The sequence below is a fragment of the Rhodanobacter sp. FW106-PBR-R2A-1-15 genome (assembly GCF_058789735.1).
In genome coordinates this window covers 1-45339 of the sequence record NZ_JBYTEM010000036.1, presented here as the reverse complement: position 1 = coordinate 45339, position 45339 = coordinate 1, and the positions used below count along the sequence as shown (strand labels likewise).

Sequence of the window (45339 nt, the reverse complement as noted above, 5' to 3'; positions counted from 1 at the left end):
GCGGCACCCGCTCTACTTTTTTCGCCACCTCCGCTGGCGAAAAATTCGGCCGCAATGGGGAATTTTGCAAGCGGCTCAGGATGTGGTTTTCTTCACAAGCGCTGAGCAGATCCTGCGCACGCCGTCGGCCGTGTCTTTGCGCTCAAGCAGATAGCGCACTTGTCCACAGGCTTTACCGCGCGCGCTCCACAATCGCTGTGGAAAACCAGTGCCGCACACCGCGCCGTCATGCGCAACTCGTGACCAGCGCGTAGCAAGTGCTTGATGGAGCAGCGGCGAAGTCGGCTTGTCCACAGGCTTTGCCGGAACGCTTCCACAGCAGCTGTGGAAAACCCTTCGGCAAGAACGACGATGCCGCCCGCAGGCGGCATCGCATCATGGCAGGCAGCTCGCCCGCTCAGGCCGCGCGTGGCGCCTTCATCAGGATGCCGAGCAGATCGGCCAGCTTGTCGCGCATCTCGCGGCGGTCGACGATCAGGTCGATCGCGCCGTGTTCGAGCAGGAACTCCGAACGCTGGAAACCTTCCGGCAAGGTCTCGCGCACGGTCTGCTCGATCACCCGTGGGCCGGCGAAGCCGATCAGCGCCTTCGGCTCGCCGATATTGATGTCGCCGAGCATCGCCAGGCTGGCGGAGACGCCGCCGGTGGTCGGGTTGGTCAGCACGCTGATGTACGGCACGCCGGCGTCGCGCAGGCGCGCCAGCGCGGCGGAGGTCTTGGCCATCTGCATCAGCGAGAACAGCGCTTCCTGCATGCGCGCGCCGCCGGTGGCGGAGAAGCACACCAGCGCGCTCCGGTCGGCCAGCGCACGTTCGGCGGCGCGGGCGAATTTCTCGCCGACCACCGAACCCATCGAGCCGCCCATGTAGGCGAACTCGAACGCCGTCGCCATCAGCGGACGGCCCTTGAGCCGGCCGCTCATCGCGACCATCGCGTCCTTCTCGCCGAGCTTCTTCTGGGTGGCGACGATGCGGTCGCGGTACTTCTTGGTATCGCGGAATTTCAGCGGATCGGTCGGCTCCAGGCTGGCCCACAATTCCTGCGCCGAGCCCTCGTCGAGCAGCGCGCCGAGTCGCACCCGAGCGCTGATGTAGTGATGGTGACCGCACTTGGGGCAGACCATCAGGTTGCGTTCCAGCTCCGGCCGGTACAGCACGGTGCCGCAACCGCCGCACTTCTCCCACACGCCCTCGGGTACTGAACCCTTGCCGCCGTTCGGACTCTGCGGGCGGGTGCGCGGGTTCATGATTTTCTGCAGCCAGTTCATTGCATCGCCCTACCGTTCGTGCGCGCCACCCAGGGCAGCATGTTGTTCAGTGCGCGTCGAGCGCGCTGCGAATCGGCGCGAGAAACGCGCGTACCCGTCCAGCAATGTCATCGGCATCCGTCGCGCCGGCCAGCTTGTCCACCAGCGCGCTGCCGATCACCACCGCGTCGGCAAAACCGGCGATCGCCTGTGCGCTCGCTGCATCGCGGATGCCGAAGCCCACCGCCACCGGCGCCTTCGCACGGGCGCGGATATCGGCCACGCGCACCGCGATGTCGCCGGTGCTCAAGTGTGCCGCACCGGTGATGCCGGCGAACGAGACATAGTACAGGAAACCCTCGGCCAAACCGCACAGCTGCGCCATACGCGAGGGTTCGGTGGTGGGCGCGGCGAGCAGGATCTGCTGCAGCCCGGCGTCGCGCAACGGCTGCAGCACGGCGGACTCCTCCAGCGGGCAATCGACCAGCAGCACGCCGTCGACGCCGGCCTGCACGGCCTCCTGCGCGAAGCGCGCGTAGCCGTGGATCTCGACCGGATTCAGATAGCCCATCAACACGATCGGCGTGTCCGCATCGCGCTGGCGGAACGCGGCGACCCAACCCAGCACGTCGGCCAGGCCCACGCCCTTCGCGATGGCCCGCTCGCTGGCGTGCTGGATCACCGGGCCGTCCGCCATCGGATCGGAGAACGGCACGCCCAGCTCGATCAGGTCGGCGCCGACGTCGACCAATGCATGCATCAACGCCACCATGTGCTGCGGCGAAGGGTCGCCGGCGGTGACGAACGGGATCAGGCCGGTGCGATGGGCAGCCTTCAGTGCGGCGAAGCGACGGTCGATGCGTCGGGAGCCGGGATGCGGGATACGGGATTCGGGATTCGGCATGATGCGTTTACTCGAATGGGACAACAACGGCTGACGACGAGGAGACGAGAGCGATGGGTGGGGGCGAAACGCGGGCGTAGCGATGTCGCCCGCTTTTGCCGAATCCCGAATCCCCAATCACGAATTCCGTCCTCATACCTGCACTCCCTCGCGCGCGGCGATCGTGTGCACGTCCTTGTCGCCGCGGCCGGAGAGGTTGCACAGCACGATGCCGTCCGGCGGATACTCGCGCGCCAGCTTGACCGCCTGCGCCACCGCGTGGCTGGATTCCAGCGCGGCCAGGATGCCTTCGGTGCGCGCCAGCAGGTGGAACGCCGCCAGCGCCTCGTCGTCGGTGACGCCGACGTAGTCGGCGCGGCCGGTGTCCTTCAGGAACGCATGCTCGGGGCCGACGCCCGGGTAATCGAGGCCGGCCGAGACCGAATGCGTCTCGGTGATCTGGCCGTTGTCGTCGCACAGCACGTAGGTGCGGTTGCCGTGCAGCACGCCGGGACGGCCGGCGGCCAGCGAGGCCGCGTGATGGCCCGTCGCGATGCCCTCGCCCGCCGCCTCGGCGCCCACGATGCGCACGCCGGCGTCGTTGAGGAAGGCATGGAACAGGCCGATCGCGTTGGAGCCGCCGCCGACGCAGGCGGTCAGCACGTCGGGCAGGCGGCCATACTCTTCGAGCATCTGCGCGCGCGCCTCGCGGCCGACGATCGCGTTGAAGTCGCGCACCATCAGCGGGTACGGATGCGGCCCGGCAACGGTGCCGATGATGTAGAAGGTGTCGGCCACGTTGGTGACCCAGTCGCGCATCGCCTCGTTCAGCGCATCCTTCAGCGTCTTCGAGCCGGAAGTGACCGGCACCACCTCGGCGCCGAGCAGCTTCATGCGATAGACGTTGATCTTCTGCCGCTCGATGTCCACCGCGCCCATGTAGACCACGCACTTCAGGCCCAGCCGCGCCGCCACCGTGGCGCTGGCCACGCCGTGCTGGCCGGCGCCGGTCTCGGCGATGATGCGGGTCTTGCCCATGTTGCGCGCGACCAGCGCCTGGCCCACGGTGTTGTTGATCTTGTGCGCGCCGGTATGGTTGAGGTCTTCGCGCTTGAACAGGATGCGCGCGCCACCGACGTGCTGCGACAGCCGCTCGGCGTGGTAGATCGGGCTGGGCCGGCCCACGTAGTGCTTCAGGTCGCGGTCGAGTTCGGCGATGAAGGCCGGATCCTGGCGCAGGCGCAGGTAGGCTTCGGTCAGTTCGGCCAGCGGCGCCATCAGGGTCTCGGCGACGTAACTGCCGCCGTAGTTGCCGAAGCGGCCGTGCGCGTCGGGGTAAGCGTTGTAGTCCACGATCTTGCTCATGTAGTCACTCGATACGGGCGTCGGAGCGCACCCTGTCCACAAGGGACTTCCTTCGGTCGTGCGCGATGCTTTTGTCCACCATGCAGAAAGAGCATCGCGCACAGGGTGCGCTCCTACAGGCAAGCAGCCATCTTAGCGGCAAGCCCGACCGAACGGGGGTCACAGGTAACGGCGAATGGAGGCCCTGACCTCGGCCAGTTGTCCGGGCGTGAGCGGGCCGAGGATGCCGCGCCGGTCGGCGGGCAAGTGTGCGGCGGGATCCTCGTCGCCGAACACGTAGTAGTCCAGCAGTTCCTTCCACGCCGCCCGTTCCGCCGGCGGCAGCGAGCGCAAGGCGAGGATGCAGTGCATCAGGGCGCCCAGCGCAGTGTCCGGCGCATGACCGTCGGCAGGCACCGGCCGCCACCAGTAGTTCACCAGCGCGTTGATCCGCTGCAGGGATTCCACGTGATGCCACCACAGCGGCGGAATGTAGATCGCATCGCCGGGATGCAGCTCCGCCGCCTGCGCCTCGGCCAGCGCCCGTTTCAGGCGGGGAAAGCGCGGATCGTCGGGGCGGTCGAGCCGGGCGATGCCGATCGCCGCGCCGGTAGGCGCGAAATCCAGCGGCCCGACGTACAGGTTGCGCGCCTGTTCCGGCGCGAACAGGGTGAAGCGCCGGATGCCGCACACCACGCAGGCGACATTGTGGTACTCGTCGAAATGCGCCGGCGTGGTGACCCGGTTGCCGATCCAGATGCGCGGCTGGATGCTGCGGTCGAGGAAGGGAATGGCGTGATCGTCCAGCAACCCCGGCAGGCACTCGGCGATCAGCGCGCTCTGTACCGCCAGCCCCGGCGCCTCCGGCTGGCGGCTGTACTGCGCCAGCCGCTGCAGGCCCTGGCCGATCGAGACGCGGTGGTGCTCGTAGTTGAAGCCGTCGAACGCCGCGTTGTAGCCGATCACCCCGCCCTCGCCCGGCGGCAGCAGCAGCGCATCAACCTCGCCGCCGTTGTCCCGCCGCGCCAGCTCGCGCGCGAACGCGTCGTCCGACTGCCGCGCCCAGGCCACCATCGGCCAGTCGCGGCACAGGCCGCGGATCACCAGCGGGCGGGCGCGGCCGACCAGCTCGGCAAGGGCGGGCGAACCGTCGCCATCGCGGCATTCCTCGATGGCGGCCGGAGCGCCGCTCACGCCGTATCCGCCTCGCGCACCGCGCGGATGAAGGCTTCCAGCCGGGCCGGGTCCTTGATCCCCGGCGCCGACTCCACCCCGCTGGCCACGTCCACCGCCCACGGCCGCGCCGTACGCACGGCCTCGCCCACGTTGCCGGCGTGCAGGCCGCCGGCCAGGATCAACGGCTGCGCCAGGCTATCCGGCAGCAACGACCAGTCGAACGTCCTGCCGCTGCCGCCGGCCTCGCCTGCCGCGTGGCCGTCCAGCAGCAGGCCGGCGGCGTGCGGATACGCCTGCAACCGGGACAACGCCGTCGCGCCCTCGCCCATCGCAATCGCCTTGAGGAACGGATGGCCGAACTGCGCGCACCAGGCGTCGCTCTCGCTGCCGTGGAACTGCAGCCAAGTGGGCCGCACGGCGTCGAGCACCTGCTGCACCAGCGCTGCCTCGTCGTCCATGAACAAGGCCACGGTGGCCACGAACGGCGGCAGCGCCGCCACGATCTCGCGCGCCTGCGCCAGCGTCACCTGCCGCCGGCTGCGTGCGGTGAACACCAGCCCGATCGCGTCGGCACCGAGCCGCGCGGCGAGCAGCGCGTCGCCGACCCGGGTCATGCCGCAGCACTTGATGCGGGTCACTGGCTCACCTCGCCCGGCAGGCCCCAGTACGGTTCGTAGCGCGGGCCGATGAAGGTCAGTCCGGTAGCCGGCGCGGTCGGTCCAGCCAGCTGGCGGTCGCGGCCGGCCAGCAGCTCGGCCACCCATGCGACCGGCTGCTCACCACGACCGACCGGCAGCAGCGAGCCGACGATGTTGCGCACCATGTGGTGCAGGAACGCGTTCGCCTCGATGTCGACGAACACCTGCCCGCCCTCGCGCCGCACGCTCACCGCCAGCACGCTGCGGCGCGGGTGCGCGGCCTGGCAGGACAGCGCGCGGAACGCGCTGAAATCGTGCTCGCCCAGCAGCGCCTGCGCGGCTTCGTGCATGCGCGCGGCATCCAGCGGCAGGCGCTCCCAGGTGACGTAGCGCGCATCCAGCGCCGCCCGCACCGGCCGGTTGAGAATGTGGTAGCGATAGCGCCGGCTGCGTGCCGCGTAACGCGCGTGGAAGCTGTCCGGCACCGGTTGCGCCCACAGCACCGCCACGCTGGCCGGCAGGTTGGAGCAGCCGCCGAGTACCCAGCCGCGCATGTCGCGGCGTGCTTCGGTGTCGAAGTGCACGACCTGGCAGCGGCCATGCACGCCGGCATCGGTGCGCCCTGCGCAGCTGACCTCGACCGGATGGTCGGCCACCTTCGACAATGCTTCCTCCAGCACACCCTGCACGCTGACATCGGCCTTCAGGCGCTGCCAACCGCTGAAATCGGTACCGTCGTATTCGATGCCCAGGGCAATGCGCATGGAGTCGTGCAGCGGTTCGTCGAAAGAAGAAAGATTAGCAGGCCACAACGGCATCGGGCCGGCAAAAACCGGCCCGATGCGTTCCGCGCGTTGCTGCCCGCGGCTCAGTGCAGGCTGTCGAGCAGGCGCTTGGCGGCATCCTTCTGCATCTGGCTGCCTTCCTTGGCCACCTCGTCGAGCATGGCGCGGGCGCCTTCGGCGTCGCCCATGTCGATATAGGCGCGGGCCAGGTCGAGCTTGGTGTCCACCGGGTCGTCGTTGAACTCGCTCAGGTCATGGCCAGCGTCGGCCGCCAGCGGCATGCTGTCGTCTTCCTCGAAGTGCCAGCTCGACACCGGCTCGGTGGGCGCGGGCCGGCTCGATGCCAGCGGCGCGACCACGGTGGCGTCGTCCCCCGCCGGCGCCGCTGTCGGTGCCGGGCGCGCCGCCGTTTCGCCAGCGGTCCGGGTGAGATCGAAGTTGAAGTTGTATTCGCTGACGGGCTTGGACCCGCTCGGCGGCAGCGGCGGCGGCGCGGAGACCACCGTGGGCGCATCACCCTTGTCGGCATAGTCGTCGATGTTGAACGCGCCGCGCGCTTCGGCCTCGCCGGACAGCGCCGGCTCGGCGTGATGGTCGAACAGCGGGTGGCCCGGCGCCAGGTCCTCGCCCATGTGCAGCACATCCTGCCACTCGTCCTGCTGCGGATCGACGATATGGGCGTGCATCGCCTCGGCCGCCGCCTCGAAATGCTCGACGTCGCGGCGCGAGTAGTACAGGGTGACCAGTTCCAGGTGCAGGCTGATGTCATCGGGATGTTCGGCCAGCTGGTCGAGCAGCTCGTCCTGGTCGACGTCGCCGCCGGGAAAATCCTGAGCGGAGGCGGCGGTCGAACCGAAACGGTTGGCCAGCGACGGCGGCACCTTGGACGCCTCGGCGGCCGGCTTGCGCCGGCGGCCCAGCATGGCCAGCAGGATCAGCAGCACGATCGCACCGCCCGCGGCCGCCCAGGCCCACGTATGCATGTACCACGGCTGTTCCAGCGGCGCCGGCGCATGGGCCGGCGGCGTGGCGACCGGCTTCTCCACCGGCTTGGCCAGCGTCGACGTCGCGATCGGCGTGGTCATCACGGTGCTGGCGTGCGCCGGGGCGCGGGCCGGAGTGGAGGCAGCCGCCGCAGTGGCCGCAACCGGCGCCGCAGCGACACTGGCGGCCGTGCTGGCGGTGGCGGTTTCCAGCTTCTCCACGGGCGCCGCGGGCACGGCGCCCGTAGCCTTCGTGTTGCTGGCGGCGGCCGCCGGCGATGCAGCCGCGGGCTGATTGGCCGCCTTGCGTGCGGCGGCCAGCTTGGCCTGCAGCTCGGCGATCTGGTTGTCCTTCAGCGACAGCAGGCGCTCGTTCTTGCTGTTGATGTCCGCCAGGTCCTTCACGCGGGCCTTCAGATCCGTGGTCTGCTGCTGCAGGCTGGCCAGGCTCTCCTTGGTGCGCAGCAGCTCCTGGCGCGCGCCATTGCCGGCCGCGCCGCCGCTCTGCGAGCCGGCGCCGGTGTTCGCCTTGGCCGGCATCAGGGCCAACCGGTCGCCGGTGTCGGGCGCGCCGGTCGACGCACCGGCACTGGACGTACGGGCGGCGGCGTTGGCCACGACCGCCGGCTTGCCCGGGGTACCGGCACGCCAGTCGCTGTTCTGCCGGCGCACTTCGGCGACGGCGGCGGCGATCGTCATGGCCTGCGCCTCGGCCGAGGTCGGCACGCGCAGCACCACGCCGGTCTTCAGCGCATTGATGTTGTTGCGGTAGAACGCATTCGGGTTGGCCTGCTGCAGCGCCAGCATCATCTGCTGCACGTCGACGCCGGCCGGGGTCACGCTGCGCGCAATGCTGGACAGCGTCTGGCCACGCTCGATCGGAGCGGTCTGGCCGTTGCCGGCCTCTACGGACGCGGGAGCGGGCGCCGCCTTCGCCACAGCCGCCTTGGCGGGCTTGGCCGGGGCAGCCGTCTTCGTCGCCGGAGCCTCCGCCGCCTTGGCCGGCCGGGTCACCCTCGGGTACGGCGCGGAGGGCGCCGCGGTGGTCGCGACGGGCGCCGCCTGGGGACCGTTCGGCGGATCGAGCAGGATCGCGTACTCGCGCACGCTCCTGCCGGCCTTGCCGTTCACTTCGATCAACAGGTCGAGGAAGGGGTCGCCCACCGGCGTGCTGCTGGTGATGCGGATCACCGGTTGCCCGGCGCCGACGGTGGCTACGCTGAAATGCAACGGGACCGCGGTGCGCCCGCCAACGATGCCGGCACGCGCGAATTCGTCGCTGGAAGCCAGCTGGACGGTGAGCCCCTGCAACTCCGCCGGGCTTTCGGGATGCAGCGGAATCTCGGCCAGCAGCGGCTGTCCCAGCGCCGATTTGACCCGGATCTGACCAAGGTCCACAGCCATGACCTGGCTGCTGCCCAGCGCCAGCGCGATCAGCATCGACAACTTCAACGAACGATTCATTGCATGTTCCCCCGAACGATCCTGGCGCGACCCGTTATTTGTTCATGGGGCCGCCGCAAGGGCGGCCTGCCCCAAAATGAGCTGCCACTTTAGTTATATGCAGGCCAATCAACAATAGCTGCGGCGAATACTTGCAGTGCATTGCTGCAGTGTGTTCTCACCGCGGCGACACTTCTCAACGTGCGCCCGAGGCCGCCTGGGCCTGCAGTTCATGCAGCTGTTGCTGCAGCTCGGCGATGGTCTGGTCCTGCTGCTGCAGCCGTTCGCTGGCCCGCCTGCTGTCCGATTCCTGCCGGCCGAGGTGCTGCTTCAGCCGTGCCACTTCGGCCTGGCTGCCCGCCAGTCGCTGCTGGGCCGTCGACAGCAATTTTGCCGGCGCCGGCGCAGCCGGCGACGGCTTCGCCCGGTCACCGGCCCAGGCCGCCGACGCGAGGACGAACCCAGCAATTACAATGAGTTGCATAAAACGCCTGTTCAGAGATAGTCCTCGATCAGCAATTCGGCGATCTGCACCGCGTTCAGCGCCGCGCCCTTGCGGATGTTGTCCGAGACGATCCACAGATCCAGCCCGCGTTCGTACGAGATGTCCTCGCGGATGCGCCCCACGTACACCGGGTCGTTGCCGGCCGCCTCGCCCACCGGGGTCGGATAGCCGCCCGGCTTGCGCTCGTCCACCAGCACCACGCCCGGCGCCTGGCGCAGCAGCTCGCGGGCCTGCTCGGCGGTGATCTTGTCGCTGGTCTCGATGTGCACTGCCTCGGAATGGCCATAGAACACCGGCACGCGCACCGCGGTCGGGTTCACCTGGATCGACTCGTCCTCCAGGATCTTGCGGGTCTCCCACACCAGCTTCATTTCTTCCTTGGTGTAGCCGTTCGGCTGGAAATCGTCGATCTGCGGGATCACATTGAACGCGATCTGGGCCGGGAATTTCTTGCCCGGTTCCACGCTTTGGAAGTTCAGCAGCGCCGCGGTCTCCCGGCCCAGCTCCTCCATGCCGCTGCGGCCGGCGCCGGAAACCGACTGGTAGGTGGCCACGTTGATCCGCTCGATCTGCACCGCGCGGTGGATCGGCGCCAGCGCCACCAGCATCTGCATGGTCGAGCAGTTCGGGTTGGCGATGATGCCGCGCGTGGTGTACTGCGCGATCGCATGCGGGTTGACCTCGCTGATCACCAGCGGGATGTCGTCCTGGTAGCGGAACTCGGAGGTGTTGTCGATCACCACCGCGCCGGCCGCCGCCGCGCGCGGCGCATGCACGCGGCTGACCGAGCCGCCGGCGGAGAAGAACGCGATGTCGACGCCGGCGAAGTCGTAGGTGTCCAGCAACTGCACGGTGATGTCCTTGCCGCCGAAGCTGACCTTGCCGCCGGCGGAACGCTCGCTGGCCAGCGGCACCAGCTCGCTGACCGGGAACTCGCGCTCGGCGAGGATCGCCAGCACGGTCTCGCCGACCGCGCCGGTGGCGCCGACCATGGCGACCTTGTAACTGCTCTTCTGACTCATGGGATTGTCTGCTCGCGGGTGGTGATCGTGCCGGTTACAGCACGTTGGGATTGAGGATGTTGGGCGGGCGCCCGGTGCGCGGGCCGTGGCCGAACCGCGCCAGCACATTGTCGACCGCCGCCGAGGTCATTGCGCGGCGGGGGTCGGTCGTGGCGCTGGCGATATGCGGGCTGAGCACCACGTTGTCGAGTTCGCGCAGGCCCGGGTACAGCGCCGGTTCGCCCTCGAACACGTCCAGCACGGCGCCGGCCTGCCGCCGCTCGCGCAGGGCCGCGGCCAGCGCCTTGTCGTCCACGATACCGCCGCAGGCCACGTTCACCAGCATCGCGGTCGGCTTCATCAGCGCCAGCTCGGGCGCGCCGATCGCATGCCGGGTCTGCGGCGTCAACGGCAACGCCAGCACCAGGAAGTCGGCCTCGCGCAGCAGCTGCGACTTGTCGACGAAGCGCGCGTTGCAGGCGCGCGATGGCCTCCGGCAGTGGCGAACGGTTGTGGTACAGCACCGGCATGCCGAAACCGACCGCACGCTGCGCAATGGCCTGGCCGACCCGGCCCATGCCGAGGATGCCCAGGCTGCGGCCGCGCACGTCGCTGCCCAGCCACGCCTCGAATTCGGTGGCCTTCCAGTGCCCGGCGCGCAGCCAGCGCTCGGCCGCGGTCATCCGCCGTGCCGCGCCGAGCAGCAGAGCCCAAGCGTAATCGGCCACGCTCTCGTTGAGCACGTCGGCGGTGTTGGAGACAGCGATGCCGGCGGCGCTGAGCGCGTCGAGGTCTAGATTGTCGTGGCCGACGGCAAGGTTGGCGACGATGCGCAGGCGGTGTGCGCCGGCAATCTCCGCCGCGCCGATACGGTCCTTCAGGCCGACGATCGCAGCGTCCTGCCCGGCCAGCTTCGCCGCCAGTTCGGCCGGACTGAACTTGCGCTCCTCCGCCTCGGCGGTCACCTCGAAATGCGGTTCGAGCCGGGCGATGACGCCCGGGAAGGTGGGTCGCGAGATCCAGATGCGCGGCTTGTCAGTCATCGACTTGGTTCCGGTTGCAGCACACGCCCCGTCACGGGATGCGCGGAGCCACCACGCCCACGTCGCCGCACTGAGCGCGGTGGCGCAAGGCGTGATCCATCAGCACCAGCGCCATCATCGCTTCGGCGATCGGGGTAGCGCGGATGCCGACGCAGGGGTCGTGGCGGCCCTTGGTCACCACCTCGACCGGTTCGCCGGCCAGGTTCACGCTGTGTCCGGGGATCAGGATACTGGAGGTGGGTTTCAGCGCGATCGAGGCGACTACTGCCTGTCCCGTGCTGATACCGCCGAGAATGCCACCGGCGTGATTGGACGTAAAGCCGTCCAGATACATCTCGTCGCGATGCCCGCTGCCGCGCTGGGCGACGGCGGCGAAGCCGTCGCCGATCTCCACGCCCTTGACCGCGTTGATCGACATCAACGCACCGGCCAGGTCGCCGTCCAGCTTGCCGTAGATCGGCTCGCCCCAGCCCGGCGGTACGCCGTCGGCGATCACGTTGACGCGCGCGCCGACCGAGTCGCCGGACTTGCGCAGCGCGTTGATGTAGTCCTCCAGCGCCGGCACCTGGGCCGCGTCCGGCCAGAAAAACGGGCTCTGCTCCACCGCGTCCCAGTCGAACGCATCCGGCACGACGTCGCCGATCTGCGCCAGGTAGCCGCGCACGCGCACGCCGTGATGTTCGGCCAGCCACTTCTTGGCGACCACCGCGGCGGCCACGCGCATGGTGGTCTCACGCGCCGAAGAACGACCGCCGCCGCGCGGGTCGCGGATGCCGTATTTCTGCCAGTAGGTGTAATCGGCGTGGCCGGGGCGGAAGGTCTGCCCGATCTCGCCGTAGTCCTTGCTGCGCTGGTCGGTGTTGCGGATCAGCAGCGCGATCGGCGTGCCGGTGGTCCTGCCCTGGTAGACGCCGGAAAGGATTTCCACCTCGTCCGCTTCGTGCCGCTGCGAGGTGTAGCGGCTGCGGCCGGTGGCGCGGCGTTCGAGATCGTGATGGAACTGTTCCGGCACGATGGCCAGCCCCGGCGGGCAGCCGTCGATCACGCAGCCGATCGCCGGCCCGTGGCTTTCGCCGAAGGTGGTGACGGTGAACAGCTTGCCGAAGGAATTGCTGGACATGGCGCGTCCGGGATCAAAACTCCAAGCATACCGGCACCGCCCTTCCTGTAGGAGCCTGCTCACGGGCGATGCCTTGAAAGCCGGGATTCGGGATTCGGGATTCGGGATTCGGGATTCGGGATTCGGGATTCGGGATTCGGGATTCGAAAGAGCATTGCCCGCGAGCGGGCTCCTACAGTGGTGGCGTGGGCCGGTCGCGGGAGGGCATGGCGAAGATCATGTCGTCGACCCATTCGCCGTGCAGCCACAGGCTCTCGCGGTGGTGGGCTTCCTGGCGCATGCCGAGGGAACGCAGCAAGGCGAGGCAGGCCAGGTTGCGCGGGTCGACCGAGGCCTGCACGCGGTGCCGGCCCCACGGACCGAACACCTGGTCGAACAGCGCGCGCAACGCCTCGCCGGCGTAGCCGCCGCCCTGCGCGACCGGCACCAGGCTGACGCCGAACTCGACCGAGGCCTGCGCATCCTCCGGCAGGTTCACGCCGAGGTCGCCGATCAGCCGGCCGCCCTCGCGCAGGCGGATCGCGCGCTGGAACCAGCCGACGGGGGTCGCCGCGGAAGATTGCCGCTCGATGAAGGCACGCGCGGCGGCGGGATCGGCTGGCCGCCAGCCCTGGTAGCGCGCCACCGCGGGATCGCTGCGCAACGCGAACAGCGCCACGGCATCGTCAGGGCGCAGCGCGTCGATCCGCAGCCGCGCCGTGACCAGCTCCATCGCTCAGCTCGGCCGGCGCGCAGCGGCCACCGCACGGATCGCCGACGCGTGCTCGACCAGGTCACGCCGCTCCAGCGCGAACACGCCCATCGGGCCAACCTTGAACTCGATCCACACGAACGGCACTTCCGGCAGCAGCGCAGCCAGCGCGTGCTCGCTCTCGCCCACCTCGACGATCAGCAGGCCATCCTCGGTGAGATGGCCGGCGGCCTCGTCCAGCATGCGCAGGCACAGGTCCAGGCCGTCGGCGCCGGAGGTCAGGCCCAGTTTCGGCTCGTGGGCGTACTCGCCCGGCAGCGCGGCGTATTCGTCCTCGGTGACGTAGGGTGGATTGGAGACGATCAGGTCGTACCGGCGCCCGGCCACGCCGGCGAACAGGTCGGACTGGATCGCCTCGACGCGGCCCTCGACGTGCTGGAACGCGATGTTCTCGCGCGCCAACGACAGCGCCTCGTCGCTGACGTCGACGATGTCGACCTGCCAGTCCGGGTTGTACTCGGCCATCGCGATGCCGATGCAGCCCGAGCCCGTGCACAGATCCAGCACGCGTTCGACCTGGCGCTGGTCCAGCCACGGCGCGAAGCCCGTCTCGATCAGCTCGGCGATCGGCGAGCGCGGCACCAGCGCGCGGCGGTCGCTCTTGAACTTCAGCCCGGCGAACCAGGTTTCGCCGACCAGGTAGGCCACCGGCAGGCGCTCGTTGACACGGCGCTCGATCAGCGCCAGCACATTCGCGCGTTCGGCCGTGGTCAACCGACCGGCGCCGTACGCCGGCGGGATATCCGGCGGCAGGTGCAGGCTGGCCAGCACCAGGTGGGTGGCCTCGTCGATCGGGTTGTCGTGGCTGTGGCCGAAGGTGAGCCCCGCCGCCGAGAAGCGGCTGGCGCCATAGCGAATGAAGTCGATGATGGTGGCGAGTTCGGCGGTCACGGTGGTTCCGGCTGGGCGGCGAAAGGCCAGCGATTATAAGGCCGCGCCCCGTATACTTCGGTGGATGACCTTCAAGATCCTGCTGCAATACATGCTTCCGCACCGCTTCCTGTCGCGGGTGGTCTACTTGGCCACGCGCTGGACGTTCGCGCCGTGGAAGAACTGGCTGATCGCCACCATCGTGCGCAACTACGATGTGGACATGGCCGAAGCGGCGCAGCCCGATCCGCTGGCCTATCAGCACTTCAATGCGTTCTTCACCCGCAAGCTGAGGTCCGGCGCGCGCCGGGCCGACGCCGACCCGGCCGCCCTGCTTTCGCCAGCCGACGGCCGCATCAGCCAGGCCGGCGCGATCGTGGACGGCCGCATCTTCCAGGCCAAGGGCCAGGAATACACTGCTGCCGAGCTGCTCGGTGGCGACGAGGCCACCGCCGCGCCGTACCGCAACGGTCGCTTCGTCACCGTATATCTGTCGCCACGCGACTACCACCGCGTGCACATGCCGCTGGCCGGCACGCTGAAGGAAACTGTGCACGTGCCGGGGCGCATCTTCAGCGTGGCGCCGTTCGCGGTGGAGGCGATTCCGCGGCTGTTCGCGCGCAATGAGCGGCTGGTCTGCCATTTCGAGGGCGAACACGGCCCATTCGTGGTGGTGATGGTGGGCGCAATCCTGGTCTCGTCGGTGGCCACCGTATGGGACGGCCTGGTGATCCCGCCGTATGCGCCGTCGATCCGGCGCAAGTCGTTTGCCGGCCAGCACGTCACGCTGGACCGCTTCGCCGAGATGGCCCGCTTCAACATGGGCTCCACCGTGATCGTGCTGCTGCCCGAGGGGGCGGCCGAGCTGGATGCCTTGCAGCCGCAGCAGGCCGTGCGGGTCGGTCAGCGGCTGGGACGCCGTCGGCAATCGACGCCGAACTGACGCCGCGCGTCATTTTGTGACGCCCTAGGCGCTATTGCCGCAACCGCTTCGCTACGCTCGTGGCTTCGCCGCACGTGCTGCGTGCCACGAAACTCCAGCGCCGAAGGGGATCCCATGCAAATACTCACTCCGTTGCTCGTGGCGGTGCGCGCACGCCAGCTGGGTCGCCAGTTCCGCGACATCGAACGCAGCGTGCGCGCCCTGCCCAAGCGCAACCGCGAGCGCCTGGGCATGCTCACCCTGCGCGAGATCGGGCAGGCCTCGCGCAGCGATTTCCCGCACCTGTACGGCACCGCGCCAGAAGCGCGCTACCTGCCCTGGGGCCATGGCACCGAGGCCGGTTACGAGCGCGCCTGCTCGACCAACGCCGAAGTGGCGCTGCGCGGCATCGCGCTGTGGCTGGCGGTGGCCTACCACGAAACCAAGAATTCCCCGTACCCCAGCCTGCAACCGCAGCACCGCCAGCTGATGCAGTTGCTGCGCGAACTGAAGGAAGTGTACGGGGCCGGCCACGTCGACACCAGCAATGGCAACAGCTGGGGGCAGGAGAGCGCCGTCGCCTGAAGGCGCTACGGCGCGGCAGCCGATCAGCGGATCAGCGGCAGACCGGCAGTTTCAGCGTCTGCCCGATGCTCAGGTAGTGATGCTTCAGCCCGTTCGCCTCGGCGACTTCCTGCACGCTGGAGCAATGCAGCTTGCGCACGATGCTGATCAGCGTGTCGCCACGGCGCACCTTGTAGCGGCTGGTTCCTCTCGCCGCCGGCGGCGGCGCCGGCTCTACCGGAGCGGCCGCCACCGGCACCACCGCATGGTGCAGGTCGCCGGCGAGGATCGGCCACGGACCGTCGACGCAGCGCGATGCGTATGCCTTCTCCAGCAGCTTCGGCAACTGCAGCGGCGTACCGGCCGGTTGGGTCACCTGCGGATCCAGCCGCGGGTTGAGGTTGCGCAGGGTGCGGAACCAGCCATCGCCCATGCCGCCGGCCGAGCCCAGGCAGACGGTAAGTTCCGACAACGAGGCCGGCCGCTTCAGCGTGACCGTGCCGGGCGCACCATCGACCTTCGGGAAGCGCAGGTTATAGCTATCCGGGTGCTGGAACAGCCACGCCGCGGCGAGCACCGCCGGCACGTAGTCGCGGGTTTCCTGCGACAGCTGGTCGTAGACGCGCGGGTCGTAGAAGCTCACCGAGGTGTCGTCGCCGACCGTGCGGCGCATGCGTCCCTCGCCGCCGTTGTAGGCGCCGAGGGCGAGTTCGAGGTTGTCGTTGAAGACCCGCAACTGCTCGTTGATGTACTCGGCGTTCGCCCGCGCCGATGCCGCGGGATCGAAGCGCAGGTCAAAACCGCTGTCGCTGCCCAGCCCGAAACGCATGCCGGTGGCGTACATGAACTGCAGCGGGCCTGACGCGCCCGAGCGCGAGACGGCATGCACCTTGCCGCCGGATTCCTTGGCCATGATGCCGAACAGCAGTGCCTCGGGCAGGTCCGCCTTCTGGTACTGCGGCCACATCTGGTAGCGCAGGTACTGGTAGTTCACCCAGGCATCCATCAGCTGCGGACGCCACTGGGTCAGCCACATCTCCAGCGCCGCCTTCACCGGGCCGTTCATCGCGATCAGCTGCGACAGCTTCTGCCCGTGCAGCAGGGTCACGCTGCGCTGCGCCTGCGGCAGGCTGGCCGCGCCGGTGCTGCCGCTGGCCAGCGCGGCCTGCGCCGGGTCGACGTCGCTGTCCAGGTCCTGGCCGCTGCCGAAATCGCCGTCCTTCAGGCGCAGCAGGTGGTCGAACACGGAGAAGAACCGCTGCGGATCGCAGCCGGGCGTGTTGCCGCAACGCGCCGATGCTTCCTTCAGGCGGTCCAGCGCGCGGGTCAGGGTCAGCCGCGAGGCCTGCAGGTTGCCTTCGCGCGACTGCTGCAGGGCGGTCTCGTAACCCTTGCTGGCCTGGTCGAGTTCGCCGTACAGCGTATCCAGCGGGGTGGTCGGCCTGGTGCTGCCGGTGCTGGCGCAGGCGGCCAGCAGACTGATCGCGACGGCCAGCGCGGCCAGACGCAGGGTACGCACAACGGAACGCGACAGCATCACGAACTTCACCCGCAGAAAACGCTCACCATAGCGGGCGCAGGGCCTCGACTCAACGCGCCGCGACAGCGCCGCCGGCTTGGCTACAATCGCTCGACCCGCAATGGATGGAACGCCATGACCGAGATCCTGATCGGCCGCAACGACAGCACCAGCGTCAATCTCGACCCGCACTACGGCAACCGTCACGGCATGATCGCCGGCGCCACCGGCACCGGCAAATCCGTTTCGCTGATGGTGCTGGCCGAAGGCTTCTCGCGGCTGGGCGTGCCGTGCTTCCTGGCCGACGCCAAGGGCGACCTGGCTGGTCTGGCGATGGCCGCCGGCGCGCCCGGCGACAAGCTCAAGGCGCGGCTGGACAAGCTCAAGCTCAGCGACTGGAAGCCGCAGGCCAACCCGGTGATCTTCTGGGACATCTACGGCAAGCTCGGCCACCCGGTGCGCGCCACCGTCAGCGAGATGGGCCCGGCCCTGCTCGGCCGCGTGCTGGAACTGAACGACACCCAGGAAGGCGTGCTGGAGGTGGTGTTCAAGGCCGCCGACGACCAGGGCTGGCTGCTGCTCGACCTGGCCGACCTGCGCGCCCTGCTCGGCTACGCCGCCGACAACGCCAAGGCACTCTCGGCCAAGTATGGGCTGATCAGCACCACCAGCATCGCGGCGATCCAGCGGGTGCTGCTGAAACTCGAGAACGACGGCGCCGACCAGTTCTTCGGCGAGCCGGCGCTGGAGCTGGCCGACCTGATGCGCCAGGACATGAGCGGGCGCGGCATCATCAATGTGCTGGCCGCCGACCAGCTGATCCTGAAGCCTCGGCTGTACTCCACCTTCCTGCTGTGGCTGCTGTCCGAACTGTTCGAGCAACTGCCCGAAGTGGGCGACCTCGACCAGCCGAAGATGGTGTTCTTCTTCGACGAGGCGCACCTGCTGTTCGACGACGCCTCGCCCGCGCTGCTGCAGCGCGTGGAGCAGGTGGTGCGGCTGATCCGCTCCAAGGGCGTCGGCGTGTACTTCTGCTCGCAGAATCCCGACGACGTGCCCGGCGTGATCCTCGGCCAGCTCGGCAACCGCATCCAGCACGCGCTGCGCGCGTTCACCCCGCGCGACCAGAAGGCGGTCAGGGCCGCGGCGGAAACCTTCGTCGCCAACCCGAAGCTCGACGTCAGCGTGGCGATCACCAAGCTCGCCGTCGGCGAGGCGCTGGCCTCTACCCTCGGCAACGGCGGCGTACCCTCGCCGGTGGAGCAGGTGCTGGTGACGGCGCCCTGCTGCCGCATCGGCGCGATCACTGACGCCGAGCGCGCCACCGTCCGCCAGCGCTCGCCGGTGGGCGGCAAGTACGACAACCCGCTCAACCGCGAATCGGCCGCCGAGATGCTGGCCAAGCGCGCCGACGACAAGGCGAGTGCCGACGCCGCGGCGGCAGACACGCCAGGCAAGGCCGAGGAAGCGGGCTGGGGCGGCGCGGTGCACGACGTGCTGTTCGGCACCAAGCGCCGTCAGGGCATGGTCGAGACGATGGGCAAGCAGGTGGTGCGCACGATGGGCAGCCAACTCGGCCGGCAGATCCTGCGCGGCGTGCTGGGCGGCATCTTCGGCGGCAAGCGCTGAGTGAGAGCCTGCTCCATGTCTTCGCATAGCCCGCGTTGCCTTGCCGTGGCCGTCAGGTGGTGGCGCGTGGCGCAGCGCCTGCCTGGCTGGCAGGTCAAGCCGCGCGCTGCCGCATGGCGGCCACGGCGAGGCAACCCGAAGGGCCGGGTCTGTTTGCCCGCATTCCTGCGTCATCACTCGGTCGTGGACGGATGTCCACTCCTTCGTTCTTCCTTGGTCTACGCGCAAACAGCTCCCGGCGCAGGCCATGCGAGGACATGGAGCAGGCTCTGATGCCGCGCGTCGAAGTCGTCGCTGCCGACACGCCGTTCGGCGAGCGCCTCGCGGCCGCTTTCGGCTATCCGCTGCGGGGCGCCGCGCTGCCCACCTGCGTGGTGCTGGCGCTGATCCACTACGTCGGCCTGCTGCCGTCGTGGACCGGTGCGCTGGCCAGCGCGCTGGTGTGGGCCGCCACCTGGCGTTACGCCGCCGACTGCCTGCTGCACACCGCCAACGGCTACGCCGACCCGCCCGACGTCGGCAGCGACGGCAACAGTGCGAGCGGCTGGGGCCTGACCGCGATCCACCTGCTGGTGGTCGCACTGTGCGTGGTCGCCATCGTGTTCTTTCCGCGATTGCTGTGGCCGGTGCTGATCCTGTCCGCCCTGGTGCTGCCGGCGATCGACATGTCGCTGGCGTTCGACGGCAACCTGGCGCTGGCGATCAACCCGTTGAACTGGGTACGCGTGATCGGCGGTTTCGGCGCCGCCTACCTGATTCCCGTGGCGATCAACCTGCTGCTCGGTCTGCTGATCGTGCTGGCCTCGGTCACCACCGCGCTGCTGCCGCGGCTGCTGGCGCTGCCGCTGTTCGCCTTCGCCTACACCTACCTGATCGTGCTGGCCTTCCACCTGATGGGCGCGCTGATCCACCAGCGCCACGAGCGCTTCGGCATCGAACCGGAAGCCGAGAAACTCGCCGCTGCCTCCGGCCAGGATGCCGACAGCAGGCTGGTCGACGAGGCGCGCCAGCTCGCCGTCGACGACCCGCTGGCGGCGCTGCGGCAACTGGCCGTCCGCCTGCAGGATCGCGCCGCACCGACAGCGGTGCACCAGCTTTATCGCGAGCTGCTGCAACGGCAGGGCCTGCGCGACGATCTGCTGATGCATGGCCAGATCTGGATCGCTGCGCTGATCGCCCAGAAGGAATCACGCCGCGCGCTCGGCGTGCTGCAGGAGTGCTGCGGCATCGACGCCGCGTTCGTGCCGGACGACCCGCGCACCTGCGGCGAGCTGGCCGACCTGGCCGCACGGCTGGGCATGGGCCGGCTCGCCATCCAGCTGTGCCGCGGCTACCTCGCGCACTGGCCGCGCGACGCACACGCGCCGTACTACGGCCTGCTGGCCGCGCGGCAGCTCGCGGCCCACGCCGACCAGCACGCCGAGGCCGTGGCGCTGCTGGACCGGCTCGCCACCGCGTGGCCGGACCACCCATTGCGCAGCGAGATCGACGCGCAACGGCGCCAGCTGGCCCCGGCATGAGCCGCTGGCGTCCGCCCTCGCCCGGCTCCACCGCGATCGTCACCCGCGAGGGTTTCGAGCGGCTGAAGGCCGAGCTCGACCAGCTGTGGCACGTGCTGCGCCCGGAGGTGGTGAAGGCGCTGGCCGCGGCCGCCGCCGAGGGCGACCGCTCGGAAAACGCCGAGTACACCTACCGCAAGAAGCAGCTCGGCGAGATCGACCGCCGCGTGCGCTACCTCAGCAAGCGCATCCCGTCGCTCAAGGTGGCCGAAGGCGTACCGGGCGACCGCCAGGCAGTGTTCTTCGGCGCCTGCATCGAACTGGAGAACGTCGCCACCGGCGAGGTTCACCGCTACCGCATCGTGGGCCCGGACGAGACCGATGCGAAACGCGGCTGGATCAGCGTCGACTCGCCGCTGGCGCGGGCAGTGCTGAAGAAGCACATCGACGACGAGTTCAGCGCCGAGCTGCCGGGCGGATTGACCACGTTTGCCGTGCTGGCGGTCGACTACGAGCTGGAGTAGTTGGCTCGGTTAATGCAGTTAATGCACTCTCGTGCCAGCGCAGCTCGGCAACGATCTAATGATCAGGGACCAGGCGACCTAGTTTCGATCTCCCGTAATCGATGAATTGCCTTGGCCAAGCTATGTGACGCCCTCGCCGCCACATCAGGGCTCCAATGGTTCATGACGAAGTTGCTCAAGTGTAAGTTATAGCCACTTCCAGGTTTGGAAGGATCACGGCTGGATACAACCTCTTGGCGAATCTCCCGCCGACGCGAGCGGCGCGCGAGCGTTAAGACGGTTCGCTTGGGATCCGCCAAATCATCGGGGCGATTTGGCATACGGTTTGAAGCAACGTCCAGAAACCGCGCAAAGCCATCTGCATCCGCCAATAGCCAGCTTTCGCTCTCTGTCACGGCAAGACGCAAAAAAAACGTGCTCGGTACAAAGTTTGGCAACCAGTCCCTCCGCAGCCGCATAGCGCAACCGCCATCGGTATCGGCCACGCACAACACGGGATGTAAATGCGTCAGGCCAATGTAGCGAGCAATGCTCTTCTTTAGCTGCGTGACACCCATAGTGTCCACAGCCGGTTGTGCCAACCTCCAGCGGAGTACATCAGTCACCAACTTCGTGCCCAGAGCGCAGCACAGGGTATCCTCGCCGATCACAAACATCTCCGTCATCAGAACAGTCCCATCTGCGAGATGTTTACTGGCCTGGTCTTCGGCAACATCACTTCGGCAGGAGTCAGGCCATGCTCCATTGCAAGCATTTCCTGTTTATTAGCCTTTCGAGCCGCCGTACCGTTCTCACCCGGCTCCAATAACACAACCGCCCCCGGATCATTGACGGCCGCAATCAAGTTGTCACTGTGCGTCGTGATGATGACTTGGCGCACTGCCTTTTTCCTAAGCCGCAGAACGCGGTCAATCATCAATGGTATATGTCCGACGATGGCATCATTCAGCGATAGCTCCGGCTCCTCCAACAACAACAACCCATCGCCTTCCTGCAATGACCAAAGCAATCCGATTAGTCGCAACGTACCGTCAGAAAACTGTTCTTCACGTTGCCATGCGCCATTGATCCGCCAATGCTGAAAACGCGCCTCCATGTGTGGCATGCCGGTAACAGAATCCTTTTCGAACTTGAGCTCAGAGAATTGCGGCACGGCTACTTTCAACGCCTCGCCGATACGCCGGAGTCGTGCATCGCGCGTTTTCTGCGGCGTTGCAGCCATCCGCTGCAACAGTCCTTGCCCGAACGGGTCATGCTCGACAATACGACCACTGATCTCTTCGCCAAACTTCAGCAGTTGCGGCACCAAATGCAGATAGATCGTCTCCGAGAAGAACTCAGCCAGATTGCGAAACTTGGCATTGTTATTGACCTGCTCCAAATAAGTTTGTGTCAATCGAGCAGCATCTTGCGTGTCTTCCTTCTCTGGGCGTTCAAACAATGCATTACCATTTCGAAGCACTCTCTCTCGCGTAATCAGGACCCTTTGAGCACCCTTACCTTCGGATTTAAACGCAAGCTCATACGCCCAATGCACGGCATCCGGATCCAATGATTCAACAAGTTCCACCAGGACCCCAACCTCTGGGTCACGGCGAGCGTGCAAGCTGCGAAGCTTGCTCATACCACCACGCTCCTTGAGCGCCTTCTGTAATCCGCCACCTTCAGGTTTGGCAACAGCACGCAAGAAGCGAAATACATCCAACAAATTGGACTTTCCCGAGGCATTGGCACCGATGACGAAAGCTCGCGTGCCGAGGTCAAGATCAAGCTCCCTGAAATTGCGCCAATTGGTGAGCTTCAGTCGGGTAACCAGCATTTCAGGCCTCCAAGGAAATCACCCTCAGTGATTCGGTACAGCACGTCCACTATACTGACTGGACGGATCCAACTACGACAAGCACCCGGCATATCTGTTGAGACCTTGCTGCGCTCACGCCTGCTCCCTATGTCGCTGGCGCCAGAGGCATAGGGTAGCTCCGACCTATCCGCAGTGGCCGAAAGCACGGCGCTTCACGGCAGAACCTCTCGCATGCATTGTCCGGATGCCAGCCCGGAATGCCAGACAGCGGCAGCGGCCGCAGCTCCAGTGGATCGAGCAGCAGGCGTTCCGCACCGACCGCCGCGGCGCAACGCATGGACAGGTCGGCGTCGCCGCCCGAGCGAAACGCCAGCGCCTTGCCCACCAGCAGCCGGCCCGGACTCAAGGCCAGCTCCAGCAGCGCGTGACCGAACAGTTCCAGCCGGATCGAACCGTCCAGCCATGCCTGCCGTCGGCGCCAGAACAGGCCATGCCAGTCATGCGCATCCCACAACGCCAGCAGCGCGGGATCGCGCACGGCGACGATCACGCCGGCTTCGTCGAAATGGGTCAACGCATACTGCGCGCGCGAGCGCCGCTTCGGCCCCATGCTTGCGATCCCGGCCACCTGCCGCGCGTTGAGCGCGCGCTTGAGGCTCGGGTAACGCAGCCAGACCAGCGCGTTGAACAGGTCGTGCCAGTTGTTTTCGCGGGTGGCTATTTCATCGCGTCCGGCGATGCGCTGTTCGTAGTGCAGGCCGTCGGCGAGCAGCTCGCGGGTTTGCGCCACAAAGTGTTCGCGCATGCCGGCCGGGCGGCAGGCGTTGAGCGTGTCGATCGTCGGCCAGTCGCGGCCCTCGATCAGCCCGGCATGTTCGCCCCACGCCGTCAGTGGCATCCGTCCGAACACCTGCGGATCGACCGCGTCGCGGCATGGCGCCAGGTAACGGGTTTTCTTCATGCGCCTGTCGGACACCTCGAAACCCCTCGACGACGTCATTCCCGCGCAAGCGGGAATCCATCCTGATCTTGCCAAACGGTAAACCGGATTCCCGCTTGCGCGGGAATGGCGAGCAGAAAAGCAGCTCCGATGCCGCTACTCATCGATGCCGGAACGGTGGTCCCTGGCCGTCCTTCAGATCACCTTGAGCGTCGGACGCGCCAGGCGCGCGGTGAGGTCGTGCTCACTGGCCGCCTCGACCACCACGTCGACGAACTGGCCGGGCTTGAGGTGCTGGCCGTCGGCGATCAGCACGCTGCCGTCGATCTCGGGTGCATCGGCGGCGGAGCGGGCCACGGCGCCGTCGGCGTTCGCCTCGTCCACCAGCACCTTGAGCGTGCGGCCAATCTTGCGCTGCAGCTTGGCGGCGGAGATTTCCGCCTGTACGGCCATGAACTGTTCCAGGCGGTCTTCCTTCAATTCCTCGGACACCGCGCCGGGCAGCTCGTTGGCCTTGGCGCCGTCCACCGGCGAATAGGCGAACGCGCCCACGCGGTCCAGCTCGGCCTCACGCAGGAAATCCAGCAGCTCCTCAAACTCGGCGTCGGTCTCGCCGGGGAAGCCCACGATGAAGGTGCTGCGGATGGTGAGCTCAGGCACCTGGGCGCGCCAGTGGCGGATGCGCTCCAGCGTCTTGTCGATGTTGCCGGGGCGCTTCATCAGTTTCAGGATGCGCGGGCTGGCGTGCTGGAACGGGATGTCGAGGTACGGCAGCAGTTTCCCTTCCGCCATCAGCGGCATCAGCTCGTCCACGTGCGGGTACGGATAGACGTAGTGCAGGCGCGTCCACGCGCCCAGCTCGGCCAGGCCTTCGCACAGCTCGGTCATGCGCGTGCGGTACGCCTTGCCGCGCCACGGGCGCTCGGCGTACTTCAGGTCCACGCCGTAGGCGCTGGTGTCCTGCGAGATCACCAGCAGTTCCTTCACGCCGCCCTTGACCAGCTTCTCGGCCTCCACCAGCACTTCGTCCACCGGGCGCGAGACCAGGTTGCCGCGCATCGACGGGATGATGCAGAAGCTGCAGCGGTGATTGCAGCCTTCGGAAATCTTCAAGTAGGCGTAGTGCTTCGGGGTGAGCTTCACGCCGGTGTCCGGCACGATGTCGATGAACTTGTTGCGCTGCGGCGGCAACGCCTGGTGCACCGCGCTCATCACGCTGGCGTAGTCCTGCGGGCCGCTGATCGACAGCACGTCAGGATAGGCCTCGCGGATCAACGCCTCGCGCTTGCCCAGGCAGCCGGTGACGATCACCTTGCCGTTCTCGTTGAGCGCGGTGCCGATCGAGTCCAATGACTCCTGCACCGCGGCGTCGATGAAGCCGCAAGTGTTCACCACCACCGCGTCGGCCTCGCCGTAGCTGGGCACGATCTGGTAGCCCTCGACCTTGAGCTGGGTGAGGATGCGCTCGGAGTCGACCAGCGCCTTGGGGCAGCCGAGACTGACGAAGCCGATCTTGTGGGCGGTCTGGGACATGCGGGGCCACCGGGAACATGCGGAGTAACCGCAAATTATACGGCAGTGCGGCGCGGCCACCGGCGCGGCTAGACTTCACGCGATCCCCGCCAAGGAGCCAGCCATGGGCCAGCACATCAACATCCCCACCACCCGCACCCAGTGCATCGGCGGCTACCTCGCCCAGCCGCACGGCAAGCCGAAGGGTGGCATCGTGGTGATCCAGGAAATCTTCGGCGTCACCGCACACATCCGCCGTGTGGCCGACGGCTTCGCCGAGCACGGCTACACGGCGATCGCGCCGGCGTTCTTCGACCATCTGGAGAGCGGCGTGGAACTGGGCTATGACCAGGTCGGCGCCAACAAGGGCAAGCAACTGGTTGCGGAGCTGGGGCTGGAGCGGGCGCTGGAGGACGTCGCCAGCGCGGCCGAGTCGATCGCCTCGGCCGGCAAGATCGGCACCGTCGGCTATTGCTGGGGCGGCACCGTGGCCCTGCTCGCCGCATTGCGCCTGGGCCTGCCCTCGGTGAGTTACTACGGCGCGCGCAACCTGCCGTTCCTGCACGAGACGCCGCAGGCGCCGGTGATGTTCCACTTCGGCGAGAAGGACCGCAGCATCACGCCGGAGATGGTGGCAAAGCACCGCGAGGCGCTGCCGCAGATGGAACTCTTCACCTACCCGGCCGACCACGCCTTCAACCGCGACGGCAGCACGCCCTACCACGAGCCCAGCGCGAAGCTGGCGCTGGAGCGCACGCTGGCGTTCTTCGACCGGCAGCTGGCCAGCGCATGAGCGAGACCGGCTTTGTACTCGATCCGCGGCTGGCGGCAGATACCCACACGGTCGCCTCGCTGCCGCTGTGCGACGTGCGGCTGATGGACGACGCGCGCTGGCCGTGGCTGGTGCTGGTGCCGCGCCGCGCCGGGCTGGTGGAGATTGCCGACCTGCACGGCGACGAACAGGCCGTGCTGTGGCAGGAAGTGAACCGCGCCGCCGCCGCGCTGCGCGCGGTGACACCCTGCGACAAGCTCAACCTCGGCGCGCTCGGCAACATCGTGCGGCAGTTGCACGTGCACGTGATCGCGCGGGTCGAAGGCGATGCGGCGTGGCCGGGGCCGGTCTGGGGGCATGGCGCCCGCGTGGCCCGTGACGAGAAAGACGCCGCCACGTCGATCGCGGCGCTGAGGCGGGCATTGGCCGCCTGAGCCACAGTGATGGCCAATGAAAAGCCCGCGGCGCTGGCCGCGGGCTTTTCGCCGGGAAACCGCCGGGCGTCAGTGCTGCTGCGAAGGATCGTAGCTGCCGCCGGCAGCGGACTTGCCCTTCATCTCGTCGTTCATCTGCACCGGCGCGCGGTAATCCTCCAGCCGGCGCGCCTTGGTATCCACCGGGTTGATCTTCTTCAACGTGCCGTCGTCGTCGTAGTACACGGCGAAGCCATAGTCGAGCTGCATGCGCGCCATGTATTCGAGATGCTGCTTGCGCACCTTGGAATCGTCGCTGCGCTCCAGCAGCACGGTCTTCGGCAGCTTGCCCTGCTCCTTCAGGTAGGCGAAATGGCTGCCCAGATCCAGCGCCGACAGTACCGCGTCGTCGAGCAGGAACTGGCCGCTCTTATAGGCCTTGACGGTGGTGTCGAACTGGCTTTGCGCCTGGGCGGCGCTGATCTCATCCTTGGTACTGCCGCGATGGCAGCCAGCCAGCACCAGCAGGCTGCCAAGCATGGCTGCCGCGGCTGCACGGATAAGCAGGGACGAAAAACGGATCATCGGTGTCTCCTGGAAAACGGGTCGGTGCGCCAGGCGAGTGTAGCGCCCGGCCATGATCGTGGGCAGCGTCCGGCGCCGCCCGTTCAGGGGAACGATCAGGTGCGCGGCAGGGTCACGCCCTGCTGGCCCTGGTACTTGCCGCCACGGTCCTTGTAGCTGGTCTCGCATTCCTCATCGGATTCGAGGAACAGCATCTGCGCCACGCCCTCGTTGGCGTAGATTTTCGCGGGCAGCGGCGTGGTGTTGGAGAACTCCAGCGTCACATGGCCTTCCCACTCCGGCTCCAGCGGCGTCACGTTGACGATGATGCCGCAGCGCGCGTAGGTGCTCTTGCCCAGGCACACCACCAGCACGTTGCGCGGGATGCGGAAGTACTCCACCGTGCGCGCCAATGCAAACGAGTTGGGCGGGATGATGCACACGTCCGCCTCGACGTCGACGAAGCTGGTCGGGTCGAACGACTTGGGGTCGACGATGGTGGAGTTGATGTTGGTGAAGATCTTGAACTCGCGCGCGCAGCGCACGTCGTAGCCGTAGCTGGAGGTGCCCCAGGACACGGCGCGGCCGCCGTCGGCGCCCTGCTTCATCTGCCCCGGCTCGAACGGCTCGATCATGCCGTGGCCCTGGGCCATGCGGCGGATCCACTTGTCGGATTTGATGCTCACGCGGTCTCCGGTCGATTGCGGGCAGCCCGAGTCAACCGGGCGCAAAGCGGTAAAAATACATGGTCGGGACGCCCCCACGCCAGCCGACCGGTTCGCCATCGCTCCGTAGGAGCCCGCTGGCAGGCGATAGCTTTGAAAGACGGAATTTGGGATTCGGGATTCGCGAAAGCTATCGCCCGCCAGCGGGCTCCTACGGGCGGGATGGAAGGTCGGTCAGGATGTCCAGCGCCGCGCGGTTGGACGACACGCGGCGCAGGCTGCTGCACAGGCACAGCACGCGCCGTGCCGTCACCGTCACGCCGCCGGCACGCCCTGCACCACGATCTTGCCCAGCCCCAGCGACTTGTTGCGCGGCTGCCGCGACAGCCGGCCGGCCACGTTGCGGGCGATCTCGCGATAACGCATGGCGAGGTCGGAGTCGGGGATCGCCGCCACCGTGGGGTTGCCGCCGTCGGTCTGCTCGCGGATGCGGATGTCCAGCGGCAGCGAGCCGAGATAGGCCGCGCCGTACTGCGTGGCCATGCGCTCGCCGCCGCCCTCGCCGAAGATGTTCTCCTCGTGGCCGCAGTTGGAGCAGACGTGGGTGGCCATGTTCTCCACCACGCCGAGCACCGGCACCTCGACCTTCTCGAACATCTTGAGCGCCTTGCGCGCATCCAGCAGGGCGATGTCCTGCGGCGTGGTAACGATCACCGCGCCGGCCACCGGCACCTTCTGCGACAGCGTGAGCTGGATGTCGCCGGTGCCCGGCGGCAGGTCGACGATCAGGTAGTCGAGCTGCTCCCAGCGCGTGTCGGTGAGCAGCTGCATCATCGCCTGGGTGACCATCGGGCCGCGCCAGATCATCGGCGTGTCTTCTTCCACCAGGAAGCCGATCGACATCACCGGCATGCCGTGCGCCTGCATCGGGATGATGCTCTTGCCGTCCGGCGAAGCCGGCTTGCCGTGCACGCCGAGCATGGTCGGCTGGCTGGGGCCGTAGATGTCCGCATCCATCACACCGACCTTCGCGCCTTCGGCCTGCAGCGCCAGCGCCAGGTTCGCCGACACCGTGGACTTGCCCACGCCGCCCTTGCCTGAGGCCACCACGATGATGTTCTTCACGTTCGGCAGCGGCCCCAGCGTGCCCTGCACCTTGTGCACGTGGATGCGGCTGGTGATCGACACGACGGCCGCGTCGATCGTCGGATCGGCTTCCAGCGCCTGGCGCACGCGCGCGGCGAGGGCGTCGACGGCGCCGGCGGCCGGGTAGCCCAGTTGCAGGTCCACTGACACCTTCGTCCCGTCCACACCGACCGCACGCAGCGCCTCGGCCAGCGGCGCGCCGGTATGGGTGTCGATGAGGCCGCCAAGGATCTGGCGGACCAGGGCTTCGTTGGCCTGGGTCATGGTTCGGTATCGGGGCGTTTGCGGGACTGACATTATGCCAGCCCGCCGCTGCGGCCCCGCTGATCCAGGTCAGCGACGGGCTTGGCGCAATGCAGCTTGACGCCGCCGCGCCAGCCCGCCAGCCTCACCCCATACGCTTTCGTACGGAGGAGCACCCATGAAGCAAGCAGTTCGTCTCACCTTCGCCGCCGGCCTGCTGCTGGCTGCCGGCGCAGCGCTGGCCGCCAACGACACCCCGGTCGGCACCTGGAAGACCATCGACGACAGCACCCACCAGCCGAAGTCGATCGTCGAGATCACCGAGCACAACGGCGAGTACCAGGCGAAGATCATGCAGTTGTTGAACCGCACGCCCGAGGACGTGGCGCGCGACGGCGAGCATCCGGTCTGCGCCAAGTGCGACGGCGAGCGCAAGAACCAGCCGATCGTCGGCATGACCTTCATGTGGGGCGTCAGCCAGGATGGCGACGAATGGAGTGGCGGCAAGATCCTCGATCCGAAGAACGGCAAGGTCTACAAGGTGAAGCTCAAGCTGGTGGACGGCGGCAGCAAGCTCGACGTGCATGGCTACATCGGCTTCGCCCTGCTCGGCCGCTCGCAGATCTGGGAACGCCAGGACTGACCCCACCTCCACGCCTGACCCGACGCCCCGCACCGCCCGTCGGTGCGGGGCGTTTTCACGTGCGGCCGCTCAGTCGGCCGTCGGTTCGGCCCGGTGCACGCTGACGCCGCGGGCGCTGAACGCGGCGCGTGCCTGGCGCCCTACGGCATGCTCGAGCACCAGATGCTGCACCTCCTCGATGCGTGCGATGCGGTGCGTGGCCAGCGTACCCAGTTTGTCGCTGGTGGCCACCACCACGGTCTCGCCGCTGGCCTCGACCATCGCCCGCTTCAGCAGCGACTCCTCGCTGTCGAAGCCCCACAGGCCAGTGCCCGCGTCGATGGCGCAGGCGCCGGGGAAACACAGGTCGGCGCGCACGCGCTGCAGCTCCTGCAGGGTCTGCGCACCCACCGCACCGCCGATCCGCGGGTCGATGCGACCGCCCAGCAGCAGGATCTCGAAACCTTCGCGCTCGATCAGCGCCAGCGCGATGTCCGGCGCATTGGTGACCACGGTGAGGCCCAACCGCTCGGGCAGGGTCGCGGCGATCGCGGCGTTGGTGGAGCCGGCGTCGATCAGCAGCACCTGTCCCGGGCGCACCAGGCTCACCGCCTTGCGCGCCAGCGCCAGCTTGCGGCCGACCTGCTCGCCGCGCCGCTGTTTCAACGGTGCGACGGCGGCCGAGAGCGGCAGCGCGCCGCCGTAGACGCGCTTGCACAAGCCCTGCGCGGCCAGCTCGCGCAGGTCGCGGCGGATCGAATCCTCCGACGCCGCCAACTCCGCCGCCAGTTCTGCCGCCACCACCCGTCCGCGGCTGCGCAGGCGCTGCAGGATCTCGCGCTGGCGCTCCTGCGGCAGCAATTCGCCGGGCCGCGTCGGCTTAGCCATGCGCCGCCTCCAGCAGGCCCGCACGGCACAGCTCCGCGCGCAAGGTGGCTGGATCGCGGAAGTGCAGCGCGTGCATGCCCAGCCGCGCCGCAGCCTCGACATTGCGCGGCGCGTCGTCGATGTACACCGTGCGCGCGGCATCCAGCCCATGGCGCGACAACAGCACGTGGAAAATCGCCGGGTCGGGCTTGATCAAGCGCTCCTCGCCCGACACCACGATGCCGCGGAACGCGTCCATGAAGCCGTAGCGTTGCCGCGCCAGCGGAAAGGTTTCCTGTGACCAGTTGGTCAGCGCGTACAGCGGTACGCCGCGTGCGTGCAACTCGCCGAGGATCGCCACGCTGCCTTCGATCGGCCCGCTCAGCATCTCGTCCCAGCGCTCGCGGTAGGCGGCGATCAGCGCGGCATGTTGCGGATGTTGCGCGCCCAGCGAGGCGATCGCCTCGTGCCAGGGGCGCCCCGCATCCTGCTGCTCGTTCCAGTGCGCTGTGCACACCTCGGCCAGGAAGCGTTCCATCGCCGCCTCGTCATCGAACAACCGGCGATACAGATGGCGCGGGTTCCAGTCCAGCAACACGCCGCCGAAGTCGAACACCACGGTGTCGAAGCGCAGCGCACTCATGGCCGCACCAGCCTTGCCGAAGCGGCGGTCAGCAGCAGCAGGCCGGCCACCGCCGCCAGCGCCACCGCCAGCGAGCTGGCCTGGGCGAGGAAACCGATCAACGCCGGGCCGCTGAGCAGGCCGGCATAACCCAGCGTGGTCACCGTGGCGATGGCCACGCCCGGCGAGGTGCCGGGCAAGCGTCCGGCCGCACCGAACATCACCGGCACGATGTTGGCCGCGCCCAGTCCCACCAGCACGAAGCCGAGCAGCGCCGCACCCGGCCACGCCAGCGTCGACGCCAGCAGGAAACCCGCCGCCGCGATGCAGGCGCCGATGCGCACCGTCCACACCGGGCCGTGGCGCGCAACGACACGATCGCCGCTGAGCCGGCCCAGCGCCATCGCCACCGAGAAGGCGGCATAGCCGATGCCCGCCGACGCCGCCGGGAAACCGCGGAACTCGCGCAGAAACACCGCGCTCCAGTCCAGCATCGCGCCCTCGGCGAGGAAGCTGACGAAGCACAGCAGGCCCAGCAGCAACACGACACCGCGCGGCATGCCGAGCGCTGCCGCGTGTTTGGCGGTTTCACCGGTCCCGTCGAGCAGCCGGGGCCATTGGCTCGCCACCACGATGGCCAGCAGCACGGAGATGGCGACCGCAGCTGTGGCCAGCGGCAGGCCCAGCGCGAGCAGCAGGCTCATGCCGGCCGCCCCGCCCAGGCCGCCGATGCTGAACAAGCCGTGGAAACCCGACATCAGCGGGCGGCCGTCGCGGCGCTCCACTTCCACCGCATGCGCGTTCATCGCCACGTCCACCGCGCCCAGCGCGGCACCGAAGTACGCCAGTCCAAACGCCAGGCTGGCCACGCCGGGCGCCGTCGCCAGCAGCGGCAGCGCCAGGCACAGCAGCAAGCCGCCGACGCCGATCACGCGGCGGCTGCCGAAGCGGTGGGTGAGCCAGCCGACCAGCGGCATCGAGGCCATCGAGCCGCCGCCGAAAGCCAGTAACAACAAGCCGAGCTGGGCCTCGTCCAGGCCCAGCCGCGCCTTCGCGTACGGCACCATCGGTGCCCATGCGGCCATGCCGATGCCGGAGATCAGGAAGATCAGGCGGGTCGCAAGGATGGCCGGGGCCAATCCGCTGCGCGCACCCGCTGCCGGGGAACTGTCGCTGTACTGCACGCTCGTGGTCCTGCGATTCAATACGTACAAACGTACACAAACACGTATAAATGTTCAATCAACGCACGTCCGTTCCGCCCGTCCGGGCGGTCGGCCCGGATCGCCGAAACCTTGCCCTGCCAAGCGTGCCGGCCATGCCGCGGCGGCGGCGTGGCATAATCCGCAGTCATTTCGACCGAACGCCGCCATGAGTCGCCGCCTGCTCGTCACCAACGCCCTTCCCTACGCCAACGGCCCGCTGCACATGGGCCACCTGCTGGGCTACATCCAGGCCGACATCTGGGTACGCGCGCAGCGGATGAGCGGCAACAAGGTGGTCTACGTGTGCGCCGACGATGCGCACGGCACGCCGATCATGCTGGCCGCAGAGAAGGCCGGCATGACGCCGGAGGCCTTCATCGCCGGCATCCGCGAGGGCCACGAGGCCGACTTCGCCGCGTTCGGCGTGGCCTTCGACCAGTACCACAGCACCCATTCGGACGAGAACCGCGAGCTGTCGACGCTGATCTACACGCGGTTGCGTGACGGCGGCTACATCGCCAAGCGCAACATCCAGCAGCTGTTCGACCCCGACAAGCAGATGTTCCTGCCGGACCGCTACATCAAGGGCGTGTGCCCCAACTGCGGCACGCCCGACCAGTACGGCGACAACTGCGAGCACTGCGGCGCCACCTACGCGCCCACCGACCTGATCAATCCGTACTCGGTGGTATCTGGCGCTGCGCCGGTGCTGAAGGACTCGGAGCACTACTTCTTCGAACTGGGCAAGTTCGAGGGGCTGCTGCGCGACTGGTTCGCCGGCAGGCTCACCCACGGCAAGCCGGTGGCGAACAGCGGCGTCGCGGCGAAGCTGCGCGAATGGCTGGACGGCGGCCTGCGGGACTGGGACATCTCGCGCGACGCTCCCTATTTCGGCTTCCCGATCCCCGACGCGCCGGGCAAGTTCTTCTACGTGTGGCTGGACGCGCCGGTCGGCTATCTGGCCAGCTTCAAGGCGCTGTGCGACCGCACCGCCCGCCTCAAGTTCGACGACTTCCTCGCCCCCGGCAGCACCGCCGAGATGCACCACTTCATCGGCAAGGACATCATCAACTTCCACGGCCTGTTCTGGCCGGCGATGCTGCATGGCGCGCAGATGCGCGTGCCCACCGCGCTGCATGTCAACGGCTACCTCACGGTGAACGGCGCGAAGATGTCCAAGTCGCGCGGCACCTTCATCCAGGCGCGCACCTACCTGGACGCAGGCCTGCACCCGGGGTTCCTGCGCTACTACTTCGCCAGCATGCTCAGCGACGCGCCGGTCGACGTGGACCTCGACCTCAAGGCGTTCGAGGAGCGCGTCAACTCGCACCTGGTCGGCAAGTGGGTGAACATCGCCAGCCGCACCGCCGGCTTCGTGCACAAGTATTTCGGCGGCCGCCTGGCACCGCAGTTCAGCGCGGAGGAAACCGCGCTGTGGAACACCCTGCTGGAACACTACGACGGCATCGCCGCGCTGTACGACAGCGGCGAGTTCGCCGAGGTCACCCGCCGCTTCGTGCTGATGGCCGACCTGGTCAACGGTCACATCGCCGCCAAGGCGCCATGGGCGATGGCCAAGGACGAGAGCCGCCGCGACGAGCTGCACCAGGTGTGCTCGTTCGCGCTGACCGCGTTCCGCCTGCTGACCGGCATGCTCAAGCCGATCCTGCCGATCACCGCGGCCGCCGCCGAACGGTTCCTGGCCGCGCCGATCGCCGACTTCGACGACGCCCGCGCCGGCCTGCGCAACCACGCCATCAACACCTTCGAGCCGCTGCTCGGCCGCATCGACCCCAAGCGCATCGAGGCGATGATCGAAGCATCGAAGGATTCGCTGGGCGCACCGGCCGCCGCTCCCGCCGCCCCGAAAAAGAAAAAAGCCATGAACGACACCGCCACGCCGACCGCACCCGCTGCGCCGAATCCCGGCTCTCAAGCGACGAATGTCGGGTCATCCCGAGTCCCGACTCCCGACACCATCGGCATCGACGACTTCGCCAAGCTGGACCTGCGCATCGGCAAGGTCATCGCCTGCGGGTTCGTGGACGGCTCGGACAAGCTGCTGCGCTTCGAACTCGATGCCGGCGCACTGGGCACCCGGCAGATCTTCTCCGGCATCCGCGCTGCCTACGCCGAGCCGGAAAAGCTGGTCGGCCGCAACGTGGTGTTCATCGCCAACCTCGCCCCGCGCAAGATGCGCTTCGGCCTCTCCGAGGGCATGATCCTGTCCGCTGGTGACGGCGGCAGCGACCTGTTCCTGCTCGATGCCGATCCGGGCGCGCGGCCTGGCGCCAGCGTGCGCTGACGGGAGAACACATGCGGTGCGTCCACCGATCCTACGACCATGCCGAGGCAGAAATTGTCGCCGGCCTGCTGCGTGAGGAAGGTTGCACCGCTTTCGTTTTCGAAAACGGCTTGTCGCGGCTCAAGTGGTACCAGGTGATCGCATTCGGTGGTCCATTGGTCATGGTGCCCGATGCATGCCTCGCGCAGGCCCGCGACGTTCTCGACCACTGGCGGCAAGGCGACTACTGCCTCACCTGCGACGACCGATGCCCATGCTGCGACGGCAGCGATATCGAGGAAAACCCCAATTATCGCGGCTGGGCTTTTTTCTTCGGGTGCTTCCTCGGCCTGCCGATATGGCCCGCCCTCAAGTGGCGGGAGCGCTGCAAGTCCTGTGGCTACCACTGGAAAGCTGTTCCTCCCGACACTTATGCCGAATTGAGCAGACAGACGGCCGAAGCCGGGACACGCAGACACCATGGCTGAGTTGCGATCTCTCGCCGACCGCATCGACGCCCTGCTGCCGCAGACGCAATGCGAGCAGTGCGGCTATCACGGCTGCCGGCCGTATGCGGAGGCGATCGCGCGTGGCGAGGCGGCGATCAACCGCTGCCCGCCCGGCGGTACGGCCGGCATCGCGAAGCTGGCGGCGCTGCTGGAGCGACCCATGCTGCCGCTGGACCCCGCCTGCGGCGTGGAGAAGCCGCGCATGCTGGCGCGCATCGTCGAAGCCGACTGCATCGGCTGCACCAAGTGCATCCAGGCCTGCCCGGTCGATGCCATCGTGGGTGCGTCGAAGCTGATGCACACCGTGCTCGCCGACGACTGCACCGGCTGCGAACTGTGCGTGCCGGCCTGCCCGGTCGACTGCATCGTGCTCGAACCGATGCCGATGGAACAGATCGATCAGACGCACGCCGACGCGGCGCGCGGACATTTCCAGCGCCGCGAGGCGCGACTGGCACGCGAAGCGACCGAGCGCGAGGCGGAACTGGCCATGCGCAAGACAGCGGTGGACACCGCCGCATCCAGCAACCCGGTGCTGGCCGCGCTGGCGCGCGCCCGTGCGAAGCAGGACAAATCGTCATGAAAACGCGAAGCCGCTCATCGTCGTTCCAGCGCAAGCTGGAACCCAGTGACTGTCAGGCCGGGGCAGCGGCAAGACACTGGATGCCAGCTTGCGCTGGCATGACGGACGTTTCGCCATGCCCATGAAACGCGCCGACGTGGTCGAGCTGTTCACCCGCCTGCGCGAGCTGAACCCGCATCCGACCACCGAACTCGCCTACTCCACCCCGTTCGAGTTGCTGGTAGCCGTGGTGCTGTCTGCGCAGGCCACCGACGTGGGCGTGAACAAGGCCACGAAGAAACTCTATCCGGCAGCCAACACGCCGCAGGCGATCCTCGCGCTGGGCGAGGAGGGGCTGAAGAAGTACATCAGCACGATCGGCCTGTTCAACGCCAAGGCGAAGAACGTGATCGCGCTGTGCCGGCTGCTGATCGAGCAGCACGGCGGCGAGGTGCCGCGCACGCGCGAGGCGCTGGAAGCGCTGCCCGGGGTGGGTCGCAAGACCGCCAACGTGATACTCAACACCGCCTTCGGCGAGCCGACCATCGCGGTGGACACGCACATCTTCCGCGTCGCCAACCGCACCGGCCTCGCCCCCGGCAAGGACGTGCGCGCGGTCGAGGACAAGCTGGCGAAGGTGGTGCCGCCAGAGTTCAAACACGACGCCCACCACTGGCTGATCCTGCACGGCCGCTACGTATGCAAGGCGCGCAAGCCGGACTGCCCGCACTGCCCGATCCGCGACCTGTGCCGCTACAAGCACAAGACCGTCGAATAATGGGAAAAACGCCCACGCAGCCTGGTTTTTGTAGGAGCGCACCCTGTGCGCGATGCTCTTGGCTCCGATCAACATCAGAGCATCGCGCACGACCGAAGGAAGTCCCTTGTGGACAGGGTGCGCTCCTACACGCACCGTAACCCGGGCGTCAGGCCGGCAGCTGCGCCCGCTCCAGCGCCGCGATGTGGCGCTCCAGCCGTGGCCCCAGGTAGCAGTGCGAGCCACACGGCAGCAACCCCACCTTGCCGAACTCGCGCAGGTACCAGGCCGGCGCGCGCGCCACGAAACCGTGGTGGTCGCCGGCGACATCGTCGCGGCTGGTGAACACCTCCAGGAACGCCACGCCCTCCAGCATCTCGCCGATGCCGTGCAGCCCGGCGCGGATCTCCGCCGGCTTCAGGTAATGCAGCACGTCGGTGCACACGATCAGGTCGAAACGGGCGTCGAAGCGCAGCTGTTCCAGCTGGCCGAAGCGCGCCAGGCCGATGTGGCGGCTGCGGCCGTAACGCGCCACCACGTACTGGCTGGCGTCCAGCCCGCGATACGCGATGCCCGGCCGCAGGGCGCGCAGCGGCGCGCGCCAGGTCGCCTCGCCGCAACCCACGTCGAGCACGTTGCGCACCGGCCGGCCCAGGTAGTACTCCGCCTGCGCCACCACCATCGCCATCTTGCGCTTCAGCTCCGCCGGCGAGCCCACCGCATGCCGCCGGTCGCGGTACCACTTGTCGAAATAGGCGCGGTCGTAGGTCTTGGGCATCGGCGGTCGGTCCGGCAAAGGCCGCATGGTAACCGGGTGGTCCTCAATCCGCCGCGCGTGGCACCAGCATGTGCTTGGCGACCTGGCCGTGCACCCGGCCCAGCGTGCGCGCCAGATGCAGGGTGGCGAACAGCAGCACGATGCCGATCACGCACATCGCGATCGCGTCGCCCCAACCCGGCACATGTGCGCCGAAACCCCAGTCCACGGTGACCTGGCGCGGCCAGGACAACCAGCTGTCGTCGCGGAACAGCATCGCCAGCGGCGCGCCGATGAACGCCACCGACACGCTGAGCAGGGTCACCGCCAGCGTGAAATACACGATGCCCAACGGCAGCATCAGCCACATGTAGCAAAGAGTGGTCCAGGTATGCACGTCGGTGAACATGCTGCCGATACGCTGCATCAGGCTCATGCCCTGGGTGGGATACACCGGCCGGCGCGGCATGCGCATGCCCAGCATCGCCTCCACGATGCGCCCTTCCACCAGCGACAGCACGCGCACGCTGCCGAAGAACAGCACGATGAACGGCAAGCCGATGATCAGCACCGACAGCCCCAGCGACAGCGACAGGCCGGTCACCGCCCAGGTGAAGTAGAAGATGCCGGTGGCCAGCGCCAACGGCATGTAGAACAGCGCGCCGTAGGTGCGCGGGTCGGCGGCGACGCCGAAGAAGCGCCCGGCCAGCGAGCGCCGCTTCGGCGACGGCGGCGGACGCAGTGCGCGCTGGATCTTGATCTCCTGGTCGCGGTAGATCTCAGCCACCTCATCCGGCGCGCCGTAGCTGCCGACGACGTGCTCCAGCATCGCCGCTTCGCTGCGATCGGGCTGCTCGGCCAGTTCGGCGCGCAGGTGTTCCTCGGCGTCGTACAAAGCGTCCTGGACCAGCGCCGGGTCGGCGCCGCGCAGCGCGACACGCAACTGTTCAAGGTATTCGACGATGGTGCGTGGCGCGTTCATGACACCCCTCCTTGCAAGACGTTGTCGACGGAATCGCGGGTGGCGTTCCATGCGGCGACCCATTCGCGCAGTACCTCGCGCCCCGGTCGGGTGATGCGGTAATAGCGGCGCGGCGGCCCGCTGACGGACGGCTCGACCTCGCTGGCGAGCAGGCCGGCCGCCTCCAGGTTGCGCAGCACGGGATACAGCGCGCTCTGCTTGCCGGCCAGCACTCCCTCGCCCGTTTCTTCGAGCCGCTTGGCGATCTGGTAGCCGTACATCGGCTGGCGCGACTGCCCCAGCACCGCCAGCAGCACCAGCGACACGGTGCCGCTGGACAGCTCCTTCTGGAACTTCTTCAACTGGCTGGCGCTGTCGTCCACTTCAGCTCACCCGCATTGCCGCATGGCATTGAGTGAACCATAGTGTGAACTTGATACTAGTGCATAGGCCTGAAGTCATGCCCGGCCGGACCGCATCCGCGAACATGGCACCGCAACCACATCGCTCCGATGCGGCTCAGCGGGCAGGCTCCGTCGCCTCGCTCGCGGGGGCCAGCAACACGTGGAAGCCCAGCCGCTCGCGCTTGGCGTGCCGCTTGGCGCGGGCCGCCAGCGTGGCGATCACTTCCGGGCGTCGAGGAAACGGGGCCTGGATGCGCACCGCACCGATCGACGCGGTGGCCAGCGCGAAGAACTGCCTCGCGCCACGGCGATCCTCGCCCTCGATGCCGCCCTGGGCGAGGTCCTCGGCGTCGAACAGGGCCCGCGAGCGCTCGTTGAACTCGGCGATGATGGTGCGGCAGCGCGGCTCCCAGTCGGCGCTCTGGAACAGCAGGATGAAATCGTCGCCGCCGATGTGGCCGACGAAGTCGCGCGCCGGATCGATCCGCGCGGTGAGGGTCGCCGCCAGCAGGCGGATCATCTCGTCGCCGCGGAAGTAGCCGTACTGGTCGTTGAATGGCTTGAAGTCGTTCAGGTCGACGTAGGCGGCGACGAAGATGCGCTGTTCGCGCAGCAGCCGCTCCATATGCTCGGTCACCGGGATGTTGCCCGGCAGGAAGGTGAGCGGGTTGGCGTAGCGCGCCGCCTCGATGCGCTGCTCGGTCACGCGCCGCACCAGCGACTCGCCGGTGCCGAGCCCGAGGTAGCGCCCGCCGCGGGTGATGATGAAACCGTCGGTCAGGTAGCGCTGGTCCTCGCCGCGCAGCACGTCGGCCATGCTCTCCAGCGACTGGCCCTCCTCGCACAGCAGGGGCGCGACGTGCATGAAGGCGTCGCAGGATTTCCGCCCGAACAGCTCGCGCGCGAACGGCTGTGCAAGGCGCTCGGTGAACACGCGGCGATTGATGAGGCCCACTGGGCGTTCCGCGTCGGTGACCGCTATGGCGTGCAGTTCGTTGTGCCGCGCGAACAGCACCGCCACGTCGTCGTTGGTCTGCTGCAGGGTGACGGCCGGGGCAGAAATTACCAGATGCCCGGCCCGCACCGGCCGCAGCGTGACCGGGCCGCGCGGTCGCGGCGGTACCGGCACCACGTGCCCGCGGATCGCCTCGCGGGCCTCGTCGCTGACCGCGGCGAGGGCCTCGACCTGCGGCCGTCCCAGCAGGAAGCCCTGGGCGTAGGAAATGCCAAGCTCCCGCAGCAGCCGCAGGTCCGCGGCATCCTCCACGCCTTCGCCCACCAGGTCGGCGCCGAGAGTCTCGGCGACGCTGCACAGTGCGCGGACGATCGCGAGTTTTTCGGCGCTGCGCGCCAGTCCGTGCACAAGGTAGCGATCGATCTTCACTATTTCGGGGTGAAGCTCGTTCCACATTTCGAAGTTGGAATGGCCGTTGCCGAAATCATCCAGCGCGATGCGCGTACCGCGGGCGCGCAGATAGCCGACGGCGTGCGCGAGCTCGGTGGGGTTCTGCACGATGTCGCGCTCGGTGATCTCGACCGTGATGCGGTCGATGCCGATGCCGGCACCCGACAGGACCGCGATCAGCAGGTCCGGCTGCAGCCCGCCGTCCAGGATGGCGTGCGCGCTGAGATTGACCAGCAGGCGGCCGCTCGCGGACTGTCTGGCGAAGGCGGTGCAGACGGTGCGGGCGGCCAGCAGCTCGAACTCGCCGAGCCGACCCTTGGCGCGGGCCAGGTCGAGCATGTCGAGCACGCTGAGGTCCTGCGCGCCTTCCGCCGGCCGGCACAGGCCTTCGTGCGCGACCACGGTCATGTCCTCGAGCCGCACCACCGGCTGGAACACCGCCCGCAGCCCGCTGCCGCCGGCCGCCTGGTCGAGCAGGGATGGACCGCGATTGTCTGGACCGATGACCATGCTCATTTGGGCTTGACCGTCTGCTCAGGTGAGGGCCGGAAGAAGGTGGGCGACCAAGGGACGCGCAGGTGTGACGGGCTCGTCTTCGACCGGCGGCGGGTCCGGCGCCTCCGCCAGGGTGAAGAAGCCGACTTCATCCAGCAGGGCCGTGGCGCTCTCCCGCATCGCGCGGCTCGCCATGGCGGCCTGTTCGCCGAGCGCGGCGTTCTCCCGCGTCATCGCATCCATGTCGATCACCGCCTGGTTCACCGCGGTGATCTCGCCGGCCTGCCCGCGGCCGGCCACCAGCATGGCCGCCATCGCCTCGGCCAGGCGATCGACGCTGCTGCCGATGCTTTCGATCACCTCGCCGGCCTGGGCGACCCGGCCCAGCCCACTGCGCACGGCGTCGTCGCTCGCCTTGACCAGCCCGCGGATGTCCCGCGCCGCCTCCGCGCAGCGCTGGGCCAGCTGGCGCACCTCGACGGCCACGGCAGCGAACCCGCGGCCGTGTGCGCCGGCCCGGGCAGCCTCAATAGCTGCATTGAGGGAAAGCAGCCGGGTCTGGAAGGCCACCTGGTCGATCAGATCCAGCATGTCTCCCATGCGGCGGCTGGTGCGGTCGATGGCTTCCATCGAACCAATGGCTTCGTCGACGGCAAGGCGACCGTGCGCGGTCTGCTCGCGCGCCTCGCCCGCCGCGCGATCGGCGTCCCTGCCCAGCCGCGCGTTTTCGGTGAGGGTCGCCGCGATGCTGGCCATGGCGCCGGAGGTGCGCCGCAGTTGCTGCGCCTGCAGCTCGGTGCGCCGACCGAGCGCGTCATTGCCAGCGGCAATGTCGGCAGCATGATGGTCGAGCAGGCGCGACCGGTCACGCACCAGGCCGATCACCGCGGCCAGCTGGCGGTCCATGCCATCGAGGCTGCGCAGCAGGCGACCGATCTCGTCGTCGTGCCCGGGTTCGATCGGCTCGCCCAGCGATCCCTTCGCGATGCGCGCGGCCGCCCGCGCCGCGACAGCCAGACGGCCGGTCAGCGAGCGCATGATGCGCAGGTCCATCCACAGCGTCAGCCCCAGCGCGGCGACCACCAGCAGAACCAACAAATACAGGCCGCGCCGGTTTGCCTGGTGCTGCAGCACCGCTTGCGCCTCGCCGTCGGCAAGTGCCAGCGCGAACAGGTTGGAAAAGTCGCTCTTGAGCGGACCGAAGGCGTTCTCCACGTCGTTGGAGACCTTGAGCCGCGCCAGGTCGAACTGCTCGGCCTTGAGCAGTGCGATGACCTCGTCGACGGCCGCATCCGCCGCGATGCGATGGGTTTCCGTCAGCGCCAGCAATTGCCGCTGCCGGGTGCCGAGGCCGCTCGCCCCGAGCGGCCCCCAGTGCTTGCGGACATCGATGCGGCGGGTCTTGACCTGGATCTCGGCGTCATCGACGGACGAGGGCAATTCGGTCAGCGCGGCGTGCGTCACCGACTGCAGCATGTCGTTGTAGTCGTTCTGAATCCGTCCCACGGACGCCACTGGCGCGAGGGTGTCCGACACCACGTGCCGCAGCCGCGTGTCGGCCCCTGCCAGCAACAGGGCGGACCCGGCACACACCAGCAGAAGCAGCACCACGGTGCCGGCCAGTCGCACCGCCAGGCGCGCACCGAACGAGGAGAAGGCAGGAAAGGCGAACAAGCGCAGGCGCATGGAGGGACCGGAGTGGACGAGGCCGCCAAGCTAACGGCGGCCACCTCGTTTACTTGAGGGGGAATCCAAATATTTCTTTTGTGTTTCAATTGCTTGGCAAATGCATTGCGGACCCGCCCGGTACATCCGGCGACTGGACTGGCGCTGCCACCACGGGCGACAAACATGCCCGGTTTGCAAGACAGTGCTGTTGCAGAGCCTTTGGTGTCGTGCCCGTCGGCACTCTGCTAAGTTGCCGCCCTCGCTCATCGTTTGCGCAGGGGGAATGCCATGCTCCGCCGCCACCTGGTCACCGCGCTTGCCCTGGCCGGCAGCCTGCTGGTGCCGCCTGCCGTCGCCGCCGAACAGGACAAGCCCACGCCGACCGCGAAGGAGATCCTGGCCAAGTCCGCGCCGGCCGAATGGCGCACGCCGGACCCGCAGAACCTGCTGCTGATGCAGCTGCCGAGCGGGCGCGTGCTGATCGAGCTGGCGCCGGATTTCACTCCGCTGCACGCCGCCAACATCCGCACCCTGGTGCGCCAGCACTACTTCGACGGGCTGGCGATCGTCCGCGTGCAGGACAACTTCGTCACTCAGTGGGGCGACCCCAACGACGACGACGGCGACAAGAGCAAGCTCCGATCGCTGGGCAAGGCCAGCAAGACGCTGCCCCCGGAGTTCACCCGCGCGATCGACGCGAAGCTGCCGTGGACACCACTGCCGGATGGCGACGTGTACGCGCCCCAGGTGGGTTTCAGCGAAGGCTTCCCGGTGGCGCGCGATCCCGCCAGCGGGCAGCAATGGCTGACGCACTGCTACGGCATGGTCGGCGTGGCGCGCGACGTCGCGCCGGAAACCGGCAGCGGCAGCTCGCTGTACGCGGTGATCGGGCAGGCGCCGCGCCGGCTCGACCGCAACCTCGCCGTCGCCGGCCGCGTGCTGGAAGGCATGCCGCTGCTCTCCGGCCTGCCGCGCGGCCCCGAGCCGATGGGCTTCTACGCGAAGCCGGAGCAACGCGTCAGCATCGAATCCGTGCGCCTGGTCGCCGATCTCCCCGCCACGCAGCGTCCGGCGATCGAGGCGCTGCGCACCGACAGCGCCACCTTCGCCACGCTGGTCGAAGCCAAGCGCAACGGCCGCAACGCGTTCTACGCGCGACCGGCCGGCAAGGTCGACCTGTGCGGCATCGACGTGCCGGTGCGCGAGGCGAAGCCGACGCACTGAAGCAACGCTGCCCGCCAGCGGGCAGCCTTTGCAGCGAGCGAACGCGGCATGGCCCCCGGCGCTGCCGCCCCGCTGTCCGCCAAGGAACGCATCCGCGCCGCGATCGCTGCCGCCGCCGACTCCGCTGCAGGCTGCGCCGGCGACCGCGTGTGAACGGGGTCTGAAAGCAACCGGCCACCACCACACAACTTTTGCATGCCGGCGGCTATCACTGGGCATATGGCTCGACGCGCAGGCCAACCGCCGCGGGAGTGACGGATGCAACGCAGCCGAAAAGTACTCAGCTGGATCGCAGGCACGCTGCTGGTGCTGCTCGCGGTGCTGCTGCTCGCCGTCGCCACGTTCGACTGGAACCGCATGAAGCCGTTCATCGGCGACAAGGTCAGCCAGGCGATCGGGCGACCGTTCGCGATCAACGGCGCACTGACCGTGGACTGGCGACGCGACCGCCTCGCCGGCTGGCCCGGTTCGTGGCTGCCGTGGCCCGAGTTCACCGCGCGTGACATCCGCATCGCCAACCCGGACTGGGCTGCGCAGCCGCAGTTCGCCCACCTTGACGCGCTGCGCTTCCGGTTGTCGTTGCCGGCGTTGCTGGCGCATCGCATCGAGGTGCCCACGCTGCAACTGGTGCGCCCCACGGTCGACCTGGAGCGCGACAAGTCGGGCCGCGCCAGCTGGGATTTCGCGCTGCCACAAAGCACCGCGCCCTCCGCCTGGAAACTCCAGCTGGGCACGATCGGCTTCGACCAGGGGCTGCTCACGCTCGACGATGCCGCCAGCCGGGTGAAGCTGAAGCTGGTGGTGGAGCCGCTACAGCAAGCCATTCCCTACGAGCAGATCGTGGCGCAGCAATCCAGCGACGCGCGCGAACAGGCCGGCAAGACGGCCGGCGCGGCGGCGACCAGGGCCCTGGCCGGCGACGAAGCCACGCCGGAAAAGGTGGGCCAGGCGACCGCGTCGACCATCTACCAGTTCGGCTGGACCGCCGAAGGCAGCTACCAGGGCAGCCCGCTCAAGGGCAAGGGCCGTACCGGCGCCGTGCTGGCGCTGCAGGACAAGAGCATGCCGTTCCCGCTGCAGGCCGACCTGCGCATCGGCGACAGCCACATCGCGCTGGTCGGCACACTGACCGATCCGCTGCACCTGGGCGCGCTCGACGTGCGCCTGTGGTTCTCCGGCTCCAGCATGGCCAGGCTCTACCCGATCACCGGCATCACCCTGCCCGACACGCCACCCTACGCCACCGAGGGCCACCTCAAGGCCGAGCTGCACCGCCACGGCAGCCGCTACAGCTACCAGGGCTTCCGCGGCCGCGTCGGCGGCAGCGATCTTTCCGGCAACCTGCTGTTCGTCACCGGCGGTGCACGGCCGAAGCTGAGCGGTGACCTGCACTCGAAGCTGCTGCAGTTCGCCGACCTGGCCCCGCTGATTGGCGCCGATTCCCGCGCCGGCAAGGAACGGCGCGGCGACGCCACGCCGCAGCCGGCCGACAAGCTGCTGCCGGTCGAACCGTTCCGTACCGACCGCTGGCAGGCGATGGACGCGGACGTCACCTTCACCGGCGCACGCATCGTGCGCGGCGCGGCGCTGCCGATCGACTCGCTCGGCACCCACCTGGTCCTGAACAACGGCGCGCTGTACCTCGACCCGCTGAGCTTCGGCCTGGCCGGCGGCACGGTGCGCAGCAACCTTACCCTCGACGGCAGCCGCACGCCGATGCGCGGCGTGCTGAAACTCGGCGCGCGGCGGCTCAAGCTCAAGCAGCTGTTCCCGACCTTCGAACCGATGCGCAGCAGCCTCGGCGAGATCAACGGCGACGCCACGCTCGATGCGCAGGGCAACTCGGTGGCCGCCCTGCTCGGCAGCGCGAACGGCGAACTGAAGCTGCTGATGAACGATGGCGCGATCAGCAAGACCCTGCTGGAAACCGCCGGCCTCAACGTGGCCAACATCGTCATCGGCAAGCTGTTCGGCGACAAGACGGTGCCGATCAACTGCGCCGCTGCCGACATGGCCGCGACCCACGGCCTGTTCGACATGCGCCTGTTCGTGTTCGACACCGGCGACGCGGTGGTCAACGTGACCGGTACGGTGAACTTCGCCGACGAGAAACTCGACCTCGACGTGAAGCCGCACACCAAGGGCTTCCGCGTGTTCTCGCTGCGCTCGCCGCTGTACGTCCACGGCACGCTGAAGAATCCGGACGTCGGCGTGCACGCCGGCCCGCTGCTGGCGCGCGGCGCCGGCGCCGTAGCGCTGGGCGCGGTCGCCGCCCCGGCCGCAGCCCTGCTCGCCCTGGTTGCGCCCAGCCACGGCGGCGATGGCGACAACACCTGCCGCAGCGTGCTGCAGCAGTTGCGCAGCTCCGGCACGATGATGCGGACGCGCCCCCGCCGGTAGGAGCCCGCTGGCGGGCGATGCTTTTGCTCTTGCGAATCCCGAATCCCGAATCCCGAATCCCAGCTTCAAAAGCATCGCCCGCCAGCGGGCTCCTAC

42 protein-coding genes and 1 pseudogene are annotated in these 45339 nt (G+C 68.2%); 14 read left to right on the top strand and 29 right to left on the bottom strand.

Annotated elements, in window-relative coordinates:
- Positions 1-397: 397 nt before the first annotated feature.
- The 13 genes and pseudogenes from accD to prmB all read right to left on the bottom strand — a co-directional run bounded on the left by accD (position 398) and on the right by prmB (position 13809).
- A complete protein-coding gene (gene accD / locus AC3WTD_RS16045) occupies positions 398-1267 on the bottom strand; it encodes an acetyl-CoA carboxylase, carboxyltransferase subunit beta (protein ID WP_235642625.1) in 870 nt (289 codons plus the stop codon).
- A 46-nt stretch (positions 1268-1313) separates the two neighbouring features.
- Positions 1314-2150, bottom strand: coding sequence for a tryptophan synthase subunit alpha (gene trpA / locus AC3WTD_RS16040; protein WP_492614387.1), 837 nt, complete (start codon positions 2148-2150; stop codon positions 1314-1316).
- 132 nt (positions 2151-2282) lie between these two features.
- Positions 2283-3494, bottom strand: coding sequence for a tryptophan synthase subunit beta (gene trpB / locus AC3WTD_RS16035; RefSeq protein WP_492614386.1), 1212 nt, complete (start codon positions 3492-3494; stop codon positions 2283-2285).
- 159 nt (positions 3495-3653) lie between these two features.
- Positions 3654-4667, bottom strand: coding sequence for a cupin-like domain-containing protein (locus tag AC3WTD_RS16030; RefSeq protein WP_492614385.1), 1014 nt, complete (start codon positions 4665-4667; stop codon positions 3654-3656).
- The gene (locus AC3WTD_RS16025) at positions 4664-5287 is read right to left on the bottom strand and encodes a phosphoribosylanthranilate isomerase (protein WP_492614384.1); all 624 of its coding nucleotides are present in this window, start codon (positions 5285-5287) and stop codon (positions 4664-4666) included. The genes AC3WTD_RS16030 and AC3WTD_RS16025 overlap by 4 nt, the downstream gene beginning before the upstream one ends.
- Positions 5284-6051 (bottom strand): tRNA pseudouridine(38-40) synthase TruA, encoded by a 768-nt coding sequence (gene truA, locus AC3WTD_RS16020; RefSeq protein ID WP_492614383.1) that lies wholly within the window; start codon positions 6049-6051, stop codon positions 5284-5286. The genes AC3WTD_RS16025 and truA overlap by 4 nt, the downstream gene beginning before the upstream one ends.
- Before the next feature lie 104 nt (positions 6052-6155).
- Positions 6156-8519 carry a motility hub landmark protein FimV gene (locus tag AC3WTD_RS16015; protein WP_492614382.1) on the bottom strand — a complete coding sequence of 788 codons (2364 nt, stop codon included), beginning with the start codon at positions 8517-8519 and terminating at the stop codon, positions 6156-6158.
- Positions 8520-8694: 175 nt separating this feature from the next.
- Entirely contained in the window at positions 8695-8982 is a 288-nt protein-coding gene (locus AC3WTD_RS16010) for a hypothetical protein (protein ID WP_492614381.1), read from the bottom strand.
- 11 nt (positions 8983-8993) lie between these two features.
- Positions 8994-10025: an aspartate-semialdehyde dehydrogenase gene (locus AC3WTD_RS16005; RefSeq protein WP_027492430.1), complete on the bottom strand. Its 1032-nt coding sequence runs from the start codon at positions 10023-10025 to the stop codon at positions 8994-8996.
- Positions 10026-10059: 34 nt separating this feature from the next.
- A pseudogene (locus AC3WTD_RS16000) lies at positions 10060-11047 on the bottom strand (2-hydroxyacid dehydrogenase).
- Positions 11048-11078: 31 nt separating this feature from the next.
- The gene (gene aroC, locus AC3WTD_RS15995; protein ID WP_492614380.1) at positions 11079-12167 is read right to left on the bottom strand and encodes a chorismate synthase; all 1089 of its coding nucleotides are present in this window, start codon (positions 12165-12167) and stop codon (positions 11079-11081) included.
- Between the two features lie 172 nt (positions 12168-12339).
- Positions 12340-12879 carry a GNAT family N-acetyltransferase gene (locus AC3WTD_RS15990; protein WP_492614379.1) on the bottom strand — a complete coding sequence of 180 codons (540 nt, stop codon included), beginning with the start codon at positions 12877-12879 and terminating at the stop codon, positions 12340-12342.
- A 3-nt stretch (positions 12880-12882) separates the two neighbouring features.
- Positions 12883-13809, bottom strand: coding sequence for a 50S ribosomal protein L3 N(5)-glutamine methyltransferase (prmB, locus tag AC3WTD_RS15985; RefSeq protein ID WP_492614378.1), 927 nt, complete (start codon positions 13807-13809; stop codon positions 12883-12885).
- A gap of 64 nt (positions 13810-13873) precedes the next feature.
- On the opposite strand from prmB, the gene asd reads away from it, so the two are divergent.
- Both asd and AC3WTD_RS15975 read left to right on the top strand, forming a co-directional pair.
- Positions 13874-14731, top strand: a complete 858-nt coding sequence (gene asd, locus AC3WTD_RS15980) for an archaetidylserine decarboxylase (RefSeq protein WP_492614377.1) — start codon at positions 13874-13876, stop codon at positions 14729-14731.
- Between the two features lie 114 nt (positions 14732-14845).
- Positions 14846-15295, top strand: coding sequence for a hypothetical protein (locus AC3WTD_RS15975; protein ID WP_492614376.1), 450 nt, complete (start codon positions 14846-14848; stop codon positions 15293-15295).
- A 31-nt stretch (positions 15296-15326) separates the two neighbouring features.
- Here the strand turns inward: AC3WTD_RS15975 and AC3WTD_RS15970 are convergent, their stop codons facing one another.
- Positions 15327-16811 (bottom strand): transglycosylase SLT domain-containing protein, encoded by a 1485-nt coding sequence (locus tag AC3WTD_RS15970; protein ID WP_235642622.1) that lies wholly within the window; start codon positions 16809-16811, stop codon positions 15327-15329.
- 117 nt (positions 16812-16928) lie between these two features.
- Here AC3WTD_RS15970 and AC3WTD_RS15965 point away from each other — a divergent pair, with 117 nt between their 5' ends.
- The 3 genes from AC3WTD_RS15965 to greB all read left to right on the top strand — a co-directional run bounded on the left by AC3WTD_RS15965 (position 16929) and on the right by greB (position 20445).
- Positions 16929-18422 carry a helicase HerA-like domain-containing protein gene (locus AC3WTD_RS15965; protein WP_492614375.1) on the top strand — a complete coding sequence of 498 codons (1494 nt, stop codon included), beginning with the start codon at positions 16929-16931 and terminating at the stop codon, positions 18420-18422.
- A gap of 272 nt (positions 18423-18694) precedes the next feature.
- Positions 18695-19942 (top strand): hypothetical protein, encoded by a 1248-nt coding sequence (locus AC3WTD_RS15960; protein WP_492614374.1) that lies wholly within the window; start codon positions 18695-18697, stop codon positions 19940-19942.
- A complete protein-coding gene (greB, locus tag AC3WTD_RS15955) occupies positions 19939-20445 on the top strand; it encodes a transcription elongation factor GreB (protein ID WP_492614373.1) in 507 nt (168 codons plus the stop codon). Before AC3WTD_RS15960 ends, greB begins: the two co-directional genes overlap by 4 nt.
- Before the next feature lie 62 nt (positions 20446-20507).
- Here the strand turns inward: greB and AC3WTD_RS15950 are convergent, their stop codons facing one another.
- From AC3WTD_RS15950 to rimO, 4 genes are all read right to left on the bottom strand, one after another.
- Positions 20508-21110: a hypothetical protein gene (locus AC3WTD_RS15950; RefSeq protein ID WP_492614372.1), complete on the bottom strand. Its 603-nt coding sequence runs from the start codon at positions 21108-21110 to the stop codon at positions 20508-20510.
- Complete coding sequence (locus tag AC3WTD_RS15945; protein ID WP_492614371.1) at positions 21110-22264, bottom strand: AAA family ATPase; 1155 nt, start codon at positions 22262-22264, stop codon at positions 21110-21112. The genes AC3WTD_RS15950 and AC3WTD_RS15945 overlap by 1 nt, the downstream gene beginning before the upstream one ends.
- A 127-nt stretch (positions 22265-22391) precedes the next feature.
- On the bottom strand, positions 22392-23207 hold the full coding sequence (locus AC3WTD_RS15940) for a DUF3025 domain-containing protein (protein WP_492614370.1): 816 nt from the start codon (positions 23205-23207) through the stop codon (positions 22392-22394).
- Positions 23208-23381: 174 nt separating this feature from the next.
- Positions 23382-24719: a 30S ribosomal protein S12 methylthiotransferase RimO gene (rimO, locus tag AC3WTD_RS15935; protein ID WP_492614369.1), complete on the bottom strand. Its 1338-nt coding sequence runs from the start codon at positions 24717-24719 to the stop codon at positions 23382-23384.
- A gap of 103 nt (positions 24720-24822) precedes the next feature.
- On the opposite strand from rimO, the gene AC3WTD_RS15930 reads away from it, so the two are divergent.
- Positions 24823-25491 carry a dienelactone hydrolase family protein gene (locus tag AC3WTD_RS15930; protein ID WP_492614368.1) on the top strand — a complete coding sequence of 223 codons (669 nt, stop codon included), beginning with the start codon at positions 24823-24825 and terminating at the stop codon, positions 25489-25491.
- Positions 25488-25904 (top strand): HIT domain-containing protein, encoded by a 417-nt coding sequence (locus tag AC3WTD_RS15925; RefSeq protein ID WP_492614367.1) that lies wholly within the window; start codon positions 25488-25490, stop codon positions 25902-25904. The genes AC3WTD_RS15930 and AC3WTD_RS15925 overlap by 4 nt, the downstream gene beginning before the upstream one ends.
- A gap of 69 nt (positions 25905-25973) precedes the next feature.
- Here the strand turns inward: AC3WTD_RS15925 and AC3WTD_RS15920 are convergent, their stop codons facing one another.
- From AC3WTD_RS15920 to apbC, 3 genes are all read right to left on the bottom strand, one after another.
- Positions 25974-26468 (bottom strand): hypothetical protein, encoded by a 495-nt coding sequence (locus AC3WTD_RS15920; protein ID WP_027492416.1) that lies wholly within the window; start codon positions 26466-26468, stop codon positions 25974-25976.
- A 95-nt stretch (positions 26469-26563) separates the two neighbouring features.
- Entirely contained in the window at positions 26564-27133 is a 570-nt protein-coding gene (gene dcd, locus AC3WTD_RS15915) for a dCTP deaminase (RefSeq protein WP_235642620.1), read from the bottom strand.
- Between the two features lie 294 nt (positions 27134-27427).
- Positions 27428-28522, bottom strand: a complete 1095-nt coding sequence (gene apbC, locus AC3WTD_RS15910; protein ID WP_027492414.1) for an iron-sulfur cluster carrier protein ApbC — start codon at positions 28520-28522, stop codon at positions 27428-27430.
- 157 nt (positions 28523-28679) lie between these two features.
- On the opposite strand from apbC, the gene AC3WTD_RS15905 reads away from it, so the two are divergent.
- The gene (locus tag AC3WTD_RS15905) at positions 28680-29144 is read left to right on the top strand and encodes a DUF2147 domain-containing protein (RefSeq protein WP_027492413.1); all 465 of its coding nucleotides are present in this window, start codon (positions 28680-28682) and stop codon (positions 29142-29144) included.
- A 69-nt stretch (positions 29145-29213) separates the two neighbouring features.
- Here AC3WTD_RS15905 and AC3WTD_RS15900 read toward each other — a convergent pair whose 3' ends face one another.
- Genes AC3WTD_RS15900 through AC3WTD_RS15890 form a run of 3 tightly spaced genes read right to left on the bottom strand, consistent with a single transcriptional unit; the run spans position 29214 to position 31796 of the window.
- Entirely contained in the window at positions 29214-30011 is a 798-nt protein-coding gene (locus AC3WTD_RS15900) for a DeoR/GlpR family DNA-binding transcription regulator (protein ID WP_027492412.1), read from the bottom strand.
- Complete coding sequence (locus AC3WTD_RS15895) at positions 30004-30633, bottom strand: HAD family hydrolase (protein ID WP_492614366.1); 630 nt, start codon at positions 30631-30633, stop codon at positions 30004-30006. The genes AC3WTD_RS15900 and AC3WTD_RS15895 overlap by 8 nt, the downstream gene beginning before the upstream one ends.
- Positions 30630-31796, bottom strand: a complete 1167-nt coding sequence (locus AC3WTD_RS15890; protein WP_492614365.1) for an MFS transporter — start codon at positions 31794-31796, stop codon at positions 30630-30632. The genes AC3WTD_RS15895 and AC3WTD_RS15890 overlap by 4 nt, the downstream gene beginning before the upstream one ends.
- A gap of 187 nt (positions 31797-31983) precedes the next feature.
- Here AC3WTD_RS15890 and metG point away from each other — a divergent pair, with 187 nt between their 5' ends.
- From metG to nth, 4 genes are all read left to right on the top strand, one after another.
- Positions 31984-34122 carry a methionine--tRNA ligase gene (metG, locus tag AC3WTD_RS15885; protein ID WP_492614364.1) on the top strand — a complete coding sequence of 713 codons (2139 nt, stop codon included), beginning with the start codon at positions 31984-31986 and terminating at the stop codon, positions 34120-34122.
- Positions 34123-34133: 11 nt separating this feature from the next.
- On the top strand, positions 34134-34589 hold the full coding sequence (locus tag AC3WTD_RS15880) for a putative signal transducing protein (protein WP_492614363.1): 456 nt from the start codon (positions 34134-34136) through the stop codon (positions 34587-34589).
- Positions 34582-35193, top strand: coding sequence for an RnfABCDGE type electron transport complex subunit B (locus AC3WTD_RS15875; protein ID WP_492614362.1), 612 nt, complete (start codon positions 34582-34584; stop codon positions 35191-35193). Before AC3WTD_RS15880 ends, AC3WTD_RS15875 begins: the two co-directional genes overlap by 8 nt.
- 121 nt (positions 35194-35314) lie before the next feature.
- A complete protein-coding gene (gene nth, locus AC3WTD_RS15870; protein ID WP_492614388.1) occupies positions 35315-35950 on the top strand; it encodes an endonuclease III in 636 nt (211 codons plus the stop codon).
- 148 nt (positions 35951-36098) lie between these two features.
- Here the strand turns inward: nth and AC3WTD_RS15865 are convergent, their stop codons facing one another.
- From AC3WTD_RS15865 to AC3WTD_RS15845, 5 genes are all read right to left on the bottom strand, one after another.
- Entirely contained in the window at positions 36099-36707 is a 609-nt protein-coding gene (locus tag AC3WTD_RS15865) for a class I SAM-dependent DNA methyltransferase (RefSeq protein ID WP_492614361.1), read from the bottom strand.
- 43 nt (positions 36708-36750) lie between these two features.
- On the bottom strand, positions 36751-37668 hold the full coding sequence (locus tag AC3WTD_RS15860; protein WP_492614360.1) for a sensor domain-containing protein: 918 nt from the start codon (positions 37666-37668) through the stop codon (positions 36751-36753).
- Positions 37665-38030, bottom strand: a complete 366-nt coding sequence (locus tag AC3WTD_RS15855) for a PadR family transcriptional regulator (protein ID WP_027492404.1) — start codon at positions 38028-38030, stop codon at positions 37665-37667. Before AC3WTD_RS15855 ends, AC3WTD_RS15860 begins: the two co-directional genes overlap by 4 nt.
- Before the next feature lie 136 nt (positions 38031-38166).
- Positions 38167-39972 (bottom strand): EAL domain-containing protein, encoded by a 1806-nt coding sequence (locus AC3WTD_RS15850; protein WP_492614359.1) that lies wholly within the window; start codon positions 39970-39972, stop codon positions 38167-38169.
- 18 nt (positions 39973-39990) lie between these two features.
- Entirely contained in the window at positions 39991-41637 is a 1647-nt protein-coding gene (locus tag AC3WTD_RS15845; protein WP_492614358.1) for a methyl-accepting chemotaxis protein, read from the bottom strand.
- Between the two features lie 270 nt (positions 41638-41907).
- On the opposite strand from AC3WTD_RS15845, the gene AC3WTD_RS15840 reads away from it, so the two are divergent.
- Together AC3WTD_RS15840 and AC3WTD_RS15835 are read left to right on the top strand one after the other, a co-directional pair.
- On the top strand, positions 41908-42843 hold the full coding sequence (locus tag AC3WTD_RS15840) for a peptidylprolyl isomerase (RefSeq protein ID WP_492614357.1): 936 nt from the start codon (positions 41908-41910) through the stop codon (positions 42841-42843).
- A gap of 258 nt (positions 42844-43101) precedes the next feature.
- Positions 43102-45243, top strand: coding sequence for an AsmA family protein (locus AC3WTD_RS15835; protein WP_492614356.1), 2142 nt, complete (start codon positions 43102-43104; stop codon positions 45241-45243).
- Positions 45244-45339 lie beyond the last annotated feature (96 nt).

Excerpts from the sequence above, each read along its gene's own strand:
- AC3WTD_RS15930 (WP_492614368.1), top strand. The coding sequence starts at position 24,823 with ATGGGCCAGCACATCAACATCCCCACCACCCGCACCCAGTGCATCGGC.
- AC3WTD_RS15940 (WP_492614370.1), bottom strand. The coding sequence starts at position 23,207 with ATGAAGAAAACCCGTTACCTGGCGCCATGCCGCGACGCGGTCGATCCG.
- AC3WTD_RS15905 (WP_027492413.1), top strand. The coding sequence starts at position 28,680 with ATGAAGCAAGCAGTTCGTCTCACCTTCGCCGCCGGCCTGCTGCTGGCT.
- asd (WP_492614377.1), top strand. The coding sequence starts at position 13,874 with ATGACCTTCAAGATCCTGCTGCAATACATGCTTCCGCACCGCTTCCTG.
- AC3WTD_RS16015 (WP_492614382.1), bottom strand. The coding sequence starts at position 8,519 with ATGAATCGTTCGTTGAAGTTGTCGATGCTGATCGCGCTGGCGCTGGGC.
- greB (WP_492614373.1), top strand. The coding sequence starts at position 19,939 with ATGAGCCGCTGGCGTCCGCCCTCGCCCGGCTCCACCGCGATCGTCACC.
- AC3WTD_RS15970 (WP_235642622.1), bottom strand. The coding sequence starts at position 16,811 with ATGCTGTCGCGTTCCGTTGTGCGTACCCTGCGTCTGGCCGCGCTGGCC.
- AC3WTD_RS15865 (WP_492614361.1), bottom strand. The coding sequence starts at position 36,707 with ATGCCCAAGACCTACGACCGCGCCTATTTCGACAAGTGGTACCGCGAC.
- AC3WTD_RS15835 (WP_492614356.1), top strand. The coding sequence starts at position 43,102 with ATGCAACGCAGCCGAAAAGTACTCAGCTGGATCGCAGGCACGCTGCTG.
- AC3WTD_RS15850 (WP_492614359.1), bottom strand. The coding sequence starts at position 39,972 with ATGAGCATGGTCATCGGTCCAGACAATCGCGGTCCATCCCTGCTCGAC.
- AC3WTD_RS15990 (WP_492614379.1), bottom strand. The coding sequence starts at position 12,879 with ATGGAGCTGGTCACGGCGCGGCTGCGGATCGACGCGCTGCGCCCTGAC.
- trpA (WP_492614387.1), bottom strand. The coding sequence starts at position 2,150 with ATGCCGAATCCCGAATCCCGTATCCCGCATCCCGGCTCCCGACGCATC.
- apbC (WP_027492414.1), bottom strand. The coding sequence starts at position 28,522 with ATGACCCAGGCCAACGAAGCCCTGGTCCGCCAGATCCTTGGCGGCCTC.
- AC3WTD_RS15845 (WP_492614358.1), bottom strand. The coding sequence starts at position 41,637 with ATGCGCCTGCGCTTGTTCGCCTTTCCTGCCTTCTCCTCGTTCGGTGCG.
- rimO (WP_492614369.1), bottom strand. The coding sequence starts at position 24,719 with ATGTCCCAGACCGCCCACAAGATCGGCTTCGTCAGTCTCGGCTGCCCC.
- accD (WP_235642625.1), bottom strand. The coding sequence starts at position 1,267 with ATGAACTGGCTGCAGAAAATCATGAACCCGCGCACCCGCCCGCAGAGT.
- AC3WTD_RS15920 (WP_027492416.1), bottom strand. The coding sequence starts at position 26,468 with ATGATCCGTTTTTCGTCCCTGCTTATCCGTGCAGCCGCGGCAGCCATG.
- AC3WTD_RS15945 (WP_492614371.1), bottom strand. The coding sequence starts at position 22,264 with ATGCTGGTTACCCGACTGAAGCTCACCAATTGGCGCAATTTCAGGGAG.
- AC3WTD_RS15950 (WP_492614372.1), bottom strand. The coding sequence starts at position 21,110 with ATGACGGAGATGTTTGTGATCGGCGAGGATACCCTGTGCTGCGCTCTG.
- AC3WTD_RS15875 (WP_492614362.1), top strand. The coding sequence starts at position 34,582 with ATGGCTGAGTTGCGATCTCTCGCCGACCGCATCGACGCCCTGCTGCCG.
- AC3WTD_RS16010 (WP_492614381.1), bottom strand. The coding sequence starts at position 8,982 with ATGCAACTCATTGTAATTGCTGGGTTCGTCCTCGCGTCGGCGGCCTGG.
- AC3WTD_RS15860 (WP_492614360.1), bottom strand. The coding sequence starts at position 37,668 with ATGAACGCGCCACGCACCATCGTCGAATACCTTGAACAGTTGCGTGTC.
- AC3WTD_RS15895 (WP_492614366.1), bottom strand. The coding sequence starts at position 30,633 with ATGAGTGCGCTGCGCTTCGACACCGTGGTGTTCGACTTCGGCGGCGTG.
- AC3WTD_RS16005 (WP_027492430.1), bottom strand. The coding sequence starts at position 10,025 with ATGAGTCAGAAGAGCAGTTACAAGGTCGCCATGGTCGGCGCCACCGGC.
- AC3WTD_RS15840 (WP_492614357.1), top strand. The coding sequence starts at position 41,908 with ATGCTCCGCCGCCACCTGGTCACCGCGCTTGCCCTGGCCGGCAGCCTG.
- AC3WTD_RS15975 (WP_492614376.1), top strand. The coding sequence starts at position 14,846 with ATGCAAATACTCACTCCGTTGCTCGTGGCGGTGCGCGCACGCCAGCTG.
- metG (WP_492614364.1), top strand. The coding sequence starts at position 31,984 with ATGAGTCGCCGCCTGCTCGTCACCAACGCCCTTCCCTACGCCAACGGC.
- AC3WTD_RS15960 (WP_492614374.1), top strand. The coding sequence starts at position 18,695 with ATGCCGCGCGTCGAAGTCGTCGCTGCCGACACGCCGTTCGGCGAGCGC.
- nth (WP_492614388.1), top strand. The coding sequence starts at position 35,315 with ATGAAACGCGCCGACGTGGTCGAGCTGTTCACCCGCCTGCGCGAGCTG.
- AC3WTD_RS15925 (WP_492614367.1), top strand. The coding sequence starts at position 25,488 with ATGAGCGAGACCGGCTTTGTACTCGATCCGCGGCTGGCGGCAGATACC.
- AC3WTD_RS15965 (WP_492614375.1), top strand. The coding sequence starts at position 16,929 with ATGACCGAGATCCTGATCGGCCGCAACGACAGCACCAGCGTCAATCTC.
- aroC (WP_492614380.1), bottom strand. The coding sequence starts at position 12,167 with ATGTCCAGCAATTCCTTCGGCAAGCTGTTCACCGTCACCACCTTCGGC.
- AC3WTD_RS15900 (WP_027492412.1), bottom strand. The coding sequence starts at position 30,011 with ATGGCTAAGCCGACGCGGCCCGGCGAATTGCTGCCGCAGGAGCGCCAG.
- AC3WTD_RS15880 (WP_492614363.1), top strand. The coding sequence starts at position 34,134 with ATGCGGTGCGTCCACCGATCCTACGACCATGCCGAGGCAGAAATTGTC.
- trpB (WP_492614386.1), bottom strand. The coding sequence starts at position 3,494 with ATGAGCAAGATCGTGGACTACAACGCTTACCCCGACGCGCACGGCCGC.
- truA (WP_492614383.1), bottom strand. The coding sequence starts at position 6,051 with ATGCGCATTGCCCTGGGCATCGAATACGACGGTACCGATTTCAGCGGT.